The sequence below is a fragment of the Lysinibacillus sp. NPDC086135 genome (assembly GCF_044746345.1).
Lineage (GTDB): Bacteria > Bacillota > Bacilli > Bacillales_A > Planococcaceae > Lysinibacillus.
The window spans coordinates 1-57671 of sequence record NZ_JBIVCA010000006.1 but is presented as its reverse complement, the minus strand read 5'-3'; the positions used below and the strand labels follow the sequence as shown (position 1 = coordinate 57671).

The window sequence follows — 57671 nt, the reverse complement described above, 5'->3', positions numbered from 1 at the left end:
TTAATGCGGGAGAATAGAAAAAATGTTGCAAAAATATCAGCGAAGGCACGAGCACTTATGAAGAGGGTAGGTATAGAGGAGCTTGAAATGCGCGACATTACACAAGTTTCGGGAGGGCAGCTACAGCGAGCAGGGATCTGTCGAGCGCTTTTGAACAACCCGAAAATCATCTTCGGAGATGAACCAACAGGTGCTCTTAACTCAAAATCAGCACAGGAGATCATGGACATCTTTTCCGAAATTAACGCGGGCGTAACTGCGATTATGCTTGTCACTCACGATGCAAAGGTAGCGGCGCGGACGGAGCGTGTTTTGTTTATGCGAGATGGAAAAATCGTAAGTGAGGTAAAGCTTCCAAAGTTTGACGGAACGAATATTGATGACAGAGTAGGGAAAGTAACGGAGAAAATGTGGGAAATAGGGATATGAGTTGTTAGATCAACAAACGCTGAATGAGACCCTGGATCGAGCATCAGGGGAACGAAGACTAAAAGCATCACGTCCTGTGATAATGCCTTCGTGATCAACATCCTGTCGACCCAAGAGGCTCAGCGGACTGTTCCTTGCTTGGTTAGCGGCGGAATTTCAAGTTTTAGTGGCGTTCCTTGCTGGGTTAGCGGCGGAATTTCGGGTTTTAGCGGCGTTCTTCCTTTGGTTAGCGGCGCAACTCACACTTTTAGCGGCGAATTCCAACATAAGCTGGACAATTTGACAAAGTATAGAATTTTACACAATATTAAGGACTTACCGCTCTTTAGAAGGCGGATGTCGATAAAATTCAGAAGTTAGGTGATAAAACGCAAAAGTTAATCGATAAAACTAAAAAGTTGGGTGATAAAACGTCTGTCATGTGGATTAGTTGATTCGAGTGAAGACTTGACGCCCTCAGGAAATCACCTCCAATATTGCAGAAGATGTATATATTGCATTACAACCTGAAGGAAGAAGCCTATATTTTTAAGGTTCTTCCTTTTTTTGCTTTTAATACTTGCAAACTTAAAAGTCATAGTGTACTATTTAACTAGCACACTATGACTCGAGGTGTTTATGTTGAAAAATTTTGCAGGGCTGTTGAAAAAGGAATGGATGCTTTATAGGGCATGGCTATTCAGTGGAATTTTTATTGGGATCATGCTGTCAATAATCGTTCCATATTTAATTAGGCGTTTTAGTGGTGAATTTACGATGGAAAACCAGCTGCCATTTTTCTTTTCGATATTAGTACTTATGTTAGGTGTATTTTTTTCGGTATTACAATATCTAGTTAGTATTCGTAATGACTTAAGGACCAAAGAGATCTGGCTGCATTCAACTAGTTCCATTGCACAGCTTGTAGGTGTGAAAATTGTATTTTCCTTAATAGGATACGCTATCTTCAATTTTATCTTTGTAAGTATAGCTATATACAATATCAAAGAAGAGATTATAGGAAACTTCGCCCAAATCTTTTTATTGATTATGCTTGTTGTGTCAATTATTGTTATTTTCCAATTGATGATGTTTGTGATAGTGCTACTATTTTTTACATTTAATCTTCAGATGAAACACTTAATTGGTAACTTTTCTGTAGTTATCACGATGTTTACCTTTTTCTTCAGTTTGAATTTATGGTTCAAATTTACAGAAAGCGAATTATATGATAATATTTTCCATCATATTGGTATTCCATTAACGGGTCTGGAACCATTTTTCCCGAAGTCGTCAACAATGAATTTAAGTTGGGGCACAATGTATATCGTAGATGAAGTAGCAACTTTTATTTTGGTAGCCATCTTATTTATCATAGCGACAAAGTGGTTTGAAAAGGTGGTTTTACGATGACAATCGACTTTTCACGTGATAAGCCCATTTATAGTCAGCTCGTAGATAGGATATGTGGGGACATTCTGAAAGGGAAGTTAGTGCTTGGGGATCGACTTCCTTCGGTTCGAGAATATGCAGTGGAAACAGGTGTTAATGTAAATACTGTGCAACGGGTGTACAAGGAGTTAGAAGCGATGAATATAACGGAAACCAAACGAGGTCAAGGTACATTTATTACAACTGATAAAGAGCGAATTGCGCTTTTACGCGAAGAAATGAAAACACAATTAGCAGATCATTTTTTAACTTCCATTGAAGCACTTGGATTTTCAAAGGAAGAGATGCTCGTTGTTTTACAAAATAAATCGTGAGGTGAAATAAATGCTACAGTTATCGAATGTTTCTTTTCGTTATATGAAAAAGCCTATTCTACAAGATGTGTCTTTTTCCTTTCCGGTTGGACAAATCATTGGGCTTGTTGGAGAAAATGGTAGTGGCAAGTCGACACTATTAAAAGTGTTGACAGGCATATTACGTCCATCAAGTGGTGAAGTATTGCTAAATGGAACACCTGTTACACGTAGAAGTGCTGATAAAATTGCTTATTTACCAGATATTGATTTATTTTTTGATTTTTACACAGGTGAGCAGCTTTTTCAGCATTATGCTTCTCAATTCGAAGATTTTTCGTATGATAAGGCATGTATTGTTGCGGAGTTTTTACAGGTTGATAAAAGTGTGAAACTACGGCAATTATCAAAGGGGAATCGTGGTCGAATGAAAATGGCCGCAACTCTTGGGCGAGAAGTACCTTATTATGTAATGGATGAGCCATTTTCTGGTCTTGATCCTATTGTTCGTGAACAGCTCATTAAAGGGTTAATTCAATTTACTGATATTGAACATCAGACAATTTTATTATCAACACATGAATTATATGAAGTAGAGCCTATTTTAGATCAAATCATTTTATTGCAAAATGGTTCGATTATTGCACATGAGGAAGTAGAGACGATTCGAGATATGTCGAATAAGGATGCTGTGCAATGGATGAAGGCATTTTATAAGAAAGGGTGAAATTAATGACAACACAACCTATTGTTCAATTGCAAAATATTTCAAAAACCATTCGTGGTAAGCAATTGATTCAGCAATTGAATATCGATTTATATCCAGGTCAAATTACTGGATTTTTAGGACCGAATGGAGCAGGGAAAACGACGACAATTCGTATGATGACAGGGCTAATGCATCCAACTGAGGGGAAAGTCATTATTGATGGTATTTCTTTAAAGGAGAATTATGAAGAAGCGATTAGTAAGGTCGGCGTAATTGTAGAAAATCCGGAAATGTATAAATTTATGACGGGCTATAAAAACTTACTGCACTTTGCGCGTATGCATAAAAACGTGACAAAAGAGCGTATTGAAGAGGTCGTTAAACAAGTTGGTCTTGAGAAACGCATTCATGAAAAGGTATCAACGTATTCGTTAGGGATGCGTCAGCGTTTAGGACTTGCCCAGGCACTACTTCATCGACCAAAATTTTTAATTTTAGATGAACCAACAAATGGTCTGGATCCAGCAGGTATCCGAGAGTTTCGTATGTATTTACGTAAAATTGCAGCGGAGGATGGAGTATCTGTTTTTGTCTCCAGTCATTTATTATCCGAAATTGAGTTAATGTGTGATCGAGTAGCTGTTATACAAAATGGCAAACTCATTGATATTCGTGATATCAACGTTGAAACTTCTTCGTTTTATTATATTGAAGCTACACCAAATGATCAGGCCGCAGCACTTCTACAAAAGCTTGATTACAACTTTGTGACAGAAAATAACGGTTATGTGGTGGAAATAAAGAAAGAGGATATACCGAAACTCATTTCGCAATTTGTTAATGAAGGAATTCAATTATTTGCTGTACAACCGCATCAAAAAACGTTAGAGGATCAATTCTTAGAAATGACAGGAGGTGGCCAAATTGCTGAAGCTAATTCAAAATGAATGGATGAAATTATGGCATAAAAAAGGAACTTGGGTAATGGCCGCGCTAGTTATCCTCTTTATTATTGGTCCAGGTATTATGCTGAAATACTTTGATACAAAAATAACAGAAGATATAACGTGGCAGGAAAGTGAACAAAAGGCCATTAATAATAATAAAGAGTTTCTGAACGATGACAATATATCGGCAGAAGATAAAAAATACTTTGAGGAACAAATTGCTATTTCGGAGTATCGATTAGCCAATAATGTGCCGTCACAAGTAGATGGAAGCATAGAGAGTTTTATGTCATTTACAGGTAGCATGCTGACTTTAGTGACATTGTTTACAGTTATTACTGCAGCAAGTATTGTATCTAGTGAATTCTCTACTGGTACGATTAAAATGCTATTAACGCGTCCGGTTTCGCGCGCAAAAATATTAACGTCAAAATTACTTACAACTTTCATATTTGGACTCTTATTGTTTGTTGTCAATGTAGTAGTAAGTGCTCTTGTTGGACTGATACTATTTGGCGGTTCAACTGGTGTTGAGCTAGAAATGGTCAACGGTCAAGTTGTTGAAAAAGCAGTATGGAATGATTTAGCTTATCACTATTTACTTTCTGGCGGAAGCTTTGTCATGTCAATATTGTTTGCTTTCTTAGTGGGCTCAGTTTTCCGTTCAAGCTCTTTAGCGATTGGCTTAACGATGTTCTTAACTTTTACAGGTGGAATGATTGTGATGTTCCTAAGCAGATTTAAAATCGTTAAATATATTTGGCTAACACATTCAGATTTAACACAGTATGAAAAAGGCAATTTTATAGTAGATGGTATGACAATGCCATTCTCACTCACAATTCTTGCGATTTACGCTGTAATTTTCCTTGCGATCAGCTATATGACATTTATGAAACGTGATGTAACAGCATAAAAATGCGTTAGCTGTTTCATGAACTGCACCTCAATTGTTAGAAATATAACTAACAATTGTAGGTGCTTTTTTTGTCTGGATGAGACAATTTTAGAATATAAATTTATCCAAAATAAAACAGATACATAAAGATATGCGGTTGAATATAAGTTATGAAAATAGAAAATTCTGAAAATTGGTTATTTTTTTCTAGATAAAGAATATAATAGATAGTACAATAATTGGTATAGACAACTATACCTAGGGGGGAGGCGGAAAATTGTTAGCTTTCTTACAAAAAATCGGTAGGTCGTTAATGTTTCCAATCGCTACTTTACCAGCAGCTGCATTACTATTACGTTTAGGCTCTGATGATATGCTTGGTGCAGTACCGAATAACGTTGTGCATTATATTGCAAGCATTATGGCTGCTTCAGGTGATGCTATTTTAGGTAATTTACCCATTATTTTTGCAATCGGTATTGCTATAGGCTTTGCGCACGATAATAGTGGTGGTGCTGCGTTAGCAGGTGCCATTGCCCATCTTATATTAGTCGCAGTCTTAGGGGCAGTTAATAAAGACTTAAATATGGGCGTATTTGGCGGTATTATTGCTGGTGTTACAGCAGGTTTACTGTATAACAAATTTTATAATGTTAAATTTCCAGAATGGTTATCCTTCTTTGGAGGACGGCGATTTGTACCCATTATAACGTCTATTACAATGGCGGTTTTAGCTAGTATTTTAGCTTTAGTGTGGGGACCAATTCAAGGTGGAATCGATGCAGTAGGGAACTGGTTTATTGGTGCAGGATCACTTGGAGTTGGAATGTATGGTTTTTTCAATCGTTTATTAATTCCAGTCGGTCTACATCATGTTATTAATACAATCATCTGGTTTGACTTTGGCGAATTTACAAATGCTGCAGGTGAACTGGTCAAAGGGGATATCCATCGCTTTTTAGCCGGAGACCCAACAGCAGGACATTTCCAAGCAGGTTTCTTCCCAATCATGATGTTTGGGTTACCAGCAGCGTGTCTTGCGATGTATTTTGCAGCGAAAAAGGAAAAACGTGCAGTAGTCGGTGGTATGTTTGTATCCATCGCGTTAACAGCATTCTTAACAGGCGTGACAGAGCCGATTGAATTTACCTTTATGTTCTTATCACCTATACTTTATGGTATCCATGCTGTATTAACAGGTATTTCGCTTGCGATTTCTTATATTATTGGGTTCCGTGATGGTTTCGGTTTTTCAGCAGGTTTAATTGACTATCTATTAAACTTTGGTTTAGCAGATAGACCATGGCTATTAATTCCATTGGGATTAGGTTTTGGAGCTATTTACTTCGTCATTTTTTATTTCTTAATCAAGAAATTAGACTTAAAAACGCCTGGTCGTGAAGATGAAGAGGAGGACGGAACGGAAGTTGATTCAGCTATAGCTAACGATTTAGATGTTCGAGCTTACAAAACAATCGAAGCGTTAGGAGGACCAACTAATATTAAGCAAGTTGATTACTGCACAACCCGTCTTCGTATGACTGTTGGCGATGTGGATCGGGTGGATGAAAAAATGTTAAAACAAACGGGTGCGCGTGGTGTTATGCGAATTAATAAGACAAACGTACAAGTGATTATCGGTACATCAGTAGAATTTTTAGCAGAAGCTATGAAAGATCGCCTGAAAAAAGGTAACCCAACTCCTGCAAATATTTCTTTACAGCAAGATCCATCTGTTATTGAAGAGACTGTAGCAGAAGCAACAATTTCTTCAGATGATTTTGAAATGCCCATTACAGGTGATTTAATACCGTTAGCTGAAGTGCCTGACGAAGCCTTTTCATCAGGTATAATGGGACCGGGTTTTGGCATTCATCCGACAGATGGTACGGTTTATGCACCGTTTGATGGAAGAGTAATCATGATTTTCCCAACGAAGCATGCTTTCGGCTTAAAATCCGATACAGGTGTAGAAATACTAATTCATGTTGGATTAGATACTGTCAAGCTAAACGGTGAGGGGTTTGAAATGATAGTTTCAGAGGGGCAATTAATTCAACGGGGTGATCCGTTATTAAAAGTAGACTTTAAGATCATTAAAGACAAAGTACCTTCTATCGTCACACCAATTGTATTCACAAGTTTAATTGGACGAGAAGTTACACTTGAAAAATCCGGTTTCCAACGAGCTGGTTCTAATAATATTATTTCTATTAAAAAGTAATAAACAAGAGATTCATGAACATCAATACTTCTGAGGGAAGATTACAACTTTTGAAATGTGATTTACAAGTAATTGAGCTTTAACGATTAAAAATTTGAGTAAAGGGGCATCTAGAATTGAAATTAGAACGTTATTCTTCCAGAAAAGATTTATACGCTCGTGCAGTAGACATTATAACGAATGCAAAAAATAACGGTGCTACAACGTTTGGTTTAGCTACAGGTGGTACAATGGAACCGCTATATTCTAAAATCTGTGAGTCTGAGGTTGATTTTTCCAATTGTGTTAGCTTTAATCTAGATGAATATGTTGGACTAAGTGCTAAACATGATCAAAGCTATGCGTTTTATATGGATAAACATTTATTTCGCCATAAACCATTTAAAGAATCCTATTTACCAAATGGTTTAGCTGATAATCCTACAGAGGAAGCTGCATGCTATGAATCACTATTACAACAGCATTCGTTAGATTTTCAATTGCTTGGTATCGGACAAAATGGCCATATCGGTTTCAATGAACCAGGAACACCATTTGATTCATTGACACATCTGATAACGCTTGAACAATCAACTCGCCATGCAAATGCACGCTTCTTTGATTCAATCGATGAAGTTCCAACGCAAGCCATAACGATGGGGATTCAATCCATTATGCGCGCAAAATGCATTTTGTTAATCGCTGTTGGAGATGCAAAACGTGATGTTTTAAAACATGTACTTGCTTCTGACTATACTGAAGATGTGCCAGCAAGTGTTTTAACAAAGCATCCAAATGTTGTGATATTAACAGATCTACAAGAGTAGGGAAACGCCCTTGTACGTCCAGCTAGTCATGTACTATTAGACAAGATAATAAGCAGTTGAAGATACAAGAAATAGTAGTACTTCAACTGCTTTTTTAATTTATTGCAGCAGGTGTACAACATCCGCTGCAATAAGTTAAAGCCTCCGGCGGATGTCACGGAAATCGGAAAGGAGTTAATAAAGATGTTAGCCTAAAATCCTCGCATCCATGCGATAACGGCTAACTGACCTGCATCGGTGCCGCTGCCGCTACGCTTTCGCGCAAAAAACATCTGTTGCTGACGCTACGTTAGCACTGCGCTTTCGCACAAAAGACATCTGCCGCTGCCGCTACGCTTTCGCGCAAAAAACATCTGCAGGCCTAAGCACAAAGCCAATTCCGAACGCAATTATGCTACGGCGTTAGTGTTGTGTAGAAAATGTTTCAAGACGTAAATAGAATTCGATATAATGAATGAAAAACTAGAGAGGCGTGTCTATGGAAACGTTGCAGCGAAAAAAGAAAATTTTCGTGAGATGCTGATTATTATAGGCGTAGCAAATACGATACATACTGGGGATTGATTTAAAGAGAAAGATGCGCTTTTGCTTCCTAAATCGCTTATAGAGCCTTTAAACATTGAAATAGAAATCCATCTCCATATTTTATCTAAAGGAGGGGAGATATGATTGAATAATTGTTGAATGAAATACCTTTACTAAAAGACTAAACATATACAGAAAGAGTGAAAAAAATGATTAGTGCAACATTATTATTTATCCTCGCAGGAATCGGCGAAATAGGGGGTGGCTATTTAATTTGGCTTTGGTTAAGAGAAGGTAAACCATTTTATTGGGGAGTTATAGGCGGGATTGTGTTGGCTTTATATGGAGTTGTCGCTACTTTTCAGTCCTTCCCAACCTTTGGAAGAGTCTACGCTGCCTATGGAGGTGTTTTTATTGTTCTTTCCATTTTGTGGGGCTGGGGAATCGACGGGAAAAAACCAGACATCTTGGATTTCGTTGGGGCAGGCATTTGTTTGATTGGTGTTTTGGTGATTTTAATCCCTCGTTCATGATAGATAGAATGTTTTTATGAACCTTCACAATTTGAGTGAAATCATGATTGTGAAGGGGTTTTTTTACTTTAAATTAAGGCGGTTTTCGAAAAGATTGTTGCTATTCAACTAACAGAGTTATTTAATGGAATAAAATGGTTTCTTAAATATATGTGGGAGAAAATGAGGGATAATTATTTTATCTTTGCAGTAATTTTATTTCTTTTATTAGTCGGTTGTTCACAACAAGAAACATTAACAAAGGCAGAAGATAACGCCTCGTATCTAGATATACCTACTAAGGAAAGTGCTTCAAAAGATGGTTATCCAACAAACGAAAATAAGCAAACCTATTGTCCTAATATGGGAGAACTAATGCTTGATGAATCTGACGAAGCAGTTAAATGTAATGAAGCCAAAGCAAGAGAAATTTCCAACAAATGATATTCTGTCAGAAGAGGTAATGATAGCAAAAGCACCATTTAAAAAAATAAATAAAAAGCGTCGAAATGGAATACATTAATTAATGTAGTTTGAAAACTAGAAGTTTGCTAAAAGTACATGTAAATCCATTAAATCCTCAAAATGATATGGGAGAACGTATATTACTAAATGAAAATATATATTCTTTTTGTTTACTTAAATTACTGGATATAACCAAGATTTATTCCTTGAATTTAATCAAAAAGTACAAAAAGAAGGATTTTAAGAACTTGAAATCGAATATCTTATAGTAATCCTAGAAATGTTTGGAGGTTTGCAATCTTGCTACTTTATTTTTAATATCATCTACCTAAAAATTAAAAAATAATTTAGGAGTTGATATAAGTTGATATACCAAAATTCTCTTGATGGAATTTCTTCTGAAATGTTGAATGGCTTTTTTGTAGATTGGCCGAATCCGCCTAATCCACAAACTCACTTAAAGCTGTTAACAAACAGTAGTAAGATAGTCATTGCTTTAGATGATCATACGAATCAAGTAGTAGGATTTATAACAGCGATTAGCGATGGCGTTTTATCTGCCTACATTCCGTTCCTTGAAGTTTTGCCGGAGTATAAAAATAAAGGTATTGGCAAGGAATTAGTCAAACAAATGTTAAAGGAACTTGAAGATATCTATATGATTGATTTATGTTGTGATGATGACTTAGTTCCTTATTATGAGAAGTTAGGAATGTTAAAATCAAACGGAATGCTCGTTAGAAATTACGAAATGCAGTCTGGAATTAAATAAAAATAAAGAAAAACGCTTGGATATTTTCAAGCGTTTTTACATGCTACGTTATTCATCAAAGCTTTCTTTCGATTTCATGTGTGAAAGGGCTGTTATTTTTTTATGGCAACAAAGCGTAATCAGCAAACCATTGATGATTCTGATAAAATTCTGACTGTAATAATTTTTCGGATTTTGCATAAATCTGTTCTTTATCAGTTTCTGATAAATGCTTTAGCATATTATTACTGAACATTTTTAGCCAATTACGTAACCCGTCTTCGCCTAGAAGCGGTGTTGGGCGCTCATATAGCGTAATCATTTCAACTGTCAATCCAGCGCCTTCTAATTTCGACTGATATTCTTCTAAAGTTGGAAAATACCACGGGAAGTAATCCTCAATATAAGAAAGTTTTAATTCCTCCATACTTTTTTGCAGTGCCCAAACAATAGAAGCAATATTACCGTGACCTCCCATTTCAGCAACGAAACGACCCCCTTGTTTCAGTGCATTGTAAATATTTTGAATGACTTCATCCGGCTGTTTCATCCAATGTAATGCCGCATTTGAAAAGACTGCGTCGAATTGATTTGTCAAGTTAAGGACGGTAGCATCCATTGTGTGAAACGTAATGTCTGGGTATTTTTGCTGTGCAGCGATAATCATGTCATGAGAGGCATCTATCCCTTGAATTTTGGCACCAAGAGCTGCAATTTCATGCGCTAAATCACCTGTGCCACAACCTACGTCTAAAATTTCTTCATTTATTTGTGGTGCAAGCAGATCTACTAAGCTCCCTCCAAATTTTGAAACAAAGCCATGCTTTTGATCATATAAATTGGCATTCCATATGGTTGTCATTTCCCCTCATCTCCTTTCTTTGAGCTTACCAAAAAGTTTAATTGAACAGAAGTGCGTAAAATGATCAGCTTTGATTCCATATTGGAATATAGAAGGGATAAACGCTGTAAATAATGCAATACCACTTTCTGACTAATACCCGTTGGCTTAATTGGTTCATTGAAACCGCTGAAAGCCAATATTTTTTTTTCATTCGCACACTTTATTGTGTTACCAAAAAAATGTTGTTTTTTTGTCAACGTTTTTCGGATAAATAGGTACCATTTGTCAATACGAGTAATATGATATAAAAAAATAAGGGATGTGGTATGATGACTTGGTTAATCATTTTGGCTTTTACTTTTTCATCTAGTATTGATAATTTGGGTGTCGGACTTTCTTACGGCATTCGAAAGATAAATGTTAGATTTGATAAAAATATTTTAATTTCGGTCATTTGTTTTCTAATGAGTATGGCAGGCATTACATTTGGAGTATGGCTGTCAAAAATTCTTCCAGGTATGCTTCCTGTCGTCATCGGAGCGATTTTATTATGTATAATCGGAATTCGGATTATTCTTTTGGCGAAACCGCGGAAACAAGAAACTTCAAAAGTGAATGGAAACAATGCTAATAATAATGTTCAAGATATTTTAAGAAATCCCGAGGAAGCTCAATTCAATAAGTCTGGGGAAATTGGATGGGGAGAGGCTGTACTTCTCGGCATTGCCTTAGCGGCGAATGCATTAACGAATGGTGTAGGTGCAGGTCTACTTGGTCTTTCACCACTTGTCATCTCGATACTTGCTGCAATTGGGAGTTTTATTACTGTTTGGTTAGGTGTCAAGTTAGGGAGTAAAGTAGCAGATGTTCGGATCGGTTCATTTACTGTAGGGCAATTTGGAACAATAATTAGTGGAGTAATGTTGATAATAATCGCTTTTGCTGCTTTCTTCTAATTAATTTGTTGACAAAATGTCAACGTAATTATACACTTCTTGAGAATGATCATTTCATGTTTGACAACTACTTTAGTCTGTAAGAAGGGAGAATCGAAAATGGCTGAACAGAGAAACAGTACACTTGGTTTATTGCTAAGAGGGTTATTGAAAGAACGTTCATTATCTATGCGGAAGTTTAGTGAACTTACTGGAATCGACACAGCTACGATCTCACGGATAATAAATGGTAAGAGAAATGCGACACCACAACATTTAGAAAAATTTGCAGACTGCCTTGATGTTCCTTTAATCAATCTTTTTGAAGCAGCAGGATACCCAATTGAACAGAGACAAGAAGAGTCAGAATCAGATTCAGATATTCATACCTCTGTTGACGCAATACAATCTCTTCTTAAATCTTCTAATGTTTATGATGATGAATTTTCGGTGTCTCATGTTGAACAGAAACTAGAAAGCTATGGACTCTATGCGCAAACAGAAGAAGGGAAAAATTCAATTCTTAAGGATTTTGACGAAAAAATTAAGAGTGTAGGAAGCATTGGGCCGTTTATAAGCAAATTAAAAGAGTTATATGAGAAGTTTACATTGGGGAAGGGAACCATTTTTGAACTAACCTTAATTGGAAGTACATTATTATATTTTATTATTCCAGTAGATGTTATACCGGATTATTTATTTCCTATTGGTTATCTAGACGATGCAATAGCTGTGCAACTTACTACAAAGGCATTACTAAAAAACTAACTTAGACTTAAGTGATAGGTGGATTTATTTATGAAAAGAAGCAAAAAGGGCCGTAAATGGCTAAGGAATTTGTTCTTAGCATTCGCATTAGTAATCGTAGCAGGGATTATTTATGGGGTTTATCAATATAATAGCGGATTGGCTATGGCCGACGATAGTCATTTAAAAGATAACGAAAAGGCGTTTGACCCATTTGAAGGAGCTGATGTGCAATTTGGTCAGATTAATGTGCTATTAATGGGAAGTGACGCTAGAGACGAGGATGGTAGATCGGATAGTTTAATGATTGCACACTATGATCAAACGACAAATGATGTCAAACTTGTTTCGATTATGAGGGATACGTATGTCGACATCCCAGATCACGGAATGAATAAAATAAATGCTGCTTTTGCTTTAGGAGGTCCTGAACTTGTAAGGAAAACAATTAAGCAAAATTTTGATATTGATGTAAATTACTACGCTCTTGTAGATTTTAAAGGATTCCCTAAAATTATAGATCTTTTAGCACCTGATGGGATAGAGGTTGATATTCCTTATGAAATGTCTCATGGAATTGGTATGACATTACATCCTGGGGAACAAGTTTTACATGGTAACGAGTTATTAGGTTATGTACGTTTCCGTCACGATCGCTTAAGTGATTTTGGGCGAGTGGAACGCCAGCAAGAGGTTTTGGGTAAGGTGAAAGAACAAATCGGTGTTTCGAGCTTAATGAATTTGCCAAAAATACTTGGCGTTGCAGATTCCTACATTGATACAAATGTTGATAATAAAACAATCCTTACAATTGCAAAAGGGATAGTAAAAGGAAACTCTAAAGGTATTGACACTTTACGAATTCCTGTTGCAGATGCTTATGAAGACAAACGTGTCAACGTAGGTGACGTCTTGGATATTGACTTAGATAAGAACAAACAGGCATTAGAAGACTTTTTATCATCAAAGGACAATGAAAAAAATGACTAAGATACTTGTTGGGACAAAAGGTAACAACAAAATTAAGTAATCAGCAGGGCAAAAATTAGAGTATGTTTTGAACAATTATTTCAAAACATACTCTTCTGTTATTTTATGGGTTCCTTTATCAGCAAATTACATTACCATCAGATTCGTGAAAATTCTCATATTAACGGATGAGCTAAATCACTTTTGCTACATCCAAAATTCCTTGTGCAAGCAAATCTACTAAACTATCTCCAACTAGGCAGCTATGGTTATATCTCTAGTCTGCTTCCTTTAACAAATATGCCAAATTTCACTGCACCTAAAAGCTCCTTGAAATAGATAAAGTAACAGTAAAACCTAAAACAGTTACAGGTACAACTGAAAAGAATGCTACTGTACAAGAACGGGGAAACATTATTAGGGGAAGCAAAAGCAAATTCACAGTGAAGATTAAAGCCAAAAAGGCAGGCACAAGCCTAACTGTTGAAGCTAAAGACAAGGATGGAAACAAAATTGAATCAACAGTTATAGAAGTTGTTTTTAAATAACAAACACTGCCATTTTATTGTGCAAGTAAAAAATGAAAAGGGCTGTCATAAAAGTGACTTTTGTGACAGCTTTCATTCTATCCAATGGTTTTCCGTAATAATAGATTAATTCCATAGTTTTAGATATTAAAGTACCACCTTGATCGGACTCTTAAAAAAGGTAGCTGACGAATTCATCAGCTACCAATCTTATTTTTCAAGCTTCGTTAATGTTTTACCGCTCCAACCAAAGATAATCGTCAAAATTGGTCCGAGTAGACAGAAGAAGGTAAAGGGCAAGTAAGTTGTTGTTGGTATATCTAGTACACTAGCAATGAAAATACCACAAACACTCCATGGAACAAGAGGGTTGACTACAGTACCTGCGTCCTCCATAACACGGGAAAGATTTTTAGGGGCAAGTCCAACCTTTGCAAACTGTGCTTTAAAAGCTTCACCAGTAAGTAGGATAGATAAATATTGCTCACCAATTAATGTGTTAACACCAATCCCCGTAATGGCAGCTCCTGTAATGACAGAGCCAGCGCTTTTAAATAAGCTCTCTACCTTCGCTAAAATACTTTGAATAATGCCGAGCGTAAATAATAGACCGCCCATTGTTAAAGCTAATAAGACTAAGGAAATTGTAAATAGCATACTGTTCATACCACCGCGACTCAGTAATGCATCCACGCCTTTATTCCCTGTAGAAGATACATAGCCCTCAAAAAGGATTTTAAAGACATTCGATAGTGCAATCGGTTCTTGTATGTAGGCAAGCCCGACACCAAGAATTGAGACGACTGCGAGTGTGATAAGTGCAGGCGCTTTGTAAAAAGTCATAATAACAAGAACAACAATTGGCAATAATGTATACCAATGAATAAGTCCAGTAGACAGTAATCCATCTTTAAATTGCTCAACTGTTTCAAATGAAGTATTTGCTTCTGTTGGTGATAATATTGCATAAAGGACGAATGAGATTACGAATGCTGGAATCGTTGTCCAACCCATATTTTTAATATGCTCGAAAAGATCGACGCCAACCGTACCAGATGCAAGATTTGTTGTATCCGATAACGGAGACATTTTATCACCAAAAAAAGCTCCTGAAACAATTGCACCGGCCGTTATCGCTAAAGAGATGTCCATTGCACCAGCAATTCCCATAAAGGCAACGCCCACAGTTGCTACAGTAGTTAAAGAACTACCAACAGAAACACCAACAATACTACAAATCAAAAATACGATTGCAAAGAAAAAACTTGGTGAAACAGTTAAAAAGCCGTAGTAGATAAGTGTTGGAATTGTGCCACCCATAATCCAACTCGAAATTAAAATACCAATAAAGAAGAAAATAAAAACTGCCCCAAGTCCAGCACTTGCACCAGCAATCATACCAGTTTCAAGCTCACGAAAAGGAACTTTTTTTAGTAATCCATAGGCAATTAAAAGTGAAATGACAAGAAAAATAGGTATATGGGGTGTTGCTTTTAAAAACCCAATACTGAGCGCCATCATGGCAATTATTAATAATATTATAAAGCTTGCCTCAATAAATCGAGGGTTACTCTTAGCTTCTATTCGAAACATACTAATCCTCCTACTTGTTACTTCTTCGCTTCAACGCGGTGAAGCCTAAAAGAATTATAGCACGCTAATAAATTTTGTCAATTGGCTGATAAATTTCATTGATGAAATTGGTAGTACTTTACTTAATGGGTGATGAAATAATCCCATGCATTTTTGACAATTAATGTACAAGTCATGATGATAAAAATAATACGCATCATTTTTGTCCCACGTTTCAGCGCAAATTTTGACCCCATTATCGCACCGAAAATCATAACGAAGCCCATAGGTAGACCGTATACAAAATTAACCTTTCCTAATAGTAAAAACATAGCAAGCGCGGCTAAGTTCGATGTGAAATTAAAGGCTTTTGCATTTCCCGCTGCTTGTAAGAAATCATTTCCCATCATTAATAAAAGGAAAATAAAAAAAGAACCAGTACCAGGCCCGAAGAAACCATCGTAAAAGCCAACAGCAGCAAAAACGCCGACGAAGGCTATTTTCTTAAGAGTACTTAATGATCGCTCTTCAGGTTTTTGACCCCAATCTTTTTTGAAAACCGTATAAGCTGTTACTAGTACGAGCATAACAAGCATTAGAGGCTTTAAAATAGTTGGAGATACGAGATGCACCGTATATGCACCAATGAATGAACCAATAAAAATAAAAGGCATTATTTTTTTATTCTTTTTCACATCAACTTTACCAGCTCGTAAAAAAGTTAACATGCTAGTCCCATTACTAATTGTATTGGCGAGTTTGTTTGTCGCAATAGCTGTACTTGGGGGTAAACCAACAGCCAAAAGCGCAGGTAACGAAATTAATCCTCCGCCACCGACAATCGCATTTAAAAAGGATGCGATAAAGCCAAGTACTAAAAGGATAACAAGTGATAGTAAATCGATGTCCATTTGTATGATACTCACATCCTTATTTGTAAGATAAACTTTTCTTATAACAGTACTGCGAATTGCAATAAATGACAATGGAGTTTATCTTTCATCATGTAAATATCGTTTACAATTCCTTAACATTGAAAACGAAGAAAAAATGAAGAAAAAATTGTTTTTTCAAGTATTTTTATAAAAATAAAAGAAAAAACGGTGATTTTTAAGGAAAATTGATATTTTTTGTTATCGAGTTTCCAACGTTTTCAACTTGGAAAAATACCTAAAAATAATTGTGGCGAATTTTATATTACATTTTTGTAAATTCAACTATTTTATCTTTAAAAATTTGTAGAACTATGTGAAAGTTTTGTTATGATGATTGCAGAAATCGACAATATTCATTCAACAGGAGGAACATGATGTTCAACTCAAACAAGCAAGATCCATTTTTCAAAGCATTATTAAACATTTCTAAAAACGTTAAAGAAGGTATTTATTACGCTCATAACGCACGTATTGAAAATATAGATTCACTAAAAGAAATCGCAGACACAATGAAGCGATATGAAACAAGTGGAGATAAATTGATTCACGAGCTTATCGTCATGCTTAATAAATCATTTATGACACCAATCGAGCGTGAAGATATTTTATCACTTGCCAATAAGTTAGATGATGTTATTGATGGAATGGAAGGCTGTATTGCTCATTTTGACATGTACAATTTAACAGAAGTTACAGACCCGATGCGCCAATTCTTAACATATATTGCGAAAAGTACAGATGAAATGGTCCAAGCAATGGAGCTATTAAATAGTAAAAAGCTTGTTGAAATGCGTAAACATGCTATTCAAATTAAGGACTATGAGCGTGAATGTGATGAAATTTTCCGCTCATCAATGAAGCAATTATTTATTCAAGAAAAAGACCCGATGCGCCTCATGGTATTCAAGAGTATCTATGAACAATTTGAAGATATTGCAGACTACTGTCAAACTGTAGCTAATACAATTGAAACAATAATTATGCGTAACGCGTAAGATGGAGAGTACGAAATGGATACGATATTACTGATAACAATATTAGTCGTTATATTCGCGCTTGTGTTCGATTTTATTAACGGCTTCCATGATACAGCCAACGCGATCGCAACTTCTGTATCAACAAGGGCTTTAAAGCCACGTACAGCAATCTATATGGCTGCGATTATGAACTTCATCGGAGCTATAACATTCGTTGGGGTAGCAAAAGCATTAACAAAGGATATTGTTGACCCGTTCAGCTTAAATACTTTTACTGGAGATACTACAGGTTCTGTCGTTATTTTAGCGGCATTATTATCAGCGATCACATGGAATTTAGTAACGTGGTACTTTGGAATTCCATCTAGTTCATCGCATACATTGATCGGTTCTGTGGCAGGTGCTGCAATCGCGGCAGCCGGCTTTAATGCCTTGAACTACAGTGGCTTTATAAAAATCATTCAAGCGCTTATTTTCTCACCATTACTTGCGTTTGCAGCTGGTTTCTTAATGATGTCTTTATTCAAAGTACTATTTAAGGATATGAATTTATATCGAACGAATAAAGGCTTCCGGACAATGCAAATTGGTACAGCAGCTTTACAATCATTTACTCACGGTACAAACGATGCGCAAAAGGCGATGGGGATTATTACGCTCGCTTTAATCGCAGGAGGCTTGCATCACACAGATGACATTCCTTTCTGGGTACGTTTTGCAGCAGCATGTGCAATGGGTCTTGGTACATCTGTAGGTGGTTATAAAATCATCAAAACAGTCGGTGGCAAGATTATGAAAATCCGTCCAGTAAATGGGGTTGCAGCAGACCTTGCTTCTGCATCCATCATCTTCGGTGCAACATTAATTCATTTACCAGTTTCTACAACACATGTTATTTCTTCATCTATCATGGGAGTAGGAACAGCACACCGTGTAAGAGGTGTTAAATGGGGCATGGCACGAAAAATCGTGACAACATGGGTAATCACCATGCCAATTTCCGCAGTCATGGCGGCAGCTATTTATTTCATATTAAGTTTATTTTTCTAACATAGTGGGGGGAATGCACAAATTGCGTGCATTCCTTTTTTTGTTTAATTAATTCGAAATGGATTGACAGAAAGACAGGGTAGAGCATGGAAAGAAAAGGCGAAGCGACGGAAAGGCAGATGAAATCAATAACTATAATGAATTAGAAGTCGATTATAAAGAAATTAAGAGTGGCGGTAGTATTACTCATTTTGAAATCTTTTGGTCTAAGGGCGAGGTGATTAGTGCAGCGGGTGCAAATCAACTGAATGAAATTCACAAGTACTTTAATGCGATTATGGAAGATATATTTAAATAGGTATGACTGATACCGAGAAACGGGATAAAGGATTGAGTATATTAACATCGGCCAAGGGAATTGAACAAGAAATAGAATCCGAAGAAGTCTCTGCATCCATGGCTGATTTTCTTATTACTAATTTAAAGAATATGCTGGCTCAAATGTTGAAGAAAATAGAAAATCACCCCAGTAACAGGAGTTTTATGATTTATATAGATACATGAGTAATGGAGAAAAGATAAGTGAATTTACTTTATAAGCTAGACTAACTATGAACTATTATTTTTGAGGTTAAAAATAGTTAAAAGAAATCAAAGACTAAAAGGAGAATGGTTATGCCCCATGCACTAAATAAAGATAATAATAAAATTGCTGTATTCTGTGAGGAAGTTTTAGAACTAGAAAGTGCAAAACTCCCTGATGAATATTATTACTCAAGTCTTCCACTTTGTGTTATTGACTCAGTATTTTCTATAGGTGTTCGGTATGAAGGGGTTAAAAATACTGTAAATAGGTTTTGTAGTTATTTTAAACTTAATAAGGAACGCTTTGGAACCGAAATTCCTGAAATAAATGAACAATTTTCAATTGAACAATTTCTATGTTCTTTTGAAAGTTTAGAATTAGAAATATTTGTGAGCGATGTATTCAAGAATAAGCAAAGAACCTCCCCAACAAACGGCATATTAAAAGCAGAAGCAGTTTATTTATTCTGTAAAGTCTTAATTAAGCATGGAGTAAACTATTTACAAGATGTAAAAAAAATATACGGTAATGAAGAATTTGAAAAAGAAATTAGAGCCATACCAGGTCAAAAAAGTGGTATTTCACTTGTTTATTTTTACATGTTAGCTGGAGATGACCAGTGGATAAAACCTGATAGAATGATAGTACGATTTTTAGAAAAAGCGCTTCAGAGAAAGGTTAAGATTGAAGAAGCGCAAAGTTTATTAGAGGAAACTACTAAAATACTTATAAAACAGTATTCGAATATTACCCCACGATTACTTGATTATCAGATATGGAATTATGAAAGAAATAGCAGTAATTAAACTAAACTGCTACTCATTAATGTTCTTAATAAAGACGACTATCTCAATATAAAAAAATCATTTAGATACACAACGGTGAACCGTATCATAAGTAAGAACGGTTTTTAGAGGAGTATCATTCATATAAAGAATGATACTCTTTAATTTTAATTTAGAATCAGTCTCTTTAGAAAGAGATATATTGAAATAACTATTTGTGAATGAATACACTTAAACTAAACCAGCTAATAGAATGTCAAGAAAAACATTGATAATCCAAAAACACTTCATGTTATACTAAAAATGCGCAAGACAAATAACCCTCCTCATTCAGTGTGGAAGGTTTTTATTTTATTTGAAAATGCTGTTATTAAATAGTTTCCTGGAATGCTGCTTTCGTTTTTAACATCGCATAAATCCAGTGTAAAAGCTTATTAGCACAAGCAATAATGGGCTACTTTATACGGCTTTCCTTCCTCACGTTTTAAATCGTAGAAGGCTCGTAATCGTTTGTTTCGGGCAATAGTTTCAACTGTTGTTTTCTTTTTACGGCTATCTCGAATGGAACAGCGAACGGCTGTATAAAGCATATGGCGAAGCCTAGCTGAACGGTGCAGTTTAGTTGACGAAGGAAAAAATTACATATATGAAATAAGGCAATACATTGTTAAGGTTTGAGGTTAAATATTCTAAGGAAAAATCTTTAGGACGAAGGGAAGTAACTTAATGTGGGGATGGGGAGAGATTCTTTCAGGTTTTATCCTTATAGATAAAGCTCAAATAATTAGTGATACCCAATTTTAGCAGTTTTACCGTTTTCCCTAGTTTTACGTTGCAAGATGTTTCTGAATGAATATTTTATTATGATATGTAGAGAACCCTGTAGCTCATCGGAGAATTTACGATAAGCTACAGGGTTCCTTATTTAACGAGAAATTCTTTAAATTACTCTGTAATCAGTATCGCCGCTGGGGTGTTAAGCGAGCCAGCTGTAGAAGTATAGACTGAATGTGTAACACTAGTTCCTTTAGGTACAGTAAATGTAGCAATCCGAACACCTTGGGTATTGGAAGACAGTGTAGGAACACCGTAAGTTGGACCATTGTTCCAACGTACAGCGCCGCCGTATGAACCTCCACGACCTGTCAAATATACCTTTAATGTCTTATCGGCTTGAGTTGGATTTTTGAAAGTGATATTCGCCTTGTAAATAACACCATAATGCCCCTTATTAGTTGCTACAGCATCGCCAGGCATATAGCTAGTGTCTTTAGTCATTAAGTTGTCATTACTTCCATTATTTATGGAGAAACTTTTATTGCCGTCTCCGACAGTATATAGAGCAGCATCGCCACCTGAAGTACCAAAGCCGTCGATATTGGAAAAGTTCCAAGAACCACGCGGATGAGTCCCAACTGGTGACACAACAGCATTTTGATTACTACGAAGATCGGCAGTAGTACTTTTAGCAGCTACTGTTCTGACTTTATAAGACATTGGAGAACTAGACGATAACGTAAACTCAATAATTCCACCCACCAAATAACCATTTGGTACTTTCCATTCTTTAACTAATCCAACTTTCCCTGCTGCAATGGAACTATCAACCGGAGAACTAGGCGTTAATGTATTTCCGAGTAAAGCTTTTGCGGCACATTTCCCATGAGCTACAAAACCGGTAATAGTATCGATACAGTCTTTAACACCAGAGACTTTATAAGTACTGTCACTTGAACCATTACCAATGGTAATACCGAACTTGATAGTCGCACCTGTGTTATTTAGATGCCAAACAAACATTCGATAAGTTACACTCGGTAATCCAGATGCAGTATCTGCCCAAAGCGTTGCGTAACCATTAGTGAATGGAACAGAGCTATTAATAGTTTCTGGATTATCAGACAAGAAAAAACGTTGATTATTACTTGTTTTACCGTATAAGTTTAAAGATGGTAAAACATTTGGGATTGTCACAGCAGTTAAATCAGATTGAGAACATGAAGCCATAATTATTTCCTCCTAAAAGTTATTTGAGATGTGAGACCAGTAGATGTCGTTGATTAAGGTTATCCACGATTTCTAGCTCTCATATAATTAAAGTGATTAAGAGGGGGAATAAAACAACCTTCATTTTATTTTTTTATGCAATCGATTAGGTTACTTGGGGTGCTTTACTTGAAGATCATTGAGTTGCATATGCAGCTCTTTTTTTTATTGAACTAAAGGAGTAGAATAGTTTAACAATTTAAGTGGATTTTTATAGTAAAATATATAGTGAGGTGGGGGGATTTGTTCAAAGGAGAAAGAAAATTTATAAATAGTTTATCTAAAAGAACTAAATTTGTTTCTTTAGGCGTAATCATAAGTTTTTTGAGTATTTTTATTGTGGATTTTTCCTTTATATTTTTCTTGATATGTTATTTGCTTGGAGTATTTTTAATCTTTATCAGTGTATTCATTGGTATAGAGAAGTTTAATAAAAACGTAATAGGAGAGATAACTTCAAGTTTTGGATTAGTATTGATTATGTTAGGGGTATTTGCACCTTTGGGAATTAACCCTAACTTCTATTATGTTCAGATAATAGGGATTTTTTTTATGTTACTAGAGAGTCTAGGAAAGAAAAAAGGTTCTTAAAATAAAGAGAATATTAGAGAAGGACAGATATTAGAACTATGGAAAGTATGGATTGGTCATGACGATAATGAATTAAATATACCGGATATATGTTATTATGAAGAATTATCTCTAAATCATTTAGTACAAATGTACAATTGGAACCATGGAAAATATAAAGAACAATATTGTATAGTATTAGAAAGATAAAAATATAAATAGTTCTAATTGAACTAATGGGGTGCGATTGTTCAATTAGAGAAATCGCTTTTTCACTAACGGACAGATTAGTTTAAGAAACAATGATATATTATCAAAGAAGTAAGAGGTTAAAAAAGGAGATTAAAATGGATATTAGGAAACTTAATAAAGATGAAAAACTTCCAATGGAATTGTTGCTATTGGCTGACCCTTCAAGAGAAATTATTGAGGAATATGTCAATAGAGGCGAATGTTTTGTAGCTGAAATCGAACAGCAAATTATTGGAGTTTATGTATTACTTCCAACAAGACCAGAAACAGTGGAGCTGGTGAATGTTGCAGTCGTAGAGGAACAACATGGTAGAGGTATAGGGAAACAGTTGGTAATGGATGCAATTAAGGTAGTTAAGACAAAAGGATACAAAACAATAGAAATTGGAACTGGAAATTCAAGCATTGGGCAATTGGCTCTTTATCAAAAATGCGGTTTTAGAATAATTGGTGTTGATATGGACTTTTTTGTTAAGCATTACCCAGAAGAAATTTTTGAGAATGGTATTCAGTGCAGGGATATGGTTCGTTTATCTCAAGATTTATAAAGGTTCTTTCATTGAGAGAAAGGTTATAGAGGAACCACTTTGGAAAGTTTGTGAAAATGCATTAAATAAATTTCTAAATAAAAATGGAGAAGAAAAAAGGTATTTAAATAATGATTATTAGATTTACCAATAAATGTAGTAATTGAGAAAGCTATTCCTTCATACTTAAAAGCTTATATCTTTTACTTAGATAGGTATCCAGAATTAGAGAGTGATTCAAAATTTAACGATTTATTTAATTGGTATATAGGACTGGCTTAATATAATAGAAGAAGCGGTTTAGATCAAAAAATAATCTTGCCGCTTCTTTTTATATGACTGAAGTTTATTCCTTAAAAAATGTACAAAGTTACACTTAAATGTTAAGAGTGGTGCTGTCTCCGTTTATGAGATTATACACGGAATTGAGCTGCCAATTCCCTTAACTCCTCTGCCAAGTTTGCAAGTGCATAAGCAGATGATGAAATTTCCTCCATTGATGCCGTTTGTTCTTCAGTCGTAGCAGAAATACTCTCTGTGCCTGCTGCGTTAGATTTAGTTATGGAGTGGATCGTATTCATACTGCCGACAATTTCTTCGGCGCCTGCTGCCATTTGTTCGACTGCTGCAGATACTTCTTCTACCTGCATCGTAACACTTTGAATGGCACCTTGAATTGAAGCGAAAGTAGTACGTGTATTTTCTGTTGTTTTAATTCCTTCATTAACTCCCGCTGTTACTAACTTCATTGATTCAACAGCCATTTGAGTATCTTTCTGTGTCTCTGAAATCAACACTTCAATTTGGTTTGAAGAAACAGCAGACTGTTCTGCTAATTTTCTAACCTCATCTGCAACGACGGCAAAGCCCTTCCCATGCTCGCCAGCACGTGCGGCTTCAATTGCGGCGTTCAGGGCAAGGAGATTTGTTTGTTCAGCAATTGCTGTAATCGAATCAATAATTTGACCGATTTCATTAGAACGTTTTCCTAACAAGTCGACAACGTCGGATAAGCCTTTTACTTGTTCTGTGATGTCTATCATTTGTTGATTCATTTGATTTGCAGCATTCATACCATTTATCACTAGGGATAAAGAATCTCCAGAAAGTTCGCTTACAGCTTGAGCATTTCCAGCCACTTGTTGAACACCTGTCGAAAGCTCATTAACGGTATTGACTGTGTTGGAAACACTATTCAGTTGCTCTACTGATCCATGAGCGATAGTTTCCATCGTATTTGCAACCATCTCTGTTGCTTTTGTAGTTTCTGCTGCATTAACATTTAACTCTTCAGATGCTGAGGCTACATGATTAGCAGTTTCAGTCACTTTTATTACTGTATTACGAATATTATTAATCATCGTGTTAAATGATTGTGTTAATTGACCGATTTCATCTTTGGATGAATATGTACCTTGGACAGTCAAATCACCGTTGCCTGCCTTTAACATATTTGCCTGTAACTCTTTAACTGGATTCACAATTAAGCGTGCAATCCATGTTGCCAATGTAATAAAGAAAATAATGGCCACAACAGAGAGAATGGAAGCAATAAGCATAGTAGTGAATAGACTTTGTTTATTTTCTTCATTCAGTTGATTGGCATCTTCAGAACCTTGAGTCATAAGATCGCGTGCATCACTTGCCATATTCTCAGCAAAATCATCTAAAATTGTGGTGTAAATAGAATAGGCTTCTGCGTTTCGGTTCTGACTAGCCAAATCAATAACATCTGCCATAGTGCTAAAATAACTATCAACATTGGATTTAAGAGATTTTAACATTTTTTGTTCATCTTCATCTCCTTTGTAAATGGTTTCAAATTTCATGATTGAGTCTTTAACACTTTCAGCTCTCTCGGAGATCATTGTCTTTAGCTCAGCATTATCATTTGCTTCCGTAGTAATCATGAGTTCTAAAACGAAAGAATCCATCGCACGAATATCAGTTCGAGCTTGACCGATATATTGAATTGGCAAAAGTGATTCGTCGTACATTTCACTAGATTTTTTTGCCATATCGTTCGTGTAATAAAAACCGCCACCAGAAATAAATAGCAAAAATATAACAGCGGACGTAATAAGCGTTAGAACTTTCTTTTTAATCGATAAGTTTTTCAAAATATTTCCTCCATCAGCTCAAATATCTTCGAAAAAAGTGGGATATAGTAATAACATTGGATATATTGAGTAATTTAGATTTTGTAATAATATATCATATTTAAGATTTAAATAAGAGAAGAGAGAATTATGGGATTTTTATGAAAGATGAAGAGTTACAGCTTATTGCAATCGAGTTCACTCGGAGAAAATTCAAATAAGGGAACACGAAATTACCGTATTTGTAGGGCGTATAGTAAGGCTGTTTGAATAGGAAAGTGACTAAATCATCATCTGTAGTGGCCAAAGCGTACTGTACTGATCTATAAGGAAATAAGAAAGGGGTTAATCCCTAAATCATTGTTAATGACTGTTTGGATAACCCCGAAATATATTTATTATTGCTTTGGAAGATAAACTTTACCGTTTATCGTTACTTTAGATGCTGAAATAAGAATTTCTTTATTTGCTTTATAATATGGATCTAAAATTTTATCGATAGCAACCCATTTTTCATTAGCTTTTTCATCGTCACCTGTTTTAGCAAGAGCTGTTGCTTCTTCATAAAGCTTTTTTAATTGTTTTTGATCATTTGCCTTGATTTCGAAATCAAAGTCAGACAAGTAATCTTCAAAGCTAAGTGGCTTAAAATAAGGAGTAATCATTTCATCAAATTCACCCCATAGCTTTTCAGATAATTGATCATTTTTATCTTTATCAGCTTTTTTAGCATCATTGTATAAAGCTTTTAGTTTTGGCATGGCTTCAGCCGGAATATCTAATTCCAAATCTGAGATGTATTCTTCAAATGTTAACGGTGGATTTAGAGCATCTAAGTAAGGTAGAAGAACCTTCTGGAATTCATCAAATTTTTCTTGTGCTTTTTCCTCTTTACCAGATTTCTCTAGTTTTACCCACTGTTGATAGATACCTTTCAATTGTTTTTGAACATTTTCTTTAATAACTATATTTTTTTCACTAAATCCATACGCTTCAATGAACTCTTCAAAGGATGCAGGTACCCAGCTAGCTAAAATATAAGGCTTTGTGATTTTATCCATTTCAAGATTAATTTTATCCATTTCATCATATTTCTCTTCTTTTTCTAACTTCTTCGTTTGATTAAACAACTTTTCTAATTTTGCTAGGTCTTCTTTTGTTATTTCTTTAGGTAAGCTTTTTTTATATACGTCAAACGTATAGAAGTCTGAATAATCTTGTACTAAGCTACCTTCTACAGAGATTTCTTGACCTTCTACTAAGTTCATTTTTTCTAATTGCTCATCTGAAAATTTCTGCATTCCAATATAATAGTTTTTGCCGTCTTTCCCTTTAATTGTGATGCTATCTCCGTAAACGCCTTTAATTGTTCCTTTAATTTGTTGCTCAGCTTTAACAGTTATTTCGTTTGTTGTTTTTGCTGATGCTGCCTCAGCTTGATGTGGTGTGAAGACAGCCATTCCTATTGTTAGTGCTGATACAATCATCCAAGATTTTTTAGTTGTTTTTTTCATCATTAATTTCTCCTTTTATTTAAATGGTTTAGTTACTAATTATTGGACGACTTTCCAACTGAAAAAGTTAGTTAAAATTTGAAAAAATTTTTTAAATGGTTGGAAGGTATAGATCAATACTTAAAATCTTCCATTATAATAATATATATAACTTTACAATACTGAGGGAGGGTAAACGTGAGATTAGACTTTATTTGGTTTAATAAGTATAAACAATTAGAAGATTTTCAGGCTAACTTTGGAAGTGAATATTTTTACGCATTTAATATTATTGATGATATGTGGATTGTCGAGAAAAGTGATTCATATATAGAAGGTTTTTTTTATTCAAAACAAAATGTAAGTGTAAGTGCTATAGTAGGTGAAAACGGTGTAGGAAAGTCTACAGTATTGGATTTTATAACAGATTTGTTTAATAAAAATTTAAAAAATGTTAATTACTTTGTTGCCTTTGATTACAAGGGAACTAAGATCATTGTTCAAAATATTTATAAAGATGTTGAGAAGATAAATATAATTAACAAAGAATATTTAGCTGGCAATTATGTGATTTATTTTGATAATAATTACAGTGGTACATTCCCAAATGTAATTTTCTTTTCGAATGTTTTTGATGTTAGATACTTAAAGAAAATTAGTACAATCGAAAATTTTCCTAAAAAGTTTTCCGACATATCTACTAATTTTCTGTTAGGCTCAAATGGAAATAATATTGTTGAATTTCTAAATTTAGAGTTTAATAAACAAATATATTTTATTTATGACTTTATTGATGAGTTAGAAATAATGGGCATTCTTAAAAAGCCAGAGTATATAAAATTAAAGATTATCGAGAATGAAGATTATGAATATGAGGATCTTTTAGATGATTCTACTTTTAACTTTGATAAAAAGATATTTCAATGGTATTTTGGTTTTTTATCAGAACAAGAGTTGAAAAGTATTACGGAAGTTAAACGAGAATTTATAGTTAAAGTACTAAGACAATATATTTATGTCTTAGATAAGGAATTAGATGTTTTTAGAAAATCTTACAATACATATATTCCACCTATACCTGAGATTTATGATGGTACAGTATTTGAAATGTTAGATGATGTACTAAAAATGTTCTATTTGGAAGTTGAGTACGAAGAAGATGACATTTTTAGTTTCTTACCCGTTATCATTCAGGCATATATTTTCGAGGTTACTGCTGATGAAGATGTTGAAGAATGCTATGCTTTGACAAAAAGTATTATAAATAAAATTACAGACATCTCTAATAAAGCCAAAAGATTTATTAAAAAGATTATTAAACTTGATATTTTATTTTTAAATGGGGATTTAGAAAATTCCGTAGAAAATATTGATAATATGTATATAAAAACAACAAGTATTATTAAGCCATTTATAAATCTATATGAGGAAATATATATAAATAATAACATTTTAAATTTTTCGTGGACTCAATTAAGTAGTGGGGAATACAGTATTTTAAGTTTGTTTGGCAGAATATATGATACTTATAAAAAAATAAAGAATAAAAGTTCTGATTTAGATAGCATTTTACTTCTAATTGATGAAGGGGATTTATATTTCCACCCACAATGGCAAAAGGACTGGCTTTATTACTTTTTAGAGTTTATAAATAAGATTTTTGAAGAAGACGTTCAGATAATAATTACAACACATTCACCGTTAGTGCTTTCAGACTTCCCAAACTCTAATGTTTTATTTATGGGCGGAGATGAAAATAATGGTTTTCAACTGGAAGGTAGTTCAAGAACACTTGGTGCGAATATATTAGAGTTATTTGCGAACTCCTTCTTTTTGAAAAATGGGTTAGTTGGTAGATTTGGGAAAAATAAAATAAAATAAATAAAGTTACAAGAGAATTGATAGAGTCTTCACCTAAAAACATTGTGAAGAATAAAGAAAGATTTAAAATATTCATTGATAACATAGGTGAACCTTTGGTTAGAAATAACCTAACAGAAATCTTTAAAAGTAAAATTGAATTAGGCATTCACAGTGAAATTGATGAAAGAATTAAGGGTTTGGAAAATGAAATTAAGGTCTTAAAACAAATGAGGTCGGAAAATGATTGAATTGTCTATTACACCTTCAATTGTGAAGCAGCATAAAGATTGGATATTTGGAGAAAATGCACAAGATGATGATAGATTATACAAGAAACTAAATTTTTTAGTTGATAACGAGGTAGTTCCAGATATTAAGAATGTATTTAAATTTATATTTGATAATCTGAGTAGTATCATTTCGGGTGATTTAGAATCTTTGGATAGTATTATTAACAGATATGAAGCAATAATGAAAGACTTTAGAAATACTGATTTAAAGGAAAAGTCAAAAGTAAGAGGCAGAAATATATATCAAGGAGCGAAAGAAAGGAAGTTAATTAAACAACTTAAAGAGGTTTTTGTTAATGAGTATGAATACTTTTATAGTTCGAAGAATTGGAATGCATATATTTTCCTAAAGGAACTAGGTGTATCGATTTGTCCTTATTGTAATTCACAATTCCTTTTTCTTTACAATGAAAAAGGGAGAAAGACTCGCGCTACTCTAGACCATTTTTTTGATAAGGCAACTTACCCTTTTTTAGCAATATCGATTTATAATTTAGTCCCTAGTTGTAAAGTGTGCAATTCAGATTTAAAATCAACTAAATTATTTCATTTAGGTAAAAATTATTCTCCATATGAACGAAATATAGTAGAAAACATGCGTTTTAAAATTGACGTAACAAGTGTGAAAAAAAGCTCGAAGTTGATTAATGAATATAGTGAAATAGATTACTATGAAATGTTTATAGGGAATAGCACGGAATTTAAAATTGATATTGAAATTAATACTGAAGACGAGATGAAGAAGTTGAAGATTAAAGGCAATCTTGAAGTTTTTAGGATTGTTGATTTATATAATAAATATCATAAAAACTATGTGAAATCCCTAATTAGAAAAAGTCATATTTATAACAAAGTTTATTTATATTCATTAATGAATACTTTTGAGTCAATATTTTTAAATGAAGAAGATTTATACAATGCGATATACCCCAAAATAACTGATGATAAAAACTATATGTTAGCAAAGCTTTCTAGAGAAATTGCAAAACAACAGTTGGAATTTTTAAACTCTCACAATTAAATTAATAGTAGTTATATTATTGTTATTATAAATTTTTCATGCTACTAATTTAATGGTTGAAATTAATCAATGTTAAATTTAGTAAGTATCTGTACTGTATTATCTATTGACGGTATAACTTCTGACTGGTCATGTATCCCATGGGATGTACTAGAGAAAATCTCTGCACCGATAGTAAATGTTAAGCGCGTAGTGTATGACATTATAGCTAAGCCACCTGCAACGATTGAGTAACTATGTTTGCACCGAGTTTGTATTAAGAAATGTTCTAAATGAAATAATAGATAAATGGGATGGACTTTAAAACCTGAATATTAAAACGTTACCTAAATGGTGAAGTTTTTTTGTTGTATCTTTTGAAAACCCCTTGCTATGCTGAAGTGACCCGTAAAAGTCAGACACAAAATCTAACTTTTACGGGTTGTTTTTATGATCAAATTTACTTCAGATGAAAAAATAAAAATCATTCTACATTATATAAATGGACAAGAAAGTATCCATCATATTGCTCAAGAAGAAGGGGTTAATAAACCAGAATAAAGAACTTGGACTCGTTTATATGAACAATATGGTGCTGAATTTTGGTCGTTTCGCTCTATGCTATTTTTTTGTCTAAATTAGAAGGAAATCATTTCCTTTTTGTAGAATGTTGATATAGATGGAAGGTGGGGGTAGTTTGTCTCTGTATGGAAATACATCTTTGAAGACATTATCATTAATACCTATTAATCAAAACCTATTTTTGTAGACTTTGCATATAGCTGATTATCTCTCAAGTGATCAAGGATGGCACTAACAAATGAGACAATACCGATACACCTTAAAAGTACTTGGTTACACAAGATATGTCTCGCAAAGGAATCCGTTACGATAATGTAGTAATCAAGTGTTTTTTTGAATTATGGAATCTGAATTGCTTTTCTACAGCTTTATGAACTTCATTTATAATGATTAGGAGGAAAACAATTTGAAAAAAATAGTTTCGTTATTTGTAATGGTCACAATTATTCTTTTTTCTACTCCAGATGTTTTTGCCTCAAACCAGGTTGAACCTTATGGATTGAAGCTACCAGGCGAAAGCTTTACTCCTGGAGAGTGGTTTCTAGGGGAAACTCCACCTAATATTGATCCGAATAAGCCACCTATTGTTTTCGTTCAAGGGAAAAATGGTAACGCTACAAGTTGGTATGGTAATACAGAATATTACGGTCTTAATGACATGTATACAAAAGCTTATGAAGCAGGGTATCAAACTGTATTTGTTCAATTATACGATGCGGCAGGTAACGGTTCTTATAGTCAATACGCTAATGGAAAATTATTAGCCTCTATGTTAAAAGAAATCAGTCAACATTTTCACGGAGAAAAATTAAATATAGTCGCCCATAGCAAGGGTGGGCCCGATACCCAAGCAGCATTAGTTCTTAATAATGCTCACTCGTACGTGGGTAGGGTGTTTACTTTAGGTTCCCCTCATTATGGATCAGAGTTAGCTGATCTTGCATATAGCTGGTGGGCAGGTTGGCTAGCTACATTACTCGGTCAAAAAGATGATGGAACTTTTTCACTTCAAGTTGGGGAAATGGAACACTTTCGCTCACTAATAGACAATCACCCCAACGTAAGTAAGAACAACTATTATACAATTGCTGGCACTAATACAGGACCATTTCTATCTGCACTCTGGATGGGTGGGCTATATCTTTCCGATCCAAATGATGGATTAGTCAAAGAGGCAAGCACTAAATTATCTTACGGAACACATTTATTTACCGATGCCTCACTTGACCATGACCGTATTCGCATGGGATCTGCGGTATTTTCTAGATTGGAACAGTATCTACAGTCTGCTTCTACTGATCGTATCATTGCAAACAAAGAATACTTTTCTCAATCTGATACCTTTCAAGAGTTGGATGCGTCTCATTATTTTTATGGAGGAAAGTTGCAATCGTCAAATGATGTGACACATTCTTTCTATGTGGATACTGCACTCGATAATGTTAAACTGTGGACTGGATCAACTAGTGATAAAATAGAGTTGGTAGCTCCTTCAGGGAAAAAATATACCAACCAGACAATCGAATCATTGGAGGAAGCCTCCTTCTTTAATGGCGTAGTACCTCATATATTTACTGACATTATTTCTGAGAAGGGAGAATGGAAGATAAATATAAGCACACAGGCAGGAGATAATGCGTATTTACTGGCAGTTCAACACGGGGGTCCATCTTTGATTAAGGTGAGCATTCCGACAGTGGCATTAGAAACGAATAATATCATTACAGTGCAAGCGAATCAACAATTACAAAAACTTACTTTCGATGTAAAAGTACTAGATCCAACAGGTAAAGACATTGCTTCTTCACTACAATTGCAGAAGGTTAATGAACAAAACTTTATGGTGAATTTTCCAGATAATAAAGAGTCTGGTGTATATAATATAACTTTAAATATTTCGGGTGAAACGTTACAGGGTGAGCCATATAAAAGGACTATTGTTCGTTCTAAGTATATAAAATAGTCATATACAATATAATTTCAAAAATAGTTTATAAGTGTAAATGACACTAAAAAACTATTTTTGTACTCTGAAGGGTAAATTCTAATTATTTATCAAAACAATTTAAAGCTAATTCCTTATACAATTCGGTAAAGAAAGCTTTTCTAAAAATAATGGGGCAGTAGTATAAAGTTATTTGCCACAACCTCGATCAAGGGAAATAGCAATACCGCATCATCACTTGCACGATTAATCTGAAAGCCAGAAGAGAGTTTTTCTAAATTTTTTTGAATTTTGTTGTTACTTTGTTTTAGCTTATTATTTGTATTTAAAGCATAGGTTAGTCCTTATTCTCATATATCCCCTTATTTTGATAGATTTTAAGTTAAAATGCTTTTGTTTACAATATATGTACGACATATCTCCTATTAGTATAATAATTTTTAATGCGAAGCAAAATATTTTAAAATAATAATTGTGTAATTTAGAGATAATACGACATCTATCGTTTAGATTTGTGAGATGAGAGGGTCTGTAAGAAAAAAAGTTTAGTTGAGCTTGGAAAGCCTATAAATAATAGGTTTTCTGAGCTTTTTTAGATGTGATGAGAACAATTTTGATAAATTAATTTATAATTTGTTTTCTATCGAAATATTCTTTGGTTTATATATATGTTAAAAATGTTTTATGGATATTTACACGTTTAGTAATAAAAAATATGAAAATATATACAATCAATAGGATAAATGGTAGAATTGTAGAGTTGTAAAAGGAGGTAAATTGATTGAATATACTAAAGAAATGGTTTGTTGCAGTTTTTGTACTCATGATGCTATTTAGCATTCAGTACCAAGTAGCAGATGCGGCTGATTATCGAACAGTGAAGGTTGTAAGTGGTACGAACTTGGTTGTGAGAGAGTCGCCAAATGATGCATCCGGTTCCATTGGTAATCTAGCTAAGGATGAATTTGTGATAGAGTTTTCTTCCTCAGATGGTTGGTCTCACATTCAAACAGGTGATGTAAAGGGATATGTTTCTTCCTCTTTTTTAAGTGTTCCACCTTCGACGATTAAAATTGCAAATTCTAAAAGTGGTCTCGTTGTGAAATCTAAGCCATCTCCTTCAGCACCAACATTAGCTACATTAAAGTATAATATGATTGTTGAAGACTATGGATCAGTAGGCAATGGTTGGTCATTTGTGCAATATGGCAATGTAGTAGGTTATGTTAAGTCCGATTTTATTGGGCAGACTAAAACAACGACAAAGTACGTTAATACAGGTAGTGGGGTTATCGTTCGAAATATTGCCAGTCAATCGGGAGCATCAGTAGGTTCATTAAGTAATGGTACACAGGTAACTGTACATTCTACATTAGTAGGTTGGTCCTATGTGACTGCTGGTAATATCAAAGGATACGTAGTAGATGCATTTTTATCCACAAAGAAGCCTGTTGTGCCTTTCAATAATATTAACTTTAAATTGACTATTCGTGATGTAGAGAAAAATGAAAAATCAAAGCTTATACAAAAACTTCAGGATGGTAGAGATACTTATTTAGTCTACGGAACGACAAAATATGGCTTTTCAGCACAGTTGACATACTTTTTTACTGGTGGGCAAATAGAGATGATTAGCTATGATTTCCTTCCCGAACAAAATAGTTATCACACATGGGATCAAATGTCTTCTTTACATGACCGACTACATAGGCAAGGGGTAGCGGAATTCGGTAATGATTACCGATTTACCTATACAAAATATAGCCATTTATATTCGAGATGGGAAAAGAATGATTATACTGCTTTGATCTCTGTGAATGATGACAAACTTTATACAACAGCAAGATTAATATATTATCGTAAATAAAATTTCGCTCTACCAGCGATGATTGAGTAGAATAACTAAGGGAATCTGTTAAAAGATTCTCTTTTTATTTTGCGGAAATGGGATATAGTGTTTAATTAAGATTTAATAAACCAAGTTCAAATTAAATGTAATACACCTTATCCATATAAATAATGTATAGAGTGCCATCTGTGTTACTGGCTAGAGATTCAGGTTAGCCTATAGGACGCTTGTTTGTCGGCATAATAGTCATTTTATATCAGCTAAATTCTTTACCTCGGTCTGTTGGGGCTGCTTTTATAGTGCCTTTTGGTAATTTAGTATGAAGTCGACGTACTGCTCTTTCCATTGATTGAGCTGAGCGATCCGGTATCAAAAAGAGGAAGAAAAATTAAAAAAGTGCAGTACTATATGCAGGTAGAATTGCAGTAAATGTAAAATCTTCTGGAAGAGTTTGTATAAAGAATACATTGGCTGGATATATCAAATAATAAATCTCTGACTTAAAATGATGTTTGTATAATTCCTGATACTAACTAAACAACTAGGTTTCACTCCCTAAGAAACAAAAAAAGCGCACAACTCGTTAATGAGTCAATGCGCCTTTTTTATTATTCCAATAAATACTAAATGCCCTATCTTTCAACTGCTACATGACACTTACTACCAACCATTTTATCGCATTTTACCTTTGTTTCGTAAATTCTACCATCATATCCTCTTTCTTGTACTAGTACATACTTGTCATTTGCCCCATTATTTACAAATACATAATCAACTGCATCCGGATATAAGTCCTTGACATAAACATACTCAGTCCATGCATTCGCTGATACTGCAGGAATAAGTATAGCTCCTGATAAAGCAAGTGATCCTACCATTTTTGAAATTTTTGATTTTAACATAATTAACTCTCCCTTTACATTTGTTTTCTCTATTAATAAGTTGCATTTAATAGAACAATACAACCATAACACAACAAAAATGAAAATGTTGTCGAAAATTGTATTTATTTAAATAAATTACAAATATTGCCCATTTTGTCACATTTATTTACTTGGTACCACCAACCATCACCAAGCCACTTTTAGAATGTCCTAAAATGAAATGAACAAAATCAGTTATTTTGAATAAAAAATACATATAGATCTATGATCGTTTTAAAGGTTAATAGTCGTATCGTTTCGATAGCGCAGCCATTAGGGGATGCGAAAGTGATAGTTCAAAGCGGAGACGGACAATCAGTATTCAAAACGAAAGTTGAAAAAAACAGCATTCTCGAGTTGTTCAGTGGCAGCCAAATAGTAGATGTTGAAAAAAAATCTATTGTTTAATAAAGGAAATCTAACTGTTATATTAATATCAATAAGTGAATTGCTTATTCCAGAAAAAGGATTATTATAATGATCAAACTTTTTTACAAAAAATTTCATACTTATCTAAAAGAGTAACTCCATTTCGAACAATCTTTTTCGAAATGGAGTTTTTGAAGTTGTTGTAGATAAGGATTGAGGCGCATTTTGGGTAGAACGAATGATAGAAAAGGCGAATCGACGGAAAGGCCGAACAGAACGAAGGATTGGAAAGCAGGCGACGGAAGGCTCGAGCAGAGTGACGGAAAGAAAAGGCGAAGCGACGGAAGGCCCGAACAGAGCGACGGATAGCCAGCCCAGCTCGACGGATACAAAAGAAACCAACCCTTACTAACAAAAAAATTGAGAAGTGACGGATAACCAAATCTATGATAATTATAAAGAAAGTATAAAGTTCAAAAAAAATGTCTTTTTACATAGTAAGGTTAGTTCAGGAGGAAAACAGATGAGAGAAAAGCTATTACTGATTGAGGATGATACGGCGATAGGGCGTATTGTGAAGGATACGCTTGAGCAAGAGGGTTACCAAATTACTTGGGCAACAACAGGACTTGAAGGATTAACTGATTTTCAAGCGGATACGTTCGATTTAGTGTTAGTCGATTGGATGTTACCTGAGATGGATGGTCTTACCGTTTGCCAAAATATTCGTTGGGAAAGTGATGTTCCTATTTTAATGATGAGTGCGCGTAAGGAAGAGGCAGATAAGGTTGAGGGCTTGCAGGGCGCTGACGACTATATAGCGAAACCATTTAGTTTAGAGGAGTTAAAGGCACGTGTAGCCTCACACTTACGTCGCTGGAAACGTTATACGAAAAAAGAAATAGCTGAAGATGTAACATCCTTTGCACACGGTTTAAAAATTGATTGGCAAAAGGAATCAGCGCGCCTTAATGATCAAGAGCTTGCCTTAACACAGAAGGAATTTGCTCTGTTAAAACTACTTGCGAAAAATCCAAGCCAAACCTTTTCAAAAGAAGAGCTCTATCAACATATTTGGCAACAGGCGAGCGTAGATGAAACACATACAGTAACAGTACATATAAAGGCACTACGGGAAAAGCTAAAAGATCCAGTGAAATCACCGTATTATATACAAACAGTATGGGGCAAGGGTTATCGCTTTATCGGTGAGCTACTATGAAAATTAAAACATGGTTACTCATCACTTTCTTCATCGTGATGGTTTTACCGATAACAGGTGCTTATAGCCTTTATGTATGGATTAATGCCTATTATCAAGATAAAAACGTTGGTGAGTATTTCGAAAAATTAACAGAGCTCAATCAGGTGAAATCTGTTCTGGAAAATCCCCTGTATTATACAAAAAATGCAGATATAAAAGATATTGAAGCACTAACGAATGATCAGCTCTCAATTACACTTTACTCGAAATCAGGCTTACGTTTGTATTCCTCTGATCCATTGAAACTGGTGTTTGATTCTAAAGATAGAGTTTTTAAAGGTTTATATGAGCTAAAGCAAAATTACAATGCCTTTACTTATAAAGAACCTGTTTATCAAGATGGAGAATTGCTTGGGGTTTATGAGATTCAATTAGTTAGGAAGGACTGGGTAAAAGGCGTAGAAAGACGTTCTTGGCTTGTAATAGCTAGCTCTATTGTATTATTTCTCCTTATTTATTTTGCAGTTATGATGCTACTTAACCGTAAATTAAATCGCCCGTTACATGAACTGATGCGGCAAATGCGTACTTTTGCAAAGGGAGAGCATGTGGAGTCAAATTTAGTGGCAAGAAAAGATGAAATTGGGGAACTTGCTCAAACCTTTCTTGCCATGCAGGACGAAATTGAAACAGCGCGTGCTCACTTGAAAACTGAACAACACCAGAAGGAGTTAATGATTGCAAGTATTTCCCATGATTTAAAAACACCTCTTACAGCTATTCAAGCATATGCTGAGTCTTTACAAAGCAAGGCGTTAACAGAAGAACAGCAAGACGAGTACCGACAGATTATTTTAACAAAGTCTGAAACGATGAAGCATATGTTAGAGGATTTACTAATGTACACTTTACTGCAATCGACAAGCTATCATTTAGAACTTGTTGCAGTTGATGGTGCCGAGTTTTTTGAAATGGCACTGTCTGATTATGAGCAGCTATGCAAAGATCAAGGATTTAGGCTTGAAGTTACTTGTGACATAGCCGGTATGTATGCAGTGCATCCGAAGCAGCTTCAACGGGTGATCGACAATTTAATGAGTAATGCTTGGCGTTATGGAGCAGTAGGGACAACGATAGGTTTAGCAGCCGTGAATGCTGGACAATGTCCTATAGGGTGCTTTGATTTTGTATCGCCAGCACTGAATAAGCAGCATGGTATGTATATCATTGTGCAAAATAGCGGGCAAAGTGTCAAAAAAGAGGATATTGAGAAGCTATTCGAGCCCATGTACCAAGCAGATACAGCACGGACAAAGGCAGGGGAGCGCGGCACTGGACTAGGATTAAATATAGCAAAACAAATAATAGAAAAACACGGTGGGACAGTAGAGCTTGTATCGAAAGAAGGCTTTGGAACAGCTGTACTTTGCTGGCTGCCACCATTTAAAGGAGAGAATTCATAATGAATTGGAAAAAATCATTACGTGCAGCAGGTTTAGTTGCCGCACTAACATTTAGCTTAGTAGGTTGTAATACAGAGGGGGCATATTCACCACAGGAAATTATTGATCATGCATTACAGGAAACGAAGGAACCACTTGCTTATTACGGTGAATACACGATGGATATGGGCGAGGCTGGTGGAAAAATTCAAGTCAAAGAGTGGACTAAAGATGGTAAACGACGTATTGAGACAACAGCTGAAAATGGTGATCATAGCATCACAGTCAACAATGGCTCACAGGTAATTATGTATGATGTTGTGAAAAACACTGTTCATAAAATAGATATTAGTAAAGGTGGGGTAGATGAAATCCCATCACAAAGAGACCAGTTAGAATTACTATTTAACGCAGTAAAGGATACACATGATGTGAAAATGGCAGGAGAGGAGAAGATTGCTGGAAGAGATACGTATAAAGTTGTAGCGAAAGCTAAAAAAGATGATACTTTAATAGGCGATATAGAAGTATGGGTCGATAAAAAAACATGGGTAACGTTAAAAACAATAACAAATAGTGCTGGAAATAAAATGACAACAGAGTATACGAAAATGGATGAAAAGGCAAAAATTGATGATGCACAATTTACACTTGATATTCCAAAGGATGCAAAAGTGGAAGAAATAAGTGTACCTGAATCTGAGTCAGTGACACTGGATATAGTGAAAGAACAGCTTGGCGAATTTTTAATGGTGCCAGAAGGAAACGGACTAACTTTGGAGGATATTTCATTAGATAAAGGGATAGAAGATCGTTCAGAGTATACCTTTAGTTATGCGAAGAATGGTCAGCAAGATATTTCAGTAACAGTTTTTAAAGCAAATAGTAATGCTAAGAAGGTAGAGCCTATTAAAGGTGAAAAAGAAATGGACATTCGAGGTCAAAAAGGTACTGTAATGGACGAGAATAAATTCCATTCGATTAGCTGGCAGGAAAACGGCTATCAATATAGCATGTTTACTGTAGACTCTAAGCGAACAATTGAAGATCTTGTAGCCTATACAAAACAAATGACCATCGTTAAGTGAGGTGAATGGGTATGAAAAGAAATGAATTTATAAAATGTCTCGCATTGTTTTTATTTAGCACAGTTTTTTTATACGGTGTAGGTGAAACATATGGCGTTCCATGGCTACAATTTCATTTCTTAGGACAATACAATGATGAAGGTTTTTATTTTAGTTTTAGTTCTTTAACCCCTATACTTGGTAGCTTACTAATTGTTGCGTTATATGAAACGAAGATTAAGCGACTTATTTAATATAATGAGAAAATCCACTTTGAAAAAGAGTGGATTTTCTTTTTCTCTTGATTGTGTAATGACAATAAAGTTATTTAATATTGAAGTCTAAAAAAAGCATTAGTCCGCATATGTGGACGGATGCGATTCAAAATCTTCATGCGAAAACCTAAGGGTACTCCGTTTCCTACTTGTTCAACAAAAGGGCCATTGAACGGAATAAATCTAACCATTTCCTTAAGAAACGGTTAGATTTACTAGAGAAAATTTATTCACTCGTATTTCTTGAAAATAATTGCCGCATTATGACCTCCGAAACCGAATGAGTTTGACAGACCTGTATTTATCTTCACTTTGCGAGCGATAGATGGTACATAATCGAGATCACATAAAGGATCAGGATTTCCTAAGTTAATTGTTGGAGGAATTATACCTTCCTTTAAACTCATCGCTAAAGCAATTGCTTCAACCCCGCCTGCTGCCCCTAACATATGACCGAGCATAGATTTATTAGCTGTTACTGGAATCTGATAAGCTTGTTTACCAAACAGTTGCTTAATAGCCTTCGTTTCGGAGATGTCTCCCACTTTTGTACTTGTTGCATGGGCACTAATAACATCAATTTCTTCAGGCGATAAATTTGCATTTTTTAAAGCTGATTTCATTGCAAGGTAGGCACCTTTACCTTCCGGATGAGTAGCTACGATATGGTGTGCGTCTGAACTTGCACCGTATCCAATGACTTCTACATAAATCTTTGCCTCTCTACGTAAAGCATGAGATAAAGATTCTAAGATTAGAATTCCAGCTCCTTCTGACATGACAAATCCATCTCGTTTATCATCAAATGGACGACTAGCTTGAGTGGGGTCATCGTTTCTTCTTGATAATGCTGTAGCATTACCAAAGCTAGCTATTGATAAGTCTGTTATAGCTGCCTCTGTTCCACCTGCGAACACAACGTCAACTTCTCCAGAACGAATGAGTCTAAAGGCTTCACCAATAGCTGTATTTCCAATTGCACAAGCGGAAACGGGCGACATAGAAGGTCCCATTGCGTTCCATTTGATACTAATTTGTGCTGCAGCAGCATTAGAAATCATAGCAGGTACTAGGGTCGGGCTAACTCTTCTAGGCCCTTTCTGTCGAAGCACATCAATATTTTCAATCAAGGTTTCAATTCCTCCAATACCTGAGCCTACATATACGCCTAACCTCTCTACATCTATACGATCGAGGTCTAACTTAGAATCTACCCAAGCTTGTTCGGCTGCGGCCAAAGCAAATTGAGAAAAACGATCTAAACGTTTAGCTTCGTTCATTCCTAAAACTTCAGCTGCATCAAATCCTTGGACGATTCCTGCAATTTTTGTCTTATGATTAGTAACATCAAACGTATCGATAGTGGATATACCAGATTCCCCGTTAATCAAATTGTTCCAAAATGTTTGGATGTTGTTTCCTAAAGGAGACACTATCCCCATACCTGTAATCACAACTCTTTCCAATTTTCATACCTCCAAATAAATGATTTACTTGTATTTTACATCTCTTTTATCCTATTACAAGTAACAGTTTATCCTGGTATAATTACTAATAGAATAAATTGATAAGATGGGGAGTTTTAAAAATGAATGATAAAACAAGGCTTGAAGCTTTGTCGACTTTCTTAAAAGTTAAACGTGCTCAAATCAAGCCAGAAACTGTTGGTTTACCTGCCGGAACTCGGAGAAGGACCCCAGGATTACGAAGAGAAGAAGTTGCACAATTAGCAGGTGTAAGTACCACTTGGTATACATGGCTAGAGCAAGGAAGAGATATAAAAGTTTCTTCAATCGTACTTGATTGTATTTCTACAGCTCTACAATTAAATAATGATGAAAGGGACTACTTATATGACCTGGCATTAGGGACAAAATCAGAAATTACAAATCAAAAAAATAATCAATCAGAGCTTAGCCCTTCTTTAAAGCGTATACTAACTGAATTAACATATTGTCCAACTATTATTACAGATCGACATTGCCATATAGTGGGCTGGAATCCGGCAGCTGCTCATGTTTTTTTAGATTTTGAACAAATACCAAAAGATCAAAGAAATTTGATTCGTTTAGTGTTCACTAGAAAAGAATTAAAAGCATTGGCCGTCAATTGGGAGCATTTTGCGAAAGGTTTTCTTGCCATTTTCCGTACCTATTATGGACACTATTTAGGCGATGAATGGTACAACCAATTTATTAATGAAATGAGTTATTCACATTCAGAATTTCAGGATTTGTGGCAAGAAAGTCAAGTAAGTAAGGCTCCAGAAATGATAATTGAATTCAGACATGCTAAAGCAGGCAAAATGTTGTTTAATTTAACTTCTCTTCAGGTTCAAGGTGAGATGGATTTACGGTGCAGTGTCTATACACCAGTAGAGGAAACGGATACAGAGAATAAATTAAAGCGATTAATGAAAAGGGTTTCAGTTAAAAATTAATAAAGTTTTTCGTTATTCCATTAAATGGAGCTATTGTTGACAAGTAGTAAAAGGGTGATACATATTATTGATAACTAATATATATCACCCTTTATTTTTTATGGCTTTTCTTGATAATAAATTAAACAACTTAATTTTCACGAAAATTTATCATTAAGAATGAATCTATAATATGTAAAAAGGGGGAGTTATAAATGGAACAGGGGATTGTAGAAACAAAATATTTTACTTTGCGTACTTTATGTGACGGTGTGTTTGCTGCTATTGCTAAGCAAGGTCAGGATGCTTGGAGTAATGCAGGAATAATTGATTTAGGTGACGAGCTTCTAGTTTTTGATTCGCTAAGTACTCCTTCAGCGGGGGATGAGTTAAGGCGCCAAGCTGAAAGTTTAACGGGTAAGAAAGTAAAGTATTTGATTAATAGTCATTATCACGGGGATCACGTTTTTGGAAATCAAGTATTTTCAGATACAACGATTATTTCTACATATGTAACGGAGAAATTGTGCAAAGAAAAGAACATGATTGAAGACTATGAGAAGGAAAAGCAGGACATGAATCAATACCTGCATCAGCTAAAAAATCAAATCGATTCAACAGAAGACAACATTATAAAAGCGAGCTTAATCAATCAATATCAAGAAATGTCGAAAGTGTTAGATGACCTATCTCAATTACAAATTGTACTACCATCCTTGTTGTTTGAAGAAAAATTAACTATCACCGGATCCGATAGAACTGTGGAATTATACTGTTTAGGTGGTGGACATTCACCGAGTGATACATTTATGTACCTACCTAAAGAAAAAATAGCTTTTATGGGTGATTTAGCGACTGAAAACTTACATGTACCGATCCATAATCCTGAAGAATTTTTAAAGATATTAAAGCGAGTTAAACAAATCGATATAAATATACTTGTACCTGGTCATGGTAATATTGCTGATTTGACTTTATGCGATACATTAATTGAGTATTTATCTTTCATGACTCAACGTGCAAAAGAAGCTCTTCAACGAAAATTGTCACGAGAAGATTTTATTGCTGAATTTGAACTACCTAAGGAGTATAAGGAGTGGAAGGGAGTAAACGGTATTAAAGCTAACCTTACAACGATATACACATACCTTCTAAAAAATCCACTTTAAAAAACGTGGGTTTTTTAGCGTTGATGAAAATACGGACAATAAAATCTGATTGATGATTATTTGTATAGCTAATTGTGTTCGTCCAGTTGCATACAGAGCTATAACGGCTAAAGAGAAGATCGTAAATTCAAACATAAAATGCCAAATCCCATTCAATGGAAATGTTGCTTTGGGTGAACCAAACATACTCCAACTAACTACGAAAAAAGCAGGTGCTCCAATGCCAAGTAAAAGCTTGAAGAACATGCCTTTCCCAGTTTGTATACCCCAAGATCCATATGCCATTAACACGCAAATTTCTAATATCCCTCCGAAAAATTGGTTTTTGTAAGGGGAAACATCAACGCTGATAAAGTGAACAGACTTGGTGATAAAAACGTTCATCGCTGATAGAACCGCGAACATCGCTGATAAAAGTGCAAGAATCGCTGATAGAACCGCGAACATCGCTGATAAAAGTGCAAGAATCACTGATAGAACCGTGAACATCGCTGATAGAACCGCGAAAAAGCTTTTTAGCAGCGAAACTCTATGGTTTAGCGGCGTTCTTTGCGTGGTTGGCGGCGAAACTCAAAGTTTTAGCGGCGAATTCCAACGCAAGCTGTAAAAATTAGGAAAACTAAAATCGGGGTTGAAAAACTTTGTATAGAATTTTACACAATATTAAGGACTTGACTCGAACATAGCTGATAGAACCGCGACCATCGCTGATAAAACTCAAAACATCGCTGATAAAACCATCCAACCTATCGATATAATCGCAGCTTCTAACTTAAGCTATTTGTTGTAAATGAGTTTTAGTAAAGGCATCATCATATTTTAAACCATAGCCTAGCATACGATCTAAAAATATATGAGCAAGCCAAATGATAGTAGCCATTAGCAGCGGGGTCGATACTGTGATAAAGCCTATAGTCAAGAGAATAGCAGGCACGACTAAACTATGGCCAATATTGTAAAATAACGCGCCAATTTTAGTGTTTACGATGTAGCCTAACATCGTTATATCTGGTAGGAATAAAAGCAGGAAAAAATATAGGAACGAAAATTCAAAATACCAGTAGAAAAATACACTTACTAAAAATGCTATTAAATATTCTAATGCGATAATTTTACGTATTTTCATAATGAACATTTCCTTCCTGTAATTTATTATACATATCCTCGATAAGTGAGCCGATGACCAACTTATTTTCTGCGTATTTTCCTTCAGCCATTAATGTTTGAGTGAGCTGTAAGGATTGAAGTGCCTGCTGATAAAAAAATAACTGCTGTTCAATGTTGGTGATCTTTGTTGAGAATAGTTGTACTGTTTGTTGATTGCAGGCATTTGAAGTTGGCTTTTGCTCTAGTGTCAGCAGCTGTTTAATTTCTTGTAATGTAAAGCCGAGCTGTCTTAATACTAAAATAAATTTTATAGTATGTTCACAAGTGACATCATACACTCGATAGCCATTGTCCTGTTTATGTGGATGTAGTAATCCTTCTTTTTCATAGTAACGTACGGTATCAGTAGATAAATTATACTTAGTTGCAAATTGTTTGATAAGCATGTGAGCACCTCCTAATTTTATCCTAACATTGGAGTATGCTCCAAGGTCAATATGAATATTCGAATTTTTATGAAATAAATAATCCTTGCCTTGCTTTTATTACCGTTAACCTTGATAAATAAGCACGTAGCTGTCCACGTTCTTCATAATCATGCTGCGAAAATTTGATAAAAGCCTTTTGCACAATGCTATTTTAAAGCTTCCATTAACATATAGAGAGTCTAACATCCTTTACTATAATGAAGAAATGAAGATTGCCGACATAGCACAAATTCTAAGTATTGTAGAAAACATAGCGAAAACAAGGCTAAAAAGGGCGAGAGAAGCCTTAAAGTCTCATTTACAGCAAGAGGAATGGGAGGTGCTTTGGACATGAATGAATGGCAAAAGGAATTGGTGAAAGTAGCAAGTAGCTGGGGATATGGAAGAGAGCAAAGAGTGTGTCAAAAAGCGCGTCTTACAGCAGCAACCTGCCAAGTCTCTTTAAAGAAGGGGCTTGTTTTTTCTATGTTGGGAAATTATAGTTTTTGTACTATCATAAATATTCAAAGTATAAAAAGAATCGTTTTTATAGGGGTATATATTATCTTTTTGGGATAAATGAATTACTGTATGGTATTTTAAGGTTAAATTTACTCATTAATTTACAAATAAATGAGTCTGAGGAATTGTAATATTATGCACATAAAGATAGTATTAAAGAAGTAGGGGTTAATATAAGGAGGGGCGGTATGAATACACAGGAGTTTGAAGAACTATGGATTACACTAAATGAATTGTATGATGCAAATCGCTTTATAGAATATATAGAATTAAGTAGTGCCGCAATTGAAAGTGCTATTGAGCTTGGTATGTATAAAAAAGCAATCCTGTTATTACGCTTTAGCTGTGCAAGCTATTTCCAAACAGGTGATTTGCAAGTTTCCATTAGTGTACTTGAGAAGTATCGCGAATTAACCTTTCACTATGGCGATGAGATTGATTTAATTCATCATTATATTATTGTAGCTATTTATTGGGGAACGTTTGGCCATATAAAGAAGTCTAAAGAGTTTATGATTAAGGGACTAAAGATTGCTGAGCGTATTCAACATATAGATAGTATAGGGAAAATTTATAATAATTTGAGCGACTTAGAAAACTCTTCAGGGAACTATCAAGAAGCAAAGGATTTTGCATTAAAGAGCTTATACTATGCCAATTATTTTGAGACCAAGCATGAAAATCCATATTCAGGGATTATGTATTCAAAAATAAACTTAGCTGTTGCGCAAATTAGTTTGGAGGAATTTGATGAAGCAGCTGAATTATTGCAAGAGTTGTTAGTGACGATACAGAAACCACCTTATTCTAAGCTACAATTGGAGGTTATGAATGCCTATGCTTTACTTTGTGAAAAACAGGGACGCATTTGCGAGGCCATTGATTTGTACCAAAAGTCGAAGCACTATGCCTTAAAAAATAATGATTTATCTATGCTTCAAACGATCTACAATTCTTTGGTGAAGCTAATAGAAAAGCAAGGTAATAAACTTGTATTGTGCTCGATACAAAAGGAATATATTGACGTTTTATTAGAAATTCAAAGGGAAAATTATACTCATTTATTATTTGAGATGGAGTACGATGACCAGAAAAAACATTTTGAAAAAACTTCTTACATTGATCCATTAACGAATATTTATAATCGACGCTATTTTGATCAGAATGCAGAGAAAATGGTGGAGAAAGCTTCAGTAGATAATCAGCAATTAGCATTAATGATGATTGACTTAGATCATTTTAAAGAAATCAATGATACAAATGGTCATTTGTTTGGTGATGATGCTTTAACGATTATTGCAACTACATTAAAGGACTATTTTCAAGCATTTGAATCGATAGTAGCTCGTTTTGGTGGAGATGAGTTTATTGTACTTTGTAAATTACAGGAAGGTGAATCTGTTCAAACGATGACGGAAAATCTTTATCAAACATTAAATTCTCTGTCTTTAATAATTAATGATGAGACTGTCCATTTAGAATTTAGTATTGGTGTAAGTACAAATAAACAAGGCCAAATTACCGCGGTCGAAGAGCTGATCCATAATGCGGACACAGCACTGTATACGTCCAAGCGCAATGGCCGTAACCAAATTACGTTCTTTAATCATTATAGTGATGTGGGAAATAGTATATAAACAGGTCCGATCATGGTACTGGCGAATTTTAAAATGTAAGCGTTCTATTCAGCGAAATATTTTTAACTTCTTTTAGCGGGTATCTAAACATCCGCTAAAGATTTAATCATAAAGGATCTGCTTCATTTCAACGAACAGTCGTTGGAGTTTGGCAGATTCTTTTCTTTTAAAAAATTTTTTTAAAAAAATGAATCGGAAATGAAGTGGCATCCGTCAGTAGTTTAGAAAGAAGGTGGGACAACAAATGGATATCGAAAAAATTATTGCAGAGCACGGTGATTACTTACTAAAGGTTGCTTATTTATATGTGAAAAATGAAGCAACAGCTGAGGACATTGTGCAGGATGTGTTTATCGCCTTTTATCAAAAGCAGGAGCAATTTCGTCAAGAATCATCATTACGTACATATTTAGTAAAAATGACGGTCAATCGAAGCCATGATTATTTGCGTAGCTGGAAAAGTAAACGACTGACACTCTTTGAAAAAATAACAGGGCGTACGACAGCAGTCACGCCTGAAAAGGAATTTCTTGCTAAGTCTACAAAACGAGAGCTAGTAGAAGCTTTGTTTACATTATCTGTTACATATAGGGAAGTACTAATTCTCTATTATTTTGAGGATATGACGACAGTGGAAATTGCACAGCTCGTATGTTGTCCAGAAGCAACAATACGTACAAGATTACAACGTGCGAGAAAGCAACTTGCAACAGCAATCGGTGATTATGATTGGGAGGTGTTACGCCATGAATCAATTTAAAGAAGATGTGCTAAATGAACTTCGGGATGTAAAGCTTACAGATGAAAAAAAACAAGCAATAGCCCAAAAAGCTTATAATAAAACGAAACAAAGAAGAAGTAGTCCATGGCAATATCGTGTGGTACTAGCAACGTTTACGATTTTTGTCATTGGTTTTAGTTATTTATTATCACACAAAAAAAATTCAGGAAGTCATCAGGCAGCTAGCTTACAGCAAGAAGCGGATACATGGAGTATATTGACATTTTTACAAAACGATTTCGTAAAAGGTATTTTGCTTTTTAGCTTTCTGGTAGGTGTTTCCTCTATCGTTAAACTTGTGCTAATTAAGAAAGGATATGGCCTACCGGTGTGCATTGAGTGTGGGGAAACTTGGTCAGAGAAGCAATCACGAAAAATGTACCGGAAAAATGGACAACTCGAATGTCCTTATTGTGGGAAAAAACAATATCGTACAAAAAAATCTATGCAAATAGGTGGCATTTTAGCATTTCCGGTTCCTTTTATTTCTTTTATACATTTTGTTTTTAATAATATTACGATTGGGATTATTTTCTTTATAGTTGGAGTTCTTATTTATTATCGTCAATTAGCACCATATGTCTTTGATTTGCAAGAAAATGATCCTACCAACGATCCGCTTTGGTAATTTGTGAAGAGAAATTGCTAGTTCACTATAGCAATTTCTTTTTTTAGCTATTTTTCAAAATAGATTGACAACAGTTTTTATTTGCTATATCTTTGTGTTAACTTATTTACAACATGAGTTAACGTACAAAGGGAGGCAATTTAGTTTGAAAAAGAGTAGTACATATAATTTTGTGTTAGCGGCATTTGGTGCAGCGATTATTGCTGTTCTTGCACAAGTAACGATTCCGCTACCACTTATTCCAATTACAGGACAAACATTAGCAGTAGGCTTAGTCGTAACGATTTTAGGGACAAGAGTTGGTACGCTATCAGTACTGCTTTATATTTTACTTGGTGCAGCTAGTCTTCCGGTATTTAGTGGTATGTCAGGGGGATTAGTTATTTTAGTTGGTCCTACAGGTGGCTATATTGTTGGATTCCTTGTTATGGCAATTATAATGGGCTTATACTTAGATACATTTGGACTGACTATTTTCCATGCAATTGTCGCGAACATCATTGGAATGGTTGTGACATTGGCGTTTGGAACGACTTGGTTAAAAATTGTCGGAGATTTAACTTGGACAGCTGCTTTTATGGGTGGAGCGGCACCATTTATCGTCGTAGGTATTGTGAAAGCTGTTCTAGCAGCATGGTTTGGTGTAATAGTACGTCGTCGCTTAGAGCGAGCACATTTAATTTCTTTCAGTGGGGTCCAAACACTCGCTGAAAGAAATTAAAGCCGATTCCGTATTGGATAGGAGGGATTGTTTTGGCAACGTTATGGACTGGTGGAAAAATTTACACGATGGCGCAAGTTGGCGAAACAGTTGAAGCAGTCCTTGTAAAAGAAGGAAAAATTGTGGCGACAGGCTCGGTAGATAGCTTGTCGCCACATGCTACTTCTATTCAACATTTACAAGGGAATGTGATGTATCCAGGCTTTGTCGATAGTCATTTACATATTATTGGCTACGGGGAGAAATTAAAGCATATTGATGTATCGAACGTCAGAAGTAAGGACGAGCTACTGGCAATTATTCATGAGCGGATGTTAGAAGTTCCCGCAAATGAATGGGTAATCGCGATAGGGCTTAATGAGACACAATTTATAGATCCTATTTTCCCAACATTAGCGGAGCTTGATGCCTTAGGGGAAGCACATTTAATCATTAAGCGCAGCTGTCATCATTTAATTTTGGCTAATTCCAAGGCGCTGGCATTTGCGGGAATAACTAAGGACACACGATCTCCAGAAGGTGGGTTCATTGATAAGGTGGATGGACAGCTAACAGGGGTTTTAAAAGATGCAGCATTGTATATGATTGTCAACCATATGCCTCATATTACGTCTGAGTATATTGAGGATGCTCTCGAAAAGGCGGTAATATCGCTGCAATCATATGGTTTAGTGGGTGGTCATTCTGAGGATTTAAGCTATTACGGGCCACCGCTTCAACCAATACATGCTTTTCGAAAGATTATCGAGGCAAAGCGATCCTTTAAAGTTCATTTATTACAACACCACACGGTATTTGAGGAAGTTGCTAAGATGGAAGAAGTATCTTCTCCGTATTTAGAGTTTGGTGCCATGAAGATCTTTATCGATGGTGCCTTTGGAGGACGTACTGCTGCTCTTCGTGAACCGTACTGTGATGAACCAGGCAATTGCGGTATGCTTGTACATACAACAGAACAACTAGTGGAATATGTTCAACTTGCACGTCAACATGGACAAACAGTGGCAGTGCATGCCATTGGCGATTTAGCCATTGAAACAATTTTAAAAGTATTTGCTGCCCATCCGCCTCGTGAAGGTCAATTAGATCGTGTTATTCATTGTAGCTTAGTCGATGAAGGGATTTTAGAAAAACTCGCTGCGTTGCCTATCGCAGTGGATATGCAGCCTCAATTTGTGCAGGGAGAGTATGAGGCAGAACTAGCTAGGCTAGGGGAGGAACGAGCAAAAGGCTTACACCCATTAAAATCGCTACTAGATCGTGGATTAGTTGTTGCAGGCGGCAGTGATGCCCCGATTGAAGTGCCAAATCCATTATATGGTATATATGCTGCAGTAACAAGGCGGAATTTTGGGGAATCGCATAATGGCTACGCTCCAGAAGAGAAAATTTCACGCTTCGAGGCAGTACGACTTTATACGATAGGAGCTGCACAAATAATAGCTCAAGACCATGCTCGAGGTAAGATTGAAAAGGGCTATACAGCAGACTTCACTGTTTTAGAAGAAGATCTTTTTACAATAGCTATCGAAAATATTCCACAAGTAAAAGTCGCCTATACGGTTGTTGATGGCCGTATCGTTTATGATAAAAGCGCCCAGTCGTAACGGAAATCAACCCGTGTTTTGCCAAAGAGTCTTTTATAACATCTTAATTCATTGACATAATAATTTTATAAGAACATGAAAAACGCTGTGAAGAATAAACTTTACAGCGTTTTTTCATTCTTTAGGAGCTAGCGTCTTTCTGATAAATTTTCCACTTGTTGCTCAAGTATTGTCACTCGTATTGTTAAATTATCTACTTGTTGCTGAAGTGTTTCTTGTGGAGGCAAAGGAGCAGTAGATTTCATTCTTTTAATCGTATTAATCATCACGAAAAATATCGCTAGGAAAATGACAAAAAGTACGGTTGTACTAATAATATCACCAAGATGAAACATTGTTTGTCTCATAATTATTAGCCCCCTTATTTTGTATCGATTCTATTATTTACCGAGTTACATACAAAAAAGTTTCAAGAAAATATTTATAGACACTAAAAATACAGAAATCTTATCATTTTTCCTTGCATATTATATGGAAAAATTGTATTTCAAGAGCAGAAAATAATTAGAAATAAATGGCTTTACATATCATATAGGAAGAGCTTATAAAAATCGGAAAGATGCTTAAGATAGGGGATACGATAGGTATGACTGAGGTGAGTAAATGCATAAAGAGGGACAAGTAATGCGACAAGCTGTCTACAATATTTATATGTATCGCATCGATTATATACAGGTTTTCGCGCTGATTAAGTTATTTCAGTTTTTATTAATTGTTCCTATGACGGCTATCGTATTTAAGCTAATGCTGCGAGTAACGGGCTACACACATATTACGGAGCAAAATATTCAAAGTTTTATGGTGCATCCCTTTGTCATTTCGATGTTTATTCTTTTGATTGTGCTTATTTTTCTATTTATTTATTATGAAATGGGCTTTCTTTTTTTAATGGCTTTTTATCAACAACGAGGAATTCAATATCGATATCTACACATATGGCAACAGCTCAATCGTAAGGTACTTTCTTTTTTTAGTATTCAAGTCATTTTTTTATTTATTTATATTGCACTTTTATTGCCATTAGCTTCATTTATATTTCCACTAACGTTAACACAAGCAATGACCATTCCGCACTTTTTGACAGATGAAATAATGAGTAGTCGTTCGGGCCGTTTACTTTATGCCGCTATGGTAATTGTTTTAGTAATAGTGGGCATACGTAGTATATTGGCTTTGCCGATCTTTACAATCCAGCCCAAAATATCACTACTTCGTTCATTCATACACAGCTGGCGTTTTTCAAAGCAGGACTTGTTAAAACTTCTTGGATTATTAGCTATACTAGTAACAGTTCTTTTACTTGTGATGCTTGGAATTACACTTATAAGTACATTGCCATTATATATGTTGGAGCGTTTGATACCGAGTACAGCACTTGTCACAGCGGGGATTACTATTGCTTTTTTAGAAATGGTTTTCGTCGTGTTATTTAGTATACTGCAAGCAATGATTTCACAAGTAATGGTGGCTTTTACTTATTACACCCCTTTAAGCAAGACAAGGTTTACACCGAAATTTCGAAGAAGGCGCTATAAGCCATTGTTATTTATCGTTTTGTTTGTTTTTATCGCATTAAGTGTGATGAATATTATTTCGTTAGAGAAAAGTGTTTATGCACCAGATACAAAAATTATTGCTCATCGTGGCTACACAGAGGGTAATGTGGAAAATACAATCAGTGGCCTTGTCAGCGCAGCAAGTGCAGGTGCAGACTTAATCGAGGCCGATATTCAGCAAACGGTAGATGGACAATTCGTTGTATTTCATGATCGAACATTAAGAAGACTTACAGGTAAAAATGGTGTTATATCTAATATGACACTCGGTGAATTAAAGACGTTAACGATTCATGCCAATGGTTTTAATGACAAAATTTCATCTTTAGATGATTTTATTGAAATAGCAAAAGCTTTAAATGTTTCCTTACTGATTGAATTGAAAGTTCATGGTAAAGAAACAGAAGATGTATTGCCCAAGTTAGTTGAAAAACTAAAAGCTTATAAGGTGCTCGATACGTATTATGTGCAATCATCAGACCCACAAATGATGTCACAGTTAAAAAAATTGGCGCCGAATTTACGTGTAGGGATTGTCTATGCATTAAACATCGGGCCGATGGATGAAACAGTTGATTTTATATCACTTGAGGAAGCATGGGTAACAGATCAGCTGATTTCAGAGATGAAGCAACAAAAAATTAAACTGTTTGTCTGGACATTAAATAAAGATCAGTCATTACACGATTTTATTCGGAAAAATGTCAATGGCGTCATTACCGATCTCCCAGATATGGCTTTGAAAATAAGGAAAAAACAAAATGAGCGTAACTATTTTTTACAGCGTATATTAAATCTACTTCAATTTATGTTTTAAATTAATACGATTAAACGCAATAACCTGCGCGAAGCAAGGAAATACTCGCGAACCGAAAAAATACTCATCCAACCAGCATAAGAGAAAGCTGTGATTCTTTACCGTAAAAGAATCACAGCTTTTTTAGCGGAATGGAATAAATGTTGGCAATGTTGTAACCTTTTTCTTTCATAGCCGACTACTACTATGAATTCGTGAAATGAAGGAGATGCTTTTTTATGAAAATGACGAAAGTTGTACCATTTGCCATGTCAGCATTATTAATCGGGGGCGCTGTAGTAGCTCCAACTGCATCAGCAAACGAAGGAGAAGCGGTTGTGACGAACGCTACTGATAATAATGAGCAAAATCCACAAGTTCAACCTATTTTTATTAAAATAGCTGGAACAATTGAGAATGTTGAAAAACGTGACGATTCAACATATTACACTGTAAAAGAGGAAGAGAATACGAATGTTTTTGTCGTAAATGACGATACACTAGTTTTCGATAATACTGGTAAAGAAGTTAAACTACAAAAAGGTGATAAAGTAACGGCATACACGTATGCAAATAAGCCAATGCTGATGATTTATCCACCACAATATAACCCAGAGGTAATTATTGTTGAAACAAAAGAAATGGGAACTGTAGAAGTAGACTTTTTCAATAAAGAATTAGTGAATACTGATAATACGTTAAAACTAAATGTTGGTAAAGAAACGGAATTACTTAGCCTGTCTGGTAAAAAAGTAAAGGCAGAGGATTTAGCAGAACAACATTTACTAGTGTTCTATACAATTGCAACAATGAGTATCCCAGCACAAACACCACCTTCAAAAGTTGTCGTTTTAGATACGATTGCACAAGAGCCAGGTGAAGTGGATCCATCTAAAGCTGCAGTACAAGAAATTATTAATAAAGACTTTTATGAGGTCGAAGGTACTAAAATGGTACCACTACGTTTAATTGCCGAAGAGTTGGGCTTTAAAGTAGAATCAACAGGAAATGGTGCAATTATTTCTAAAGGCGCATTATCTTATACAATTACACGCGATCAAAAAGAATATGGCTATAATAAAGCACTTCGTTATTTTAAAGTAGCACCAGCTTTATTAGAACCAACAAAAACATATGTACCAGTTGATTTTGTTGAAGAATTAATGAAATAAAACATTTGAACTTCTTCTTCTTGCCAGGTGACGGAGGAAATAGTAAAAAATATTTTGAGCGGCTTAATCCCTTTAAACTAATGGGCTTAAGCCGTTTAATCGTTTTTGATAACGTTCGTTTTTACAACGACTCCTACCATGCAGAAAAATACTTACGGTAAAAAAATCGAAAAAGGAGAAGACTCTTCTGATGCAGAAAATACATATAATATACTTTTTTAGGAGGCGATAATATGTTTATCGTTAATGTTGAAGCTGCAATATACAAAAATAAAAAATGGCTGTTAATAAAACGTAGTGAAAAAGAGGAACATGCAGGGGGAGTATTGTCTCTTGTTGGTGGGAAGGTCGAAAAGGAAGGGTTCTCAACAAATATTTTAGAAAGAACACTTATAAGGGAAATTGCCGAAGAAGTTGGGGTGGAGGTTTCAAATCTAAGGTATGTTAATAGTTCCTCCTTTTTGACAGATGCAGGTATTAGTGTAGTTGACATCGTATTTCTTTGTCATCATCAGCTCGGAGAAGCCTTTGCAAAGAGTTCTGATGAAGTTGACAGTGTCGTGTGGATGACAACTGAACAAATACTCGATAATTCTTCTATACCAAATTATTTAAAGGAGAATATAAAACTTGCTGACACATTAGTACTTGCAACCCAAGGGTAGAGGAAAACATCACGTCCTGTGATAACCCCTTCATACCAACATCGTGTCTCCTCAAGTGGCTCATCAGTCACCCACCTGAACAAGTTCATCTAAAATGGAAATCTCTCTCTTTTCATAATTCTCTTTAAATGGAAAAAAATTTTTTGTACAATAAGAGAATTAAAGTCAGATTCCAAAAGGAGAACTATATGAAGCAGGCATTAATGATAGTGGATATGCAGGAAGCATTTTTTTTGGATAGTGAAAACTACTTATTTGATTACGAAAAAGTAATAGAAAACATTAATATGTTAATAACTTGGGCACGGCACAGCGAAGTTCCAATTATTTTTATCCAGCATACGGATTCAAATAAAGATGACGATTTTGCGTTTGGCAAACCAGGCTGGGATCTATATCACGGACTTCTACGACAACCAGATGATAAAGTAATTCAAAAAACAACGTGGGATGCATTCTATCAAACAGAATTAGCGCAATACTTACAGGAACAACAAATTGAGCAGCTTATTTTCGCGGGTGCTCAAACAGAATTTTGTCTTGATACGACTATCCGAAATGCCTATAGTCATGGATACCATCATAATATTTTAGTTGAAGGTGCACATACCACCCTAGATAGTCACGTATTAAACGCACAGCAAATTATAAAGCACCACGAGTCCGTTTGGCACAATCGATTCGTGAACATTAAGCTAAGTACTATCTTTAAAACTAAGTAAAAGAGGTTTCAATAATGCGCATAAACAGCCAAGAATTTACTATAAATGAACTTCATTATACAATTAGATCTGCCAATATAGAAGATGCTCAAGCATTATCAGATCTGAGGCTACAACTTGATGGAGAGACGGAAAACTTCGATAGAGAACAAGGGGAAGGCTTTATCGATACGACAGGATTTGAAAAAATCATAAAGGAAGACACGGTAAGTCCAAGGAATTTGTGCTTAGTAGCAGTAGTTGATAATCGCATTGTCGGATTTTCTAGATGTGAGGGGTCTCCATTAAAAAGATTTGCTCATAAAGTAGAGTTTGGTGTAGGTGTTTTAAAGGAATTTTGGCGTTATGGGATAGGAAAAAACTTCCTAAAAGCATCAATTGAGTGGGCTGACACGAATGACATAAAAAAAATGGCCTTGAATGTTGTAGAGACAAATGACAAAGCAATTTTGCTCTATAAAAAGCTTGGCTTTGAAGTTGAAGGCGTCTTAAAAAATGATAAACTCCTTTCAGATGGCAAATATTATAATACAATTGTCATGGGAAGAATAAAGGCATAATTTTAAAATAAACCCAGCTAAGCAAATAGGTGCTTAGCTGTTTTTTTACAACAAAAACAACTTTCTTCTCCTATTAATTACGAAAAAATGACCTGGATAACAGCTCGATTTTGTTATTAGCCCCTCAAAGCTTGCACTCTTTTTTTTTTATTCATGAACAGTATCCTTTCTGCCAGAAAAAACATATCAGTTAGTTTAACTACATTAACGATTTGCTACCTTAACTTTATGGGAAAATTCTATTAGCTATAAAAATTCATATCATTGATCTAGTTGCAACAGATACTTTCAGACTTAAAAGTAATCCTTTTGAATGTAGGTTAAGTACAAAAAACAAAAAAGAGACGTATCCTTTTCACACCCCCATATTTGGCGATGAACAAAACAAATAACATTACATAATATAGAAACATGAAATATTATTAAAAAGGATGATGTGTTATTTCTATAGTAAGAAATGGTACCCTTCCTAACGGCGAAATACATGACGGCTGGGAAGATGTTGATGTTGTTTGGGACATTGATCGTTGGGAGAATGACGGAGGTAGAAGTGTTGGAACGAGTTCGAGGACGTGAAAAGGCTGTCTATATTAAATGATGAGGGAGACGAACTTGTCTCCCTTTAAAAATGTTCCTTATGTAAATAGAAATACCCTTTGTATTTGTTTTTTTAAAAATTACGAACAGAAAATTGAAACTATTTTCCTTTTTTTACGTATTAATTAAGAGAAATACTAGGAGGTGGAATTTTGGGAGAAGAAATTCAGGGAAAACAGACAAATGAGTTTGTTGAATGGGTAAAAGCAATTGCATTCGCTTTATTGGTGGCATTTTTAATCAAGCAGTTTTTATTTACGCCAGTACTCGTAAAAGGTGCTTCTATGGAACCGACACTGGAAGAAAGCGATCGTGTTATTGTTAATAAAATCGGTCCGAAATTTAAGTCAATTGATCGATTTGACATTGTCGTTATTAATAACATTATGATAGACAATGAAGAAAAAAATATTATTAAACGTATCATTGGTCTACCAGGAGATAAAATCGAGTATAAGGATGATCAATTATACATAAACGGAGAAAAGTACAGTGAACCTTATTTAGATCAGTACAAGAAGGATTTAAAAGATCCTGGGTCACTTACATATGATTTTACGTTAGAACAAGACTTAGGTGAAATTACCGTACCTGAAGGGCATTACTTTGTATTAGGTGATAATCGTCGTGTAAGTAATGATAGTAGAAATCCTGAGTTAGGTTTCATCCCTAAAGAAAAAATTATGGGTACAACAAGTATCGTCTGTTGGCCGATCGAGCATATTGACTTTAGATTTAACTGATAGATCGAAGGCTTAAAACTTGATAAAGATAATAAAAATGACCACTCCATAAATGAGGGCACTGAAAAAGTCTATATCTTTTCACATTGCGAGGTATTCAACGATTAAATCGTTGAATACCTCGCTTTTTTCATTTGGCACTGTGACTC

The 57671-nt window shown here is 35.0% G+C and carries 57 protein-coding genes and 3 pseudogenes (1 of these 60 running past the window's edge); 46 read left to right on the top strand and 14 right to left on the bottom strand.

The window, feature by feature from the left end; genetic code table 11:
* The 11 genes from ACIPKN_RS10070 to ACIPKN_RS10020 form a co-directional block, all read left to right on the top strand.
* Nucleotides 1–429, top strand: the 3' portion of a protein-coding gene (locus ACIPKN_RS10070; RefSeq protein WP_400935637.1) for an ABC transporter ATP-binding protein. 330 nt of this gene lie to the left of the window's left edge; 429 of the gene's 759 nt are visible here — the last part of the coding sequence; its start codon lies beyond the left edge, outside the window; it ends in the stop codon at nt 427–429.
* A gap of 618 nt (nt 430–1047) precedes the next feature.
* Entirely contained in the window at nt 1048–1821 is a 774-nt protein-coding gene (locus tag ACIPKN_RS10065) for a hypothetical protein (RefSeq protein ID WP_400935635.1), read from the top strand.
* Nucleotides 1818–2174: a GntR family transcriptional regulator gene (locus ACIPKN_RS10060; RefSeq protein WP_400935633.1), complete on the top strand. Its 357-nt coding sequence runs from the start codon at nt 1818–1820 to the stop codon at nt 2172–2174. Before ACIPKN_RS10065 ends, ACIPKN_RS10060 begins: the two co-directional genes overlap by 4 nt.
* A gap of 10 nt (nt 2175–2184) precedes the next feature.
* Entirely contained in the window at nt 2185–2880 is a 696-nt protein-coding gene (locus ACIPKN_RS10055) for an ATP-binding cassette domain-containing protein (RefSeq protein WP_132362901.1), read from the top strand.
* Nucleotides 2881–2885: 5 nt separating this feature from the next.
* Nucleotides 2886–3809 (top strand): ABC transporter ATP-binding protein, encoded by a 924-nt coding sequence (locus ACIPKN_RS10050; protein WP_400935631.1) that lies wholly within the window; start codon nt 2886–2888, stop codon nt 3807–3809.
* A complete protein-coding gene (locus ACIPKN_RS10045) occupies nt 3787–4725 on the top strand; it encodes an ABC transporter permease (protein ID WP_400935629.1) in 939 nt (312 codons plus the stop codon). Before ACIPKN_RS10050 ends, ACIPKN_RS10045 begins: the two co-directional genes overlap by 23 nt.
* Nucleotides 4726–4984: 259 nt before the next feature.
* Nucleotides 4985–6931, top strand: a complete 1947-nt coding sequence (gene nagE, locus ACIPKN_RS10040) for an N-acetylglucosamine-specific PTS transporter subunit IIBC (RefSeq protein WP_400935627.1) — start codon at nt 4985–4987, stop codon at nt 6929–6931.
* Nucleotides 6932–7047: 116 nt separating this feature from the next.
* Nucleotides 7048–7737 carry a glucosamine-6-phosphate deaminase gene (locus ACIPKN_RS10035; RefSeq protein WP_400935625.1) on the top strand — a complete coding sequence of 230 codons (690 nt, stop codon included), beginning with the start codon at nt 7048–7050 and terminating at the stop codon, nt 7735–7737.
* Between the two features lie 734 nt (nt 7738–8471).
* On the top strand, nt 8472–8795 hold the full coding sequence (locus ACIPKN_RS10030; RefSeq protein WP_100544371.1) for a YnfA family protein: 324 nt from the start codon (nt 8472–8474) through the stop codon (nt 8793–8795).
* A gap of 162 nt (nt 8796–8957) precedes the next feature.
* Nucleotides 8958–9218 carry a hypothetical protein gene (locus ACIPKN_RS10025; protein WP_400935622.1) on the top strand — a complete coding sequence of 87 codons (261 nt, stop codon included), beginning with the start codon at nt 8958–8960 and terminating at the stop codon, nt 9216–9218.
* A gap of 385 nt (nt 9219–9603) precedes the next feature.
* Entirely contained in the window at nt 9604–10011 is a 408-nt protein-coding gene (locus tag ACIPKN_RS10020; protein WP_248718782.1) for a GNAT family N-acetyltransferase, read from the top strand.
* A 100-nt stretch (nt 10012–10111) separates the two neighbouring features.
* Here ACIPKN_RS10020 and ACIPKN_RS10015 read toward each other — a convergent pair whose 3' ends face one another.
* Complete coding sequence (locus ACIPKN_RS10015; RefSeq protein WP_400935620.1) at nt 10112–10852, bottom strand: class I SAM-dependent methyltransferase; 741 nt, start codon at nt 10850–10852, stop codon at nt 10112–10114.
* Nucleotides 10853–11160: 308 nt separating this feature from the next.
* On the opposite strand from ACIPKN_RS10015, the gene ytaF reads away from it, so the two are divergent.
* From ytaF to ACIPKN_RS09995, 4 genes are all read left to right on the top strand, one after another.
* Nucleotides 11161–11790 (top strand): sporulation membrane protein YtaF, encoded by a 630-nt coding sequence (gene ytaF, locus ACIPKN_RS10010; protein ID WP_185903405.1) that lies wholly within the window; start codon nt 11161–11163, stop codon nt 11788–11790.
* 99 nt (nt 11791–11889) lie between these two features.
* Complete coding sequence (locus ACIPKN_RS10005) at nt 11890–12537, top strand: DUF1232 domain-containing protein (RefSeq protein WP_400935617.1); 648 nt, start codon at nt 11890–11892, stop codon at nt 12535–12537.
* Between the two features lie 30 nt (nt 12538–12567).
* Nucleotides 12568–13506, top strand: a complete 939-nt coding sequence (locus ACIPKN_RS10000; RefSeq protein WP_400935615.1) for an LCP family protein — start codon at nt 12568–12570, stop codon at nt 13504–13506.
* Nucleotides 13507–13820: 314 nt separating this feature from the next.
* On the top strand, nt 13821–14033 hold the full coding sequence (locus tag ACIPKN_RS09995; protein WP_400935888.1) for an Ig-like domain-containing protein: 213 nt from the start codon (nt 13821–13823) through the stop codon (nt 14031–14033).
* A gap of 189 nt (nt 14034–14222) precedes the next feature.
* Here ACIPKN_RS09995 and nhaC read toward each other — a convergent pair whose 3' ends face one another.
* Together nhaC and ACIPKN_RS09985 are read right to left on the bottom strand one after the other, a co-directional pair.
* Entirely contained in the window at nt 14223–15605 is a 1383-nt protein-coding gene (nhaC, locus tag ACIPKN_RS09990) for a Na+/H+ antiporter NhaC (protein WP_400935614.1), read from the bottom strand.
* 122 nt (nt 15606–15727) lie between these two features.
* Entirely contained in the window at nt 15728–16495 is a 768-nt protein-coding gene (locus tag ACIPKN_RS09985; RefSeq protein WP_142507819.1) for a sulfite exporter TauE/SafE family protein, read from the bottom strand.
* Between the two features lie 398 nt (nt 16496–16893).
* On the opposite strand from ACIPKN_RS09985, the gene ACIPKN_RS09980 reads away from it, so the two are divergent.
* The 5 genes from ACIPKN_RS09980 (at nt 16894) to ACIPKN_RS09960 (ending at nt 19878) form a co-directional block, all read left to right on the top strand.
* Entirely contained in the window at nt 16894–17514 is a 621-nt protein-coding gene (locus ACIPKN_RS09980) for a DUF47 domain-containing protein (RefSeq protein WP_132363005.1), read from the top strand.
* Between the two features lie 15 nt (nt 17515–17529).
* Complete coding sequence (locus tag ACIPKN_RS09975) at nt 17530–18546, top strand: inorganic phosphate transporter (protein WP_142507818.1); 1017 nt, start codon at nt 17530–17532, stop codon at nt 18544–18546.
* Nucleotides 18547–18670: 124 nt separating this feature from the next.
* The gene (locus ACIPKN_RS09970) at nt 18671–18844 is read left to right on the top strand and encodes a hypothetical protein (RefSeq protein WP_400935886.1); all 174 of its coding nucleotides are present in this window, start codon (nt 18671–18673) and stop codon (nt 18842–18844) included.
* 32 nt (nt 18845–18876) lie between these two features.
* A complete protein-coding gene (locus ACIPKN_RS09965; RefSeq protein WP_400935611.1) occupies nt 18877–19050 on the top strand; it encodes a hypothetical protein in 174 nt (57 codons plus the stop codon).
* Between the two features lie 111 nt (nt 19051–19161).
* The gene (locus tag ACIPKN_RS09960) at nt 19162–19878 is read left to right on the top strand and encodes a hypothetical protein (RefSeq protein ID WP_400935609.1); all 717 of its coding nucleotides are present in this window, start codon (nt 19162–19164) and stop codon (nt 19876–19878) included.
* Between the two features lie 349 nt (nt 19879–20227).
* Here ACIPKN_RS09960 and ACIPKN_RS09955 read toward each other — a convergent pair.
* Together ACIPKN_RS09955 and ACIPKN_RS09950 are read right to left on the bottom strand one after the other, a co-directional pair.
* Nucleotides 20228–20465 (bottom strand): annotated as a pseudogene (locus ACIPKN_RS09955) (IS110 family transposase); the annotation flags it as partial.
* Between the two features lie 337 nt (nt 20466–20802).
* Complete coding sequence (locus tag ACIPKN_RS09950) at nt 20803–21864, bottom strand: hypothetical protein (RefSeq protein WP_400935607.1); 1062 nt, start codon at nt 21862–21864, stop codon at nt 20803–20805.
* A 282-nt stretch (nt 21865–22146) separates the two neighbouring features.
* Here ACIPKN_RS09950 and ACIPKN_RS09945 point away from each other — a divergent pair, with 282 nt between their 5' ends.
* Both ACIPKN_RS09945 and ACIPKN_RS09940 read left to right on the top strand, forming a co-directional pair.
* Nucleotides 22147–22494 (top strand): hypothetical protein, encoded by a 348-nt coding sequence (locus tag ACIPKN_RS09945; protein ID WP_400935605.1) that lies wholly within the window; start codon nt 22147–22149, stop codon nt 22492–22494.
* Between the two features lie 326 nt (nt 22495–22820).
* Nucleotides 22821–23273: a GNAT family N-acetyltransferase gene (locus ACIPKN_RS09940; protein ID WP_400935602.1), complete on the top strand. Its 453-nt coding sequence runs from the start codon at nt 22821–22823 to the stop codon at nt 23271–23273.
* Between the two features lie 392 nt (nt 23274–23665).
* On the opposite strand, the gene ACIPKN_RS09935 is transcribed toward ACIPKN_RS09940, so the two are convergent.
* Together ACIPKN_RS09935 and ACIPKN_RS09930 are read right to left on the bottom strand one after the other, a co-directional pair.
* Entirely contained in the window at nt 23666–25372 is a 1707-nt protein-coding gene (locus ACIPKN_RS09935) for a methyl-accepting chemotaxis protein (protein ID WP_400935600.1), read from the bottom strand.
* Nucleotides 25373–25749: 377 nt separating this feature from the next.
* Nucleotides 25750–26868, bottom strand: coding sequence for a hypothetical protein (locus ACIPKN_RS09930; protein ID WP_400935598.1), 1119 nt, complete (start codon nt 26866–26868; stop codon nt 25750–25752).
* 174 nt (nt 26869–27042) lie between these two features.
* Here ACIPKN_RS09930 and ACIPKN_RS09925 point away from each other — a divergent pair, with 174 nt between their 5' ends.
* The 4 genes and pseudogenes from ACIPKN_RS09925 (at nt 27043) to ACIPKN_RS09910 (ending at nt 32542) form a co-directional block, all read left to right on the top strand.
* The gene (locus ACIPKN_RS09925; protein ID WP_400935596.1) at nt 27043–28725 is read left to right on the top strand and encodes an AAA family ATPase; all 1683 of its coding nucleotides are present in this window, start codon (nt 27043–27045) and stop codon (nt 28723–28725) included.
* A gap of 222 nt (nt 28726–28947) precedes the next feature.
* Nucleotides 28948–30018: a hypothetical protein gene (locus ACIPKN_RS09920; protein ID WP_400935594.1), complete on the top strand. Its 1071-nt coding sequence runs from the start codon at nt 28948–28950 to the stop codon at nt 30016–30018.
* Nucleotides 30019–30099: 81 nt separating this feature from the next.
* Nucleotides 30100–30252, top strand: a pseudogene (locus ACIPKN_RS09915) (GMP synthase (glutamine-hydrolyzing)); the annotation flags it as partial.
* A gap of 733 nt (nt 30253–30985) precedes the next feature.
* Nucleotides 30986–32542, top strand: a complete 1557-nt coding sequence (locus ACIPKN_RS09910) for an esterase/lipase family protein (protein WP_400935592.1) — start codon at nt 30986–30988, stop codon at nt 32540–32542.
* A gap of 209 nt (nt 32543–32751) precedes the next feature.
* Here ACIPKN_RS09910 and ACIPKN_RS09905 read toward each other — a convergent pair.
* Nucleotides 32752–32856, bottom strand: a pseudogene (locus tag ACIPKN_RS09905) (flagellin N-terminal helical domain-containing protein); the annotation flags it as partial.
* A gap of 449 nt (nt 32857–33305) precedes the next feature.
* Here ACIPKN_RS09905 and ACIPKN_RS09900 point away from each other — a divergent pair.
* A complete protein-coding gene (locus tag ACIPKN_RS09900; RefSeq protein ID WP_400935590.1) occupies nt 33306–34391 on the top strand; it encodes an SH3 domain-containing protein in 1086 nt (361 codons plus the stop codon).
* A gap of 614 nt (nt 34392–35005) precedes the next feature.
* On the opposite strand, the gene ACIPKN_RS09895 is transcribed toward ACIPKN_RS09900, so the two are convergent.
* Nucleotides 35006–35275, bottom strand: coding sequence for a hypothetical protein (locus ACIPKN_RS09895; protein ID WP_400935588.1), 270 nt, complete (start codon nt 35273–35275; stop codon nt 35006–35008).
* Nucleotides 35276–36188: 913 nt separating this feature from the next.
* Between ACIPKN_RS09895 and ACIPKN_RS09890 the strand changes: the two genes are divergently transcribed.
* From ACIPKN_RS09890 to ACIPKN_RS09875, 4 genes are read left to right on the top strand one after another with little or no spacing between them, the layout of a single operon-like run.
* Entirely contained in the window at nt 36189–36887 is a 699-nt protein-coding gene (locus ACIPKN_RS09890; RefSeq protein WP_400935586.1) for a response regulator transcription factor, read from the top strand.
* Entirely contained in the window at nt 36884–38332 is a 1449-nt protein-coding gene (locus ACIPKN_RS09885) for a HAMP domain-containing sensor histidine kinase (RefSeq protein ID WP_400935584.1), read from the top strand. Before ACIPKN_RS09890 ends, ACIPKN_RS09885 begins: the two co-directional genes overlap by 4 nt.
* Nucleotides 38332–39399 carry a LolA family protein gene (locus ACIPKN_RS09880; RefSeq protein WP_400935582.1) on the top strand — a complete coding sequence of 356 codons (1068 nt, stop codon included), beginning with the start codon at nt 38332–38334 and terminating at the stop codon, nt 39397–39399. The genes ACIPKN_RS09885 and ACIPKN_RS09880 overlap by 1 nt, the downstream gene beginning before the upstream one ends.
* An 11-nt stretch (nt 39400–39410) precedes the next feature.
* The gene (locus ACIPKN_RS09875; protein WP_400935580.1) at nt 39411–39632 is read left to right on the top strand and encodes a hypothetical protein; all 222 of its coding nucleotides are present in this window, start codon (nt 39411–39413) and stop codon (nt 39630–39632) included.
* Nucleotides 39633–39883: 251 nt separating this feature from the next.
* Here the strand turns inward: ACIPKN_RS09875 and fabF are convergent, their stop codons facing one another.
* Entirely contained in the window at nt 39884–41119 is a 1236-nt protein-coding gene (gene fabF / locus ACIPKN_RS09870) for a beta-ketoacyl-ACP synthase II (protein ID WP_400935578.1), read from the bottom strand.
* 122 nt (nt 41120–41241) lie between these two features.
* On the opposite strand from fabF, the gene ACIPKN_RS09865 reads away from it, so the two are divergent.
* Nucleotides 41242–42093, top strand: coding sequence for a helix-turn-helix transcriptional regulator (locus ACIPKN_RS09865; protein ID WP_400935576.1), 852 nt, complete (start codon nt 41242–41244; stop codon nt 42091–42093).
* Nucleotides 42094–42287: 194 nt separating this feature from the next.
* On the top strand, nt 42288–43241 hold the full coding sequence (locus ACIPKN_RS09860) for an MBL fold metallo-hydrolase (RefSeq protein ID WP_400935574.1): 954 nt from the start codon (nt 42288–42290) through the stop codon (nt 43239–43241).
* On the opposite strand, the gene ACIPKN_RS09855 is transcribed toward ACIPKN_RS09860, so the two are convergent.
* From ACIPKN_RS09855 to ACIPKN_RS09845, 3 genes are all read right to left on the bottom strand, one after another.
* On the bottom strand, nt 43224–43730 hold the full coding sequence (locus ACIPKN_RS09855) for a YrdB family protein (RefSeq protein ID WP_400935572.1): 507 nt from the start codon (nt 43728–43730) through the stop codon (nt 43224–43226). The genes ACIPKN_RS09860 and ACIPKN_RS09855 overlap by 18 nt on opposite strands.
* 283 nt (nt 43731–44013) lie before the next feature.
* Nucleotides 44014–44367 (bottom strand): DUF4260 domain-containing protein, encoded by a 354-nt coding sequence (locus tag ACIPKN_RS09850; protein WP_400935570.1) that lies wholly within the window; start codon nt 44365–44367, stop codon nt 44014–44016.
* Nucleotides 44354–44794: a MerR family transcriptional regulator gene (locus ACIPKN_RS09845; protein WP_400935568.1), complete on the bottom strand. Its 441-nt coding sequence runs from the start codon at nt 44792–44794 to the stop codon at nt 44354–44356. Before ACIPKN_RS09845 ends, ACIPKN_RS09850 begins: the two co-directional genes overlap by 14 nt.
* Nucleotides 44795–44945: 151 nt before the next feature.
* On the opposite strand from ACIPKN_RS09845, the gene ACIPKN_RS09840 reads away from it, so the two are divergent.
* The 7 genes from ACIPKN_RS09840 (at nt 44946) to ACIPKN_RS09810 (ending at nt 50711) form a co-directional block, all read left to right on the top strand.
* A complete protein-coding gene (locus ACIPKN_RS09840; protein ID WP_400935566.1) occupies nt 44946–45170 on the top strand; it encodes a sigma factor-like helix-turn-helix DNA-binding protein in 225 nt (74 codons plus the stop codon).
* The gene (locus ACIPKN_RS09835; RefSeq protein ID WP_400935564.1) at nt 45167–45394 is read left to right on the top strand and encodes a hypothetical protein; all 228 of its coding nucleotides are present in this window, start codon (nt 45167–45169) and stop codon (nt 45392–45394) included. Before ACIPKN_RS09840 ends, ACIPKN_RS09835 begins: the two co-directional genes overlap by 4 nt.
* 131 nt (nt 45395–45525) lie before the next feature.
* Nucleotides 45526–46974 (top strand): GGDEF domain-containing protein, encoded by a 1449-nt coding sequence (locus ACIPKN_RS09830; RefSeq protein ID WP_400935562.1) that lies wholly within the window; start codon nt 45526–45528, stop codon nt 46972–46974.
* A gap of 244 nt (nt 46975–47218) precedes the next feature.
* Nucleotides 47219–47734, top strand: a complete 516-nt coding sequence (locus ACIPKN_RS09825; protein ID WP_400935560.1) for a sigma-70 family RNA polymerase sigma factor — start codon at nt 47219–47221, stop codon at nt 47732–47734.
* Nucleotides 47721–48383, top strand: coding sequence for a TIGR04104 family putative zinc finger protein (locus ACIPKN_RS09820; protein WP_400935558.1), 663 nt, complete (start codon nt 47721–47723; stop codon nt 48381–48383). Before ACIPKN_RS09825 ends, ACIPKN_RS09820 begins: the two co-directional genes overlap by 14 nt.
* 145 nt (nt 48384–48528) lie before the next feature.
* Nucleotides 48529–49104: a biotin transporter BioY gene (locus tag ACIPKN_RS09815; protein ID WP_400935556.1), complete on the top strand. Its 576-nt coding sequence runs from the start codon at nt 48529–48531 to the stop codon at nt 49102–49104.
* A gap of 32 nt (nt 49105–49136) precedes the next feature.
* The gene (locus ACIPKN_RS09810; RefSeq protein WP_400935554.1) at nt 49137–50711 is read left to right on the top strand and encodes an amidohydrolase; all 1575 of its coding nucleotides are present in this window, start codon (nt 49137–49139) and stop codon (nt 50709–50711) included.
* A gap of 128 nt (nt 50712–50839) precedes the next feature.
* On the opposite strand, the gene ACIPKN_RS09805 is transcribed toward ACIPKN_RS09810, so the two are convergent.
* The gene (locus ACIPKN_RS09805; protein WP_400935552.1) at nt 50840–51058 is read right to left on the bottom strand and encodes a hypothetical protein; all 219 of its coding nucleotides are present in this window, start codon (nt 51056–51058) and stop codon (nt 50840–50842) included.
* A 256-nt stretch (nt 51059–51314) separates the two neighbouring features.
* Between ACIPKN_RS09805 and ACIPKN_RS09800 the strand changes: the two genes are divergently transcribed.
* The 6 genes from ACIPKN_RS09800 to lepB all read left to right on the top strand — a co-directional run bounded on the left by ACIPKN_RS09800 (nt 51315) and on the right by lepB (nt 57522).
* Nucleotides 51315–53084 carry a glycerophosphoryl diester phosphodiesterase membrane domain-containing protein gene (locus tag ACIPKN_RS09800; protein WP_400935550.1) on the top strand — a complete coding sequence of 590 codons (1770 nt, stop codon included), beginning with the start codon at nt 51315–51317 and terminating at the stop codon, nt 53082–53084.
* Between the two features lie 218 nt (nt 53085–53302).
* Nucleotides 53303–54235, top strand: coding sequence for a stalk domain-containing protein (locus ACIPKN_RS09795; RefSeq protein ID WP_400935548.1), 933 nt, complete (start codon nt 53303–53305; stop codon nt 54233–54235).
* Nucleotides 54236–54468: 233 nt separating this feature from the next.
* The gene (locus tag ACIPKN_RS09790) at nt 54469–54900 is read left to right on the top strand and encodes an NUDIX hydrolase (protein WP_400935546.1); all 432 of its coding nucleotides are present in this window, start codon (nt 54469–54471) and stop codon (nt 54898–54900) included.
* 188 nt (nt 54901–55088) lie between these two features.
* Nucleotides 55089–55622: a cysteine hydrolase family protein gene (locus tag ACIPKN_RS09785; RefSeq protein ID WP_400935544.1), complete on the top strand. Its 534-nt coding sequence runs from the start codon at nt 55089–55091 to the stop codon at nt 55620–55622.
* A gap of 14 nt (nt 55623–55636) precedes the next feature.
* On the top strand, nt 55637–56182 hold the full coding sequence (locus tag ACIPKN_RS09780; RefSeq protein WP_400935542.1) for a GNAT family N-acetyltransferase: 546 nt from the start codon (nt 55637–55639) through the stop codon (nt 56180–56182).
* Between the two features lie 749 nt (nt 56183–56931).
* Nucleotides 56932–57522, top strand: coding sequence for a signal peptidase I (gene lepB / locus ACIPKN_RS09775; RefSeq protein ID WP_400935540.1), 591 nt, complete (start codon nt 56932–56934; stop codon nt 57520–57522).
* The last annotated feature ends 149 nt before the right edge of the window (nt 57523–57671 follow it).

Bases quoted from the DNA above. Each gene is read 5' to 3' on its own strand.
- ACIPKN_RS10050 (WP_400935631.1), top strand. From the start codon at position 2,886: ATGACAACACAACCTATTGTTCAATTGCAAAATATTTCAAAAACCATT.
- ACIPKN_RS09790 (WP_400935546.1), top strand. From the start codon at position 54,469: ATGTTTATCGTTAATGTTGAAGCTGCAATATACAAAAATAAAAAATGG.
- ACIPKN_RS09985 (WP_142507819.1), bottom strand. From the start codon at position 16,495: ATGGACATCGATTTACTATCACTTGTTATCCTTTTAGTACTTGGCTTT.
- ACIPKN_RS09830 (WP_400935562.1), top strand. From the start codon at position 45,526: ATGAATACACAGGAGTTTGAAGAACTATGGATTACACTAAATGAATTG.
- ACIPKN_RS10025 (WP_400935622.1), top strand. From the start codon at position 8,958: ATGAGGGATAATTATTTTATCTTTGCAGTAATTTTATTTCTTTTATTA.
- ACIPKN_RS09875 (WP_400935580.1), top strand. From the start codon at position 39,411: ATGAAAAGAAATGAATTTATAAAATGTCTCGCATTGTTTTTATTTAGC.
- ACIPKN_RS09835 (WP_400935564.1), top strand. From the start codon at position 45,167: ATGAATGAATGGCAAAAGGAATTGGTGAAAGTAGCAAGTAGCTGGGGA.
- ACIPKN_RS09800 (WP_400935550.1), top strand. From the start codon at position 51,315: ATGCATAAAGAGGGACAAGTAATGCGACAAGCTGTCTACAATATTTAT.
- ACIPKN_RS09980 (WP_132363005.1), top strand. From the start codon at position 16,894: ATGTTCAACTCAAACAAGCAAGATCCATTTTTCAAAGCATTATTAAAC.
- ACIPKN_RS09865 (WP_400935576.1), top strand. From the start codon at position 41,242: ATGAATGATAAAACAAGGCTTGAAGCTTTGTCGACTTTCTTAAAAGTT.
- ACIPKN_RS09805 (WP_400935552.1), bottom strand. From the start codon at position 51,058: ATGAGACAAACAATGTTTCATCTTGGTGATATTATTAGTACAACCGTA.
- ACIPKN_RS09960 (WP_400935609.1), top strand. From the start codon at position 19,162: ATGCCCCATGCACTAAATAAAGATAATAATAAAATTGCTGTATTCTGT.
- ACIPKN_RS09825 (WP_400935560.1), top strand. From the start codon at position 47,219: ATGGATATCGAAAAAATTATTGCAGAGCACGGTGATTACTTACTAAAG.
- ACIPKN_RS09940 (WP_400935602.1), top strand. From the start codon at position 22,821: ATGGATATTAGGAAACTTAATAAAGATGAAAAACTTCCAATGGAATTG.
- ACIPKN_RS09920 (WP_400935594.1), top strand. From the start codon at position 28,948: ATGATTGAATTGTCTATTACACCTTCAATTGTGAAGCAGCATAAAGAT.
- ACIPKN_RS09880 (WP_400935582.1), top strand. From the start codon at position 38,332: ATGAATTGGAAAAAATCATTACGTGCAGCAGGTTTAGTTGCCGCACTA.
- ACIPKN_RS10030 (WP_100544371.1), top strand. From the start codon at position 8,472: ATGATTAGTGCAACATTATTATTTATCCTCGCAGGAATCGGCGAAATA.
- ACIPKN_RS09975 (WP_142507818.1), top strand. From the start codon at position 17,530: ATGGATACGATATTACTGATAACAATATTAGTCGTTATATTCGCGCTT.
- ACIPKN_RS10055 (WP_132362901.1), top strand. From the start codon at position 2,185: ATGCTACAGTTATCGAATGTTTCTTTTCGTTATATGAAAAAGCCTATT.
- ACIPKN_RS09795 (WP_400935548.1), top strand. From the start codon at position 53,303: ATGAAAATGACGAAAGTTGTACCATTTGCCATGTCAGCATTATTAATC.
- ACIPKN_RS09820 (WP_400935558.1), top strand. From the start codon at position 47,721: ATGAATCAATTTAAAGAAGATGTGCTAAATGAACTTCGGGATGTAAAG.
- nhaC (WP_400935614.1), bottom strand. From the start codon at position 15,605: ATGTTTCGAATAGAAGCTAAGAGTAACCCTCGATTTATTGAGGCAAGC.
- ACIPKN_RS09885 (WP_400935584.1), top strand. From the start codon at position 36,884: ATGAAAATTAAAACATGGTTACTCATCACTTTCTTCATCGTGATGGTT.
- ACIPKN_RS09890 (WP_400935586.1), top strand. From the start codon at position 36,189: ATGAGAGAAAAGCTATTACTGATTGAGGATGATACGGCGATAGGGCGT.
- ACIPKN_RS09780 (WP_400935542.1), top strand. From the start codon at position 55,637: ATGCGCATAAACAGCCAAGAATTTACTATAAATGAACTTCATTATACA.
- ACIPKN_RS09950 (WP_400935607.1), bottom strand. From the start codon at position 21,864: ATGGCTTCATGTTCTCAATCTGATTTAACTGCTGTGACAATCCCAAAT.
- ACIPKN_RS09930 (WP_400935598.1), bottom strand. From the start codon at position 26,868: ATGATGAAAAAAACAACTAAAAAATCTTGGATGATTGTATCAGCACTA.
- ACIPKN_RS09845 (WP_400935568.1), bottom strand. From the start codon at position 44,794: ATGCTTATCAAACAATTTGCAACTAAGTATAATTTATCTACTGATACC.
- ACIPKN_RS10060 (WP_400935633.1), top strand. From the start codon at position 1,818: ATGACAATCGACTTTTCACGTGATAAGCCCATTTATAGTCAGCTCGTA.
- ACIPKN_RS09785 (WP_400935544.1), top strand. From the start codon at position 55,089: ATGAAGCAGGCATTAATGATAGTGGATATGCAGGAAGCATTTTTTTTG.
- ACIPKN_RS09855 (WP_400935572.1), bottom strand. From the start codon at position 43,730: ATGTTCACGGTTCTATCAGTGATTCTTGCACTTTTATCAGCGATGTTC.
- ACIPKN_RS10005 (WP_400935617.1), top strand. From the start codon at position 11,890: ATGGCTGAACAGAGAAACAGTACACTTGGTTTATTGCTAAGAGGGTTA.
- ytaF (WP_185903405.1), top strand. From the start codon at position 11,161: ATGATGACTTGGTTAATCATTTTGGCTTTTACTTTTTCATCTAGTATT.
- ACIPKN_RS09895 (WP_400935588.1), bottom strand. From the start codon at position 35,275: ATGTTAAAATCAAAAATTTCAAAAATGGTAGGATCACTTGCTTTATCA.
- ACIPKN_RS09840 (WP_400935566.1), top strand. From the start codon at position 44,946: ATGCTGCGAAAATTTGATAAAAGCCTTTTGCACAATGCTATTTTAAAG.
- ACIPKN_RS10000 (WP_400935615.1), top strand. From the start codon at position 12,568: ATGAAAAGAAGCAAAAAGGGCCGTAAATGGCTAAGGAATTTGTTCTTA.
- ACIPKN_RS09860 (WP_400935574.1), top strand. From the start codon at position 42,288: ATGGAACAGGGGATTGTAGAAACAAAATATTTTACTTTGCGTACTTTA.
- ACIPKN_RS10065 (WP_400935635.1), top strand. From the start codon at position 1,048: ATGTTGAAAAATTTTGCAGGGCTGTTGAAAAAGGAATGGATGCTTTAT.
- ACIPKN_RS09850 (WP_400935570.1), bottom strand. From the start codon at position 44,367: ATGAAAATACGTAAAATTATCGCATTAGAATATTTAATAGCATTTTTA.
- ACIPKN_RS10015 (WP_400935620.1), bottom strand. From the start codon at position 10,852: ATGACAACCATATGGAATGCCAATTTATATGATCAAAAGCATGGCTTT.